The 54261-nt window shown below is 67.3% G+C and carries 57 protein-coding genes, 3 tRNA genes and 1 pseudogene (2 of these 61 cut by a window edge); 35 read left to right on the forward strand and 26 right to left on the reverse strand.

The window, feature by feature from the left end; all coding sequences use genetic code 11:
- Positions 1-44, forward strand: the 3' end of a protein-coding gene (locus NUW81_RS05510; RefSeq protein ID WP_245111263.1) for a hypothetical protein. It extends 691 nt beyond the left edge of the window; the window shows 44 of its 735 coding nt (coding positions 692-735); its start codon lies off the left edge, out of view; it ends in the stop codon at positions 42-44.
- A gap of 131 nt (positions 45-175) precedes the next feature.
- Here the strand turns inward: NUW81_RS05510 and NUW81_RS05515 are convergent, their stop codons facing one another.
- The 3 genes from NUW81_RS05515 to NUW81_RS05525 form a co-directional block, all read right to left on the reverse strand.
- Positions 176-1006 carry a sulfurtransferase gene (locus NUW81_RS05515; protein WP_245111265.1) on the reverse strand — a complete coding sequence of 277 codons (831 nt, stop codon included), beginning with the start codon at positions 1004-1006 and terminating at the stop codon, positions 176-178.
- A gap of 70 nt (positions 1007-1076) precedes the next feature.
- Positions 1077-1307: a hypervirulence associated TUDOR domain-containing protein gene (locus tag NUW81_RS05520; protein WP_245111267.1), complete on the reverse strand. Its 231-nt coding sequence runs from the start codon at positions 1305-1307 to the stop codon at positions 1077-1079.
- 65 nt (positions 1308-1372) lie between these two features.
- Complete coding sequence (locus NUW81_RS05525; RefSeq protein ID WP_245111269.1) at positions 1373-2164, reverse strand: hypothetical protein; 792 nt, start codon at positions 2162-2164, stop codon at positions 1373-1375.
- Positions 2165-2230: 66 nt separating this feature from the next.
- Here NUW81_RS05525 and queF point away from each other — a divergent pair, with 66 nt between their 5' ends.
- Positions 2231-2677, forward strand: coding sequence for a preQ(1) synthase (queF, locus tag NUW81_RS05530; protein WP_245111272.1), 447 nt, complete (start codon positions 2231-2233; stop codon positions 2675-2677).
- Positions 2678-2705: 28 nt separating this feature from the next.
- Here the strand turns inward: queF and NUW81_RS05535 are convergent, their stop codons facing one another.
- From NUW81_RS05535 to hflK, 6 genes are all read right to left on the reverse strand, one after another.
- Positions 2706-3008 carry a hypothetical protein gene (locus NUW81_RS05535; protein ID WP_245111275.1) on the reverse strand — a complete coding sequence of 101 codons (303 nt, stop codon included), beginning with the start codon at positions 3006-3008 and terminating at the stop codon, positions 2706-2708.
- A gap of 47 nt (positions 3009-3055) precedes the next feature.
- Positions 3056-3442 (reverse strand): nuclear transport factor 2 family protein, encoded by a 387-nt coding sequence (locus tag NUW81_RS05540; protein WP_245111277.1) that lies wholly within the window; start codon positions 3440-3442, stop codon positions 3056-3058.
- Positions 3442-5034, reverse strand: a complete 1593-nt coding sequence (locus NUW81_RS05545) for a helicase HerA-like domain-containing protein (protein ID WP_245111280.1) — start codon at positions 5032-5034, stop codon at positions 3442-3444. The genes NUW81_RS05540 and NUW81_RS05545 overlap by 1 nt, the downstream gene beginning before the upstream one ends.
- A gap of 57 nt (positions 5035-5091) precedes the next feature.
- Positions 5092-6657, reverse strand: coding sequence for a Do family serine endopeptidase (locus NUW81_RS05550; RefSeq protein WP_245111282.1), 1566 nt, complete (start codon positions 6655-6657; stop codon positions 5092-5094).
- A 140-nt stretch (positions 6658-6797) separates the two neighbouring features.
- Positions 6798-7661, reverse strand: a complete 864-nt coding sequence (gene hflC / locus NUW81_RS05555; RefSeq protein ID WP_245111284.1) for a protease modulator HflC — start codon at positions 7659-7661, stop codon at positions 6798-6800.
- Positions 7661-8818: an FtsH protease activity modulator HflK gene (hflK, locus tag NUW81_RS05560; protein WP_245111286.1), complete on the reverse strand. Its 1158-nt coding sequence runs from the start codon at positions 8816-8818 to the stop codon at positions 7661-7663. The genes hflC and hflK overlap by 1 nt, the downstream gene beginning before the upstream one ends.
- Positions 8819-8889: 71 nt before the next feature.
- Here hflK and NUW81_RS05565 point away from each other — a divergent pair, with 71 nt between their 5' ends.
- The 3 genes from NUW81_RS05565 (at position 8890) to NUW81_RS05575 (ending at position 11369) form a co-directional block, all read left to right on the forward strand.
- Entirely contained in the window at positions 8890-9852 is a 963-nt protein-coding gene (locus tag NUW81_RS05565; protein ID WP_245111288.1) for an Mrp/NBP35 family ATP-binding protein, read from the forward strand.
- 30 nt (positions 9853-9882) lie between these two features.
- Positions 9883-10320: a CoA-binding protein gene (locus NUW81_RS05570; protein ID WP_245111290.1), complete on the forward strand. Its 438-nt coding sequence runs from the start codon at positions 9883-9885 to the stop codon at positions 10318-10320.
- A 98-nt stretch (positions 10321-10418) separates the two neighbouring features.
- Positions 10419-11369 (forward strand): zinc metalloprotease, encoded by a 951-nt coding sequence (locus NUW81_RS05575; protein ID WP_245111292.1) that lies wholly within the window; start codon positions 10419-10421, stop codon positions 11367-11369.
- A 33-nt stretch (positions 11370-11402) separates the two neighbouring features.
- On the opposite strand, the gene NUW81_RS05580 is transcribed toward NUW81_RS05575, so the two are convergent.
- A complete protein-coding gene (locus tag NUW81_RS05580) occupies positions 11403-12749 on the reverse strand; it encodes a TldD/PmbA family protein (protein ID WP_245111294.1) in 1347 nt (448 codons plus the stop codon).
- A gap of 19 nt (positions 12750-12768) precedes the next feature.
- A complete protein-coding gene (gene ubiA, locus NUW81_RS05585; RefSeq protein ID WP_245111297.1) occupies positions 12769-13674 on the reverse strand; it encodes a 4-hydroxybenzoate octaprenyltransferase in 906 nt (301 codons plus the stop codon).
- Between the two features lie 99 nt (positions 13675-13773).
- On the opposite strand from ubiA, the gene NUW81_RS05590 reads away from it, so the two are divergent.
- Positions 13774-14097, forward strand: coding sequence for a hypothetical protein (locus tag NUW81_RS05590; protein WP_245111300.1), 324 nt, complete (start codon positions 13774-13776; stop codon positions 14095-14097).
- Here the strand turns inward: NUW81_RS05590 and NUW81_RS05595 are convergent.
- Positions 14094-15587 (reverse strand): phospholipase D-like domain-containing protein, encoded by a 1494-nt coding sequence (locus NUW81_RS05595; protein WP_245111303.1) that lies wholly within the window; start codon positions 15585-15587, stop codon positions 14094-14096. The genes NUW81_RS05590 and NUW81_RS05595 overlap by 4 nt on opposite strands.
- Before the next feature lie 57 nt (positions 15588-15644).
- Here NUW81_RS05595 and NUW81_RS05600 point away from each other — a divergent pair, with 57 nt between their 5' ends.
- The 5 genes from NUW81_RS05600 to NUW81_RS05620 all read left to right on the forward strand — a co-directional run bounded on the left by NUW81_RS05600 (position 15645) and on the right by NUW81_RS05620 (position 21604).
- Positions 15645-16385 (forward strand): 16S rRNA (uracil(1498)-N(3))-methyltransferase, encoded by a 741-nt coding sequence (locus NUW81_RS05600; protein WP_245111306.1) that lies wholly within the window; start codon positions 15645-15647, stop codon positions 16383-16385.
- 40 nt (positions 16386-16425) lie between these two features.
- Entirely contained in the window at positions 16426-17796 is a 1371-nt protein-coding gene (locus tag NUW81_RS05605) for a glutamate--cysteine ligase (protein ID WP_245111308.1), read from the forward strand.
- Between the two features lie 198 nt (positions 17797-17994).
- The gene (locus tag NUW81_RS05610) at positions 17995-20238 is read left to right on the forward strand and encodes a TonB-dependent receptor (RefSeq protein WP_245111311.1); all 2244 of its coding nucleotides are present in this window, start codon (positions 17995-17997) and stop codon (positions 20236-20238) included.
- A 71-nt stretch (positions 20239-20309) separates the two neighbouring features.
- On the forward strand, positions 20310-21263 hold the full coding sequence (gene pip, locus NUW81_RS05615; protein WP_245111313.1) for a prolyl aminopeptidase: 954 nt from the start codon (positions 20310-20312) through the stop codon (positions 21261-21263).
- Positions 21260-21604, forward strand: a complete 345-nt coding sequence (locus tag NUW81_RS05620) for a hypothetical protein (protein ID WP_245111315.1) — start codon at positions 21260-21262, stop codon at positions 21602-21604. Before pip ends, NUW81_RS05620 begins: the two co-directional genes overlap by 4 nt.
- Here the strand turns inward: NUW81_RS05620 and ligD are convergent.
- Together ligD and ku are read right to left on the reverse strand one after the other, a co-directional pair.
- On the reverse strand, positions 21601-23385 hold the full coding sequence (gene ligD, locus NUW81_RS05625) for a DNA ligase D (protein WP_245111318.1): 1785 nt from the start codon (positions 23383-23385) through the stop codon (positions 21601-21603). The two genes, NUW81_RS05620 and ligD, sit on opposite strands and share 4 nt — an antisense overlap.
- Positions 23382-24245, reverse strand: coding sequence for a non-homologous end joining protein Ku (gene ku, locus NUW81_RS05630; protein WP_245111321.1), 864 nt, complete (start codon positions 24243-24245; stop codon positions 23382-23384). The genes ligD and ku overlap by 4 nt, the downstream gene beginning before the upstream one ends.
- A gap of 100 nt (positions 24246-24345) precedes the next feature.
- Between ku and NUW81_RS05635 the strand changes: the two genes are divergently transcribed.
- The 14 genes and pseudogenes from NUW81_RS05635 to NUW81_RS05695 all read left to right on the forward strand — a co-directional run bounded on the left by NUW81_RS05635 (position 24346) and on the right by NUW81_RS05695 (position 33901).
- A tRNA-Gly gene (locus tag NUW81_RS05635) sits at positions 24346-24419 on the forward strand.
- Positions 24420-24490: 71 nt separating this feature from the next.
- Positions 24491-24576, forward strand: a tRNA-Tyr gene (locus NUW81_RS05640).
- Between the two features lie 370 nt (positions 24577-24946).
- Positions 24947-25519 (forward strand): helix-turn-helix domain-containing protein, encoded by a 573-nt coding sequence (locus tag NUW81_RS05645; protein ID WP_260508538.1) that lies wholly within the window; start codon positions 24947-24949, stop codon positions 25517-25519.
- A 43-nt stretch (positions 25520-25562) separates the two neighbouring features.
- Positions 25563-25919 (forward strand): hypothetical protein, encoded by a 357-nt coding sequence (locus NUW81_RS05650; protein ID WP_245111326.1) that lies wholly within the window; start codon positions 25563-25565, stop codon positions 25917-25919.
- Between the two features lie 52 nt (positions 25920-25971).
- Complete coding sequence (locus tag NUW81_RS05655; protein WP_245111328.1) at positions 25972-26418, forward strand: hypothetical protein; 447 nt, start codon at positions 25972-25974, stop codon at positions 26416-26418.
- Between the two features lie 348 nt (positions 26419-26766).
- A pseudogene (locus NUW81_RS12050) lies at positions 26767-26955 on the forward strand (histidine kinase dimerization/phospho-acceptor domain-containing protein); the annotation flags it as partial.
- Complete coding sequence (locus NUW81_RS12055; RefSeq protein WP_376741964.1) at positions 26944-27456, forward strand: sensor histidine kinase; 513 nt, start codon at positions 26944-26946, stop codon at positions 27454-27456. The pseudogene NUW81_RS12050 and the gene NUW81_RS12055, both read left to right, overlap by 12 nt.
- 144 nt (positions 27457-27600) lie before the next feature.
- Positions 27601-28626, forward strand: a complete 1026-nt coding sequence (locus tag NUW81_RS05665) for a substrate-binding domain-containing protein (protein WP_245111333.1) — start codon at positions 27601-27603, stop codon at positions 28624-28626.
- Between the two features lie 36 nt (positions 28627-28662).
- A complete protein-coding gene (pstC, locus tag NUW81_RS05670) occupies positions 28663-30042 on the forward strand; it encodes a phosphate ABC transporter permease subunit PstC (protein WP_245111336.1) in 1380 nt (459 codons plus the stop codon).
- Entirely contained in the window at positions 30035-31303 is a 1269-nt protein-coding gene (pstA, locus tag NUW81_RS05675) for a phosphate ABC transporter permease PstA (RefSeq protein WP_245111339.1), read from the forward strand. Before pstC ends, pstA begins: the two co-directional genes overlap by 8 nt.
- Positions 31304-31313: 10 nt before the next feature.
- Entirely contained in the window at positions 31314-32123 is an 810-nt protein-coding gene (pstB, locus tag NUW81_RS05680) for a phosphate ABC transporter ATP-binding protein PstB (RefSeq protein WP_280638872.1), read from the forward strand.
- Between the two features lie 22 nt (positions 32124-32145).
- Positions 32146-32829, forward strand: coding sequence for a phosphate signaling complex protein PhoU (gene phoU, locus NUW81_RS05685; protein ID WP_245111341.1), 684 nt, complete (start codon positions 32146-32148; stop codon positions 32827-32829).
- A gap of 28 nt (positions 32830-32857) precedes the next feature.
- Positions 32858-33550: a phosphate regulon transcriptional regulator PhoB gene (gene phoB / locus NUW81_RS05690; RefSeq protein ID WP_245111343.1), complete on the forward strand. Its 693-nt coding sequence runs from the start codon at positions 32858-32860 to the stop codon at positions 33548-33550.
- Between the two features lie 30 nt (positions 33551-33580).
- Complete coding sequence (locus tag NUW81_RS05695) at positions 33581-33901, forward strand: DMT family transporter (protein WP_245111347.1); 321 nt, start codon at positions 33581-33583, stop codon at positions 33899-33901.
- Here the strand turns inward: NUW81_RS05695 and NUW81_RS05700 are convergent.
- Both NUW81_RS05700 and NUW81_RS05705 read right to left on the reverse strand, forming a co-directional pair.
- Positions 33898-34728, reverse strand: coding sequence for a TolB family protein (locus NUW81_RS05700; RefSeq protein WP_245111349.1), 831 nt, complete (start codon positions 34726-34728; stop codon positions 33898-33900). The two genes, NUW81_RS05695 and NUW81_RS05700, sit on opposite strands and share 4 nt — an antisense overlap.
- 69 nt (positions 34729-34797) lie before the next feature.
- Complete coding sequence (locus NUW81_RS05705) at positions 34798-35310, reverse strand: ester cyclase (RefSeq protein ID WP_245111352.1); 513 nt, start codon at positions 35308-35310, stop codon at positions 34798-34800.
- A gap of 105 nt (positions 35311-35415) precedes the next feature.
- On the opposite strand from NUW81_RS05705, the gene rlmB reads away from it, so the two are divergent.
- Both rlmB and NUW81_RS05715 read left to right on the forward strand, forming a co-directional pair.
- Positions 35416-36177 (forward strand): 23S rRNA (guanosine(2251)-2'-O)-methyltransferase RlmB, encoded by a 762-nt coding sequence (gene rlmB, locus NUW81_RS05710; RefSeq protein WP_245111355.1) that lies wholly within the window; start codon positions 35416-35418, stop codon positions 36175-36177.
- A complete protein-coding gene (locus NUW81_RS05715) occupies positions 36177-36794 on the forward strand; it encodes a DNA-3-methyladenine glycosylase family protein (protein WP_245111357.1) in 618 nt (205 codons plus the stop codon). Before rlmB ends, NUW81_RS05715 begins: the two co-directional genes overlap by 1 nt.
- Before the next feature lie 56 nt (positions 36795-36850).
- Here the strand turns inward: NUW81_RS05715 and NUW81_RS05720 are convergent, their stop codons facing one another.
- The 4 genes from NUW81_RS05720 to NUW81_RS05735 form a co-directional block, all read right to left on the reverse strand.
- Positions 36851-38005, reverse strand: a complete 1155-nt coding sequence (locus NUW81_RS05720; protein ID WP_245111359.1) for a hypothetical protein — start codon at positions 38003-38005, stop codon at positions 36851-36853.
- Positions 38006-38048: 43 nt separating this feature from the next.
- Positions 38049-38744 (reverse strand): pirin family protein, encoded by a 696-nt coding sequence (locus NUW81_RS05725; RefSeq protein ID WP_245111362.1) that lies wholly within the window; start codon positions 38742-38744, stop codon positions 38049-38051.
- A 79-nt stretch (positions 38745-38823) separates the two neighbouring features.
- On the reverse strand, positions 38824-39345 hold the full coding sequence (locus tag NUW81_RS05730; RefSeq protein ID WP_245111364.1) for a gamma carbonic anhydrase family protein: 522 nt from the start codon (positions 39343-39345) through the stop codon (positions 38824-38826).
- 55 nt (positions 39346-39400) lie between these two features.
- Positions 39401-41194, reverse strand: coding sequence for a PAS domain-containing hybrid sensor histidine kinase/response regulator family protein (locus NUW81_RS05735; RefSeq protein ID WP_245111367.1), 1794 nt, complete (start codon positions 41192-41194; stop codon positions 39401-39403).
- 209 nt (positions 41195-41403) lie between these two features.
- On the opposite strand from NUW81_RS05735, the gene pseI reads away from it, so the two are divergent.
- Complete coding sequence (pseI, locus tag NUW81_RS05740) at positions 41404-42477, forward strand: pseudaminic acid synthase (RefSeq protein ID WP_245111370.1); 1074 nt, start codon at positions 41404-41406, stop codon at positions 42475-42477.
- Here the strand turns inward: pseI and NUW81_RS05745 are convergent.
- Positions 42474-43805 carry a hypothetical protein gene (locus NUW81_RS05745; RefSeq protein ID WP_245111372.1) on the reverse strand — a complete coding sequence of 444 codons (1332 nt, stop codon included), beginning with the start codon at positions 43803-43805 and terminating at the stop codon, positions 42474-42476. The two genes, pseI and NUW81_RS05745, sit on opposite strands and share 4 nt — an antisense overlap.
- Before the next feature lie 167 nt (positions 43806-43972).
- Between NUW81_RS05745 and NUW81_RS05750 the strand changes: the two genes are divergently transcribed.
- Genes NUW81_RS05750 through NUW81_RS05765 form a run of 4 tightly spaced genes read left to right on the forward strand, consistent with a single transcriptional unit; the run spans position 43973 to position 48119 of the window.
- On the forward strand, positions 43973-45253 hold the full coding sequence (locus NUW81_RS05750) for a lipopolysaccharide biosynthesis protein (protein WP_245111374.1): 1281 nt from the start codon (positions 43973-43975) through the stop codon (positions 45251-45253).
- Complete coding sequence (gene pseB / locus NUW81_RS05755) at positions 45240-46250, forward strand: UDP-N-acetylglucosamine 4,6-dehydratase (inverting) (RefSeq protein ID WP_245111377.1); 1011 nt, start codon at positions 45240-45242, stop codon at positions 46248-46250. The genes NUW81_RS05750 and pseB overlap by 14 nt, the downstream gene beginning before the upstream one ends.
- 18 nt (positions 46251-46268) lie before the next feature.
- Complete coding sequence (pseC, locus tag NUW81_RS05760; protein WP_245111380.1) at positions 46269-47432, forward strand: UDP-4-amino-4,6-dideoxy-N-acetyl-beta-L-altrosamine transaminase; 1164 nt, start codon at positions 46269-46271, stop codon at positions 47430-47432.
- Between the two features lie 3 nt (positions 47433-47435).
- Complete coding sequence (locus NUW81_RS05765; protein WP_245111382.1) at positions 47436-48119, forward strand: cytidylyltransferase domain-containing protein; 684 nt, start codon at positions 47436-47438, stop codon at positions 48117-48119.
- Here NUW81_RS05765 and NUW81_RS05770 read toward each other — a convergent pair.
- The 3 genes from NUW81_RS05770 to NUW81_RS05780 all read right to left on the reverse strand — a co-directional run bounded on the left by NUW81_RS05770 (position 48116) and on the right by NUW81_RS05780 (position 51222).
- Positions 48116-49135, reverse strand: coding sequence for a PseG/SpsG family protein (locus tag NUW81_RS05770; RefSeq protein ID WP_245111385.1), 1020 nt, complete (start codon positions 49133-49135; stop codon positions 48116-48118). The genes NUW81_RS05765 and NUW81_RS05770 overlap by 4 nt on opposite strands.
- On the reverse strand, positions 49119-50672 hold the full coding sequence (locus tag NUW81_RS05775) for a hypothetical protein (protein WP_245111387.1): 1554 nt from the start codon (positions 50670-50672) through the stop codon (positions 49119-49121). The genes NUW81_RS05770 and NUW81_RS05775 overlap by 17 nt, the downstream gene beginning before the upstream one ends.
- 103 nt (positions 50673-50775) lie before the next feature.
- A complete protein-coding gene (locus NUW81_RS05780) occupies positions 50776-51222 on the reverse strand; it encodes a GNAT family N-acetyltransferase (protein WP_245111390.1) in 447 nt (148 codons plus the stop codon).
- A gap of 164 nt (positions 51223-51386) precedes the next feature.
- On the opposite strand from NUW81_RS05780, the gene NUW81_RS05785 reads away from it, so the two are divergent.
- Together NUW81_RS05785 and NUW81_RS05790 are read left to right on the forward strand one after the other, a co-directional pair.
- Entirely contained in the window at positions 51387-52715 is a 1329-nt protein-coding gene (locus tag NUW81_RS05785; protein WP_245111392.1) for a DUF4910 domain-containing protein, read from the forward strand.
- Positions 52712-53515, forward strand: a complete 804-nt coding sequence (locus NUW81_RS05790) for a formyl transferase (protein WP_245111394.1) — start codon at positions 52712-52714, stop codon at positions 53513-53515. Before NUW81_RS05785 ends, NUW81_RS05790 begins: the two co-directional genes overlap by 4 nt.
- Positions 53516-53577: 62 nt before the next feature.
- On the opposite strand, the gene NUW81_RS05795 is transcribed toward NUW81_RS05790, so the two are convergent.
- Positions 53578-53664 (reverse strand) — tRNA-Leu (locus NUW81_RS05795).
- A 183-nt stretch (positions 53665-53847) separates the two neighbouring features.
- On the opposite strand from NUW81_RS05795, the gene NUW81_RS05800 reads away from it, so the two are divergent.
- Positions 53848-54165 (forward strand): PilZ domain-containing protein, encoded by a 318-nt coding sequence (locus NUW81_RS05800; RefSeq protein WP_245111396.1) that lies wholly within the window; start codon positions 53848-53850, stop codon positions 54163-54165.
- A 7-nt stretch (positions 54166-54172) separates the two neighbouring features.
- On the opposite strand, the gene NUW81_RS05805 is transcribed toward NUW81_RS05800, so the two are convergent.
- Positions 54173-54261, reverse strand: the final stretch of a protein-coding gene (locus NUW81_RS05805; RefSeq protein ID WP_245111398.1) for a leucine-rich repeat domain-containing protein. The gene runs 1354 nt beyond the window's last position; the window shows 89 of its 1443 coding nt (coding positions 1355-1443); its start codon lies beyond the right edge, outside the window; it ends in the stop codon at positions 54173-54175.

Consider the following 54261-nt stretch of genomic DNA (forward strand, 5'->3'; position numbering starts at 1 on the left):
CGAGTGGCGGTTCGAAGGACGAGGATCGCCCCGTTTCCGATTAATCCACGCTTCATCGCGGCCAGCGCAAGAGAGCAGGCATGATCGCACCGCTGCCCCACCGTTCGACCATCGCCCCCGCCGCGACCGCCGCACCTGTCGCTCTAGCGCTTGGAAATTTTTGGAGGGCCGGTGCCTAGCGCGCCGGCCCTTCTTCCTTGGGGGTGTCGGGATCGCCGCCCCATTCGGACCAGCTGCCATCATAGAGCCGCCCCTCGCCCGAGCCGAGCAGCTGCGCGGCGAACAGGCTCGAGCAGGCCGTCACCCCCGACCCGCAGCTGGCGGTGAACGGTTCGTGCGGATCGACCCCCGCCGCCGCAAAGGCGGCACGCAGGCCGTCGGCATCCTTGAAAGTGCCATCCTCGCGATAGAATTGCCCCATCGGCAGGCTGGCCGCGCCCGGCACATGGCCCTTGCCCATGCCGGGGCGCGGCTCCTCGCCCTCGCCGCAGAAGCGCGCGGCGCTGCGCGCATCGACGACGCGGGGCGCCTTGCCGCCTAGCAGATCGGCCTTGGTAACGATGCGCTGCGTGGTGCCCGCATCGGGCCATAGGCCCGTGCGCACCCGCGCGGGGCCGCGCTCGATCGCCCTGCCCTCGCCGCGCCACTTGCCGAGACCGCCATCGAGGATGGCGACCTGTGGTGCCCCATAATGACGGAAGGTGAACCAGCCGCGCGCCGCGCTGCGCAGCGGGCTGTCGTCATAGGCGATGATCGGCTTGTCGCGCCTGATGCCCAGCGCCTCGAGCATCTCGCAGCCAAGCGCGGGCGGGGGCAGCATATGCGGCGCCGCATGGTCGGGATCGGCAAAGGCGCGGATGTCGAGCCGCAGGGCACCCGGGATATGCCCCGCCTCATACTCGGCATTGGCGTCGCGGCCATGGTCGGCGAGGAACATGGTGCAATCGACGGGCTGGACCTCATCGAGATGCGCCGCCAGCCATTCGGTGGTCACCAGGTCGTCCATGCTTCCTCTCCTCTTTTATGAAAAAGGGCGCCTCGCGGGCGCCCTTTCCTAACCGATCGTCATGCGGACCTTAAGTGTCCTGCGCTTCCAGTTCGGAGCCGAGCTTGAGCACCTTGTCCCCGTCCTCCTGCTTGATCAGGTAGGCGGGATTGTCCTCGCTGCCATCGCGGGTGACTTCATTGCCGTCGATGGTGCGCGTCACCTCGCGCTCGAAGCGCTCCTCGACCTGCCCGCAGCCGGTGCCGTTGCCCCAGTCCCATTTGACGTACTGGTCGGTCTGGAAACTGTTGTCGTTACTCATGGCGACTTCTCCTTCGAACCATCAAGGGAGCGCTCCGCGAGCGGGTTCCAAGAGTGTCGACGAAGCTACTGCGCGGCGAGATAAGCGGCGGCCTTTTCGATCGCCAGCGTCGCTTCGACATGGCTTTCGAAAGGCGCTTCCAGTGCCACCGTATCCTCCCCGACCAGCTTGGCGGCTTCTGCAGCACGCGGGCAGCTGCCGTCGTTGAAGAACAGTTTCACGACGCGGCGTGGGCCGTTTTCGAACAGCATGATGCAATCCCCCGGGCCGACACAATCGGCGTAGCGGTCGGCATCGGGCAGTTGCTTCCCGGCGCGCCGCTCGGCCTCCGCCCGGCTCATCGTCTGCGACGGCATCGCCGGCGATAACGCGATATCGAGGATGCGCTTGTCGGAAATGTCGAGGGGCGCGTCGCGGAAAACCAGCACGAGCGTCTCGTAGAGATCCGGGGCGGTCGGCCCGCGAGGCCTGCAGCGCGCGGGCTCGTCGCGCTCGCGGAAGAAATAGGCGACACCCCGGCCGCATTTGACCAGCTGCCAGCCATCCTCCTTCGCGGCAGCGATGGCCGCGGGCGAATGGGGGCAGCGGAATTCGGGCTCGAGACCGCGAAAGACGTCCAATTGTCCCCGATCACTGACGCGAAACCTCGCAGGGTTCTCGACCAGCTCATCGCGGATCGCCGAGCGATAGACGGGCGCGGTGGCAAGTTCGGCTTCATAGGCACGCTCGCGCGCCTGCCAGCGCTCGAACCGATCGTCTTCGGCCTGCATGATCACCGGCGGCGATGCCGCCTCCTTCGCCTCGGGCGTGCAGCCCGCCAGCACCGCGACCATGGTCCCGATCATCAAGTTACGCACGCACCCCCCTCTCCCGGCAGTGCTTTTTGTAGAGCAATGCGTCCGACGCTGCTACAGGGCCTTGCCATGACCCCCAAGCATCTCGGCCAGACCAGCGCGCTTCCCTCCTCGCCGGAGGAAGCCGAACTCGATTATGTCCCCAACCCCCGTGCGGGCGAGCTCTATCTCGTGCGTTTCGCGGCGCCCGAATTCACCTCGCTCTGCCCCGTGACGGGCCAGCCCGACTTCGCGCATCTCGTGCTCGACTATGCGCCGGACGAGACGATCGTGGAGAGCAAGAGCCTCAAGCTCTTCCTCGGCAGCTTCCGCAACCATGCCGCCTTCCACGAGGATTGCACCGTGGGCATCGGCAAGCGGCTGTTCGATGAAATGAAGCCCAAGTGGCTGCGTATCGGCGGCTACTGGTATCCGCGCGGCGGCATCCCGATCGACGTCTTCTGGCAGTCGGGCGAGCCGCCCAAGGGGCTGTGGCTCCCCGACCAGGGCGTCGCCGGCTATCGCGGGCGCGGCTGAGGGGCGGGTAGCCCCTACAGGCTAGTCCCTAGCGCTCGTAACGGCGCGCCGCGGCGTCGCGGTGGTCGTTGACGTCCTGCTCGGCCCAGGCCGCCGCTTCCGTCTGCGACTGGCCGGTCGACAGGTCATAGGCGATGAGCGCGGTCTTCAATGCCGCCGCTTCGGCCGCGCAGGCGGTGCGGATGGCGGTACGGAAGTCGGCGGACGACTGGCCTTCCGCCTTGGCCGCCGAGATGCGCGCCTCGAGACAATTGTCGAAGGCGGCGCGCGGGCCCTGCAGCGTGCCGGCGTCCTGCACCAGCGTGGCGGCGATCATCATCGTGGCAAACATCGTCACATCCTTCGAATTTCGCGTCACTTTTCCCCAATATGGGGCGCTTATGCCTGGTCGCAAGGCAGCGGCGACGAGTGGCGGCGAATCACCTGCCAACCGTCACTGCCCTCCACCCATATGTCGGACAACAATACGCGTTCCTGAATGACCTGCCCCAGGTAACGCACGCTCCAGCGCGCATCGACGGTGGCGACGATCGTGCCCTCGACGCGCGTGCAGTGGGTGATATCGACGACGAGATCGACCACGTCCATGTTGGCGAGCGCCGCGATCCAGCCGTCGAGATCGAGCGCCTGCGGCTCCGATCCGCGCACGCCGACCAGCTGGAAATCGGGATGGATCAGCTGGCGCAGCGCGATCTCGTCCTTGGCGAACAGCGCGGTGCGCCATGCCGCCTCGAGCTTCTGGACGAGGCTGAGATCGGCGCTCATCAGAGCTTCTCCCACGCCGGTTTCCTCAAGGAACGGCGTTTCCTGCTCCGCGTCGAGCTTGTCGCCCGCCGTGCGCTGCCGCCCGCCATCGAGCCGAGGATGCCGCGCAGGATCGCATTGCCGATCTGGCGGCCGATCTTGTTGACGATGGTGCGCTCGACCGCCTTGCCGATCTTGTCGACGGTCGAGGAGGAACGACGGCCCGAGGTCCGGCGCGCGGCGCGTTCGGCCTTCTCGCGCGCTTCTTCCTCGGCGAGGCGGGCTTCTTCTTCGGCGGCGGCCTTCGCCTTCTCCGCCGCGCGCGCCTCGAGCACCTCCTCGGCGCTCTCGCGGTCGACGGCGGTGTCGTAGCGGGTGCCGATACCGTCGGCGGCCATGATCATCGCCCGCTCGCCGGTCGAGATGGTGCCGGCCCGTGCGCGCGGCGGCTTGACCAGCGTGCGTTCGACGGGGGTGGGCGCGCCTTCCGCGTCGAGGGTGGAGACCAGCGCCTCGCCCACCTTCAGCTCGGTGATCGCGGTGGCGACGTCCAGCCCGGGGTTGCGGCGGAAGGTCTCGGCGGCGCTGCGCACGGCTTTCTCGTCGCGCGGGGTGAAGGCGCGGAGCGCATGCTGGACACGGTTGCCGAGCTGGCCCGCCACTTCGTCGGGAATGTCGATCGGGTTCTGGGTGACGAAATAGACGCCCACGCCCTTCGAGCGGATGAGGCGCACCACCTGCTCGACCTTCTCGACCAGCGCGTCCGGCGCGTCGTCGAAGAGCAGGTGCGCCTCGTCAAAGAAGAAGACGAGCTTGGGCTTGTCGGGATCGCCGACCTCGGGAAGCTCCTCGAACAGCTCGCTGAGCAGCCAGAGGAGGAAGGTCGAATAAAGGCGCGGGCTGCGCATCAGGTCGGAGGCGGCGAGGATGTTGACCACCCCGCGCCCCTTGTCGTCCAGCGCGATGAAATCCTCGAGGTCGAGCGCGGGCTCGCCGAAGAAGAGGTCGCCGCCCTGCGTGCGCAGTTGGAGGAGCTTGCGCTGGATCGCGCCGATGCTCGCGGTCGAGACATTGCCATAGTCGAGCGTGAGCTCTTTCCTACGCTCGCCGACATTGACCAGCATCGCCTGCAAATCGTCGAGGTCGAGGAGCAGCAGCCCCTCGGCATCGGCGAGGTGGAAGGCGATGGTGAGCACGCCTTCCTGCGTGTCGTTCAAGTCCATCAGGCGCGCGAGCAGGAGCGGCCCCATCTCGCTCACCGTGGTGCGGACGGGGTGCCCCTGTTTGCCGAACAGGTCCCAGAAACGGACGGGAAAGTCCTCATAGGCATAGTCGTCGTAGCCGATCTTCGCCGCGCGCTTGGTGAAAGGTTCGTGCAGTTTGTGCGTCGCCGATCCGGGCAGCGCCATGCCCGCAAGGTCGCCTTTCACGTCGGCGAGGAAGACGGGAACGCCGGCGCGCGAAAAACCCTCGGCGAGGCCTTGCAGCGTGATCGTCTTGCCGGTGCCGGTCGCGCCCGCGATCAGTCCGTGACGGTTGGCACGGTCGAGGCGGAGCGACTGGCGGGGCCCGTCCTCGCCTGCCGTGCCGATGAAGATAGTCTCACTGTCCAACGCTAACTCCTCCCCGAGTGGAGGGAGAGGTTAGCGGGACAATGAGGCCATGCAAGCCTAGCTTTCGAGTTCGATCCCGACATAGCGGGCCGGCTGGCGGCCGCGCTGGACGAGGATGAGCACGCTGTCGCGGCCCGCCTCGCGGGCGGCGGCGACGGCGGCATCGACATCGCTCACGCTGCGCACGTCCTGCCGGTTGACGCGCAAGATCACCTCGCCGCGCTGCAGCCCGCGACGCGCCGCATCGCTGTTGGGGTCGACGCGGCTGATGATGACGCCCTCGAGGTCGTCCTCGAGGCGCAGCGCCTGGCGGATCTGGTCACTGAGGGGCTGGAGCGTCATGCCCAGCGCATCGCCGCCGTCGGCGGGGGTCTCGTCCTCGCCGGCCATGCCGCCCTCGTCGTCATTGCCGACACCAAGCTGCGCGGCCAGCTCCTCGCGGCTCGGGCGCTGGTTGACCGTGACCTGCACGGTGCGGCGGTCGCCGTTGCGAATGATGGTGAGCGGCACGGTCTCGCCGACCGGCGTGTTGGCGATGAGATAGCTCACGGTGTTGTCGGGGGTCACCGGCGTGCCATCGATCGCGAGGATGACGTCGCCCTGCTGGAGGCCGGCCGTGTCGGCGGCCTGGCCGTCGACCACCGAGCGGACGAGTTCGCCGCGCTCCTTGGGAAGGCCGAGCGCATCGGCGATGTCTTCCGACAGGGGCTGGAGCGAGACACCGAGATAGCCGCGCTCGGGCGCTTCGCCGCGGCGCAGGCTGTTGATCACCGGGATGGCGGCTTCGGCGGGGATGGCGAGGCCGATGCCCACGCTGGCGCCGGTCGGGCTGATCAACGCCGAATTGATGCCGATGACATTGCCCGCCATGTCGAACATCGGGCCACCCGAGTTACCCATGTTGATGCTGGCGTCGGTCTGGATGTAGCGGTCGTAAGCCCCGAAACCGGTGATGCCGCGATGCAGCGCCGAGACGATGCCCGCGGTCACGGTGCCGCCGAGGCCATAGGGGTTGCCGATGGCGATGATCCAGTCGCCGACGCGCACGCCGTCGCTGTCGCCCCAGTTGACGTACGGCAGGTTCGCCCCCTCGATCTTGAGGACGGCGAGGTCGCTGTCGGGGTCGCGGCCGACGATGCGGGCCTCATATTCGGTGCGGTCGGGGAAGGTCACATAGACCTCGTCGACGGTGCCGCCCTGCCCGTCGCGGCTCTCGATGAGATGATTGTTGGTGACGATATAGCCGTCGGGCGAGATGACGAAGCCCGAGCCGAGCGAGCCCGTCTCGCGCGTCACCGGTTCCTCGCCCTGGTTCTGGCCCTGCTCCTGCCCACGCGGGTTGGGGACACCGAAACGGCGGAAGAACTGGTCGAACGGATCCTGGTTCTGGCGGCGCTGCACCTCGACCTGCTGGCGGGTCGAGATGTTGACGACCGCGGGCTGGAGCCGCGCGGCGAGATCGGCGAAGCTTTCGGGCGCGCCCTGCACGGGCACGGGGCGGGCGGCATTCTGCGCCTGCATGCCGGCGAGCTCGCCGCCGGTCATCGAATAGGCACTCCCCCCGAGCAAAAGCGCGGCGGCAATCCCGTAAACGTAGCGCACGGCGGTCATCTCCTTGGCCATTCAGTCGTCCTCTTCATCGCATGCATGCTGGTCGAAAGCGAGGCTAGGTTGGCGAGTTGAACGCCATTTGAATGGCGCTCTTCGCAACGACCAACGGGCGGCCCGCTTCTACCAAATGCACGTTTCGCGCCTCCGTTGCCTCAGCGGCCGGTGAACTCGCGGAAATATTCATTGTCCGGCGAGAGCACGACAGAGGCCTCGCCCTTGGGATCGTCGGCGCGGCCGTTCTTCACGAAGGTCGTGCGATAGCTCTGCATCGCGCGATAGAAATCGTAGAAGTCCGGATCCTGCCCGAAGCTCTCCGCATAGGTGCGCGCGGCATCGGCGTCGGCCTCGGCGCGGATGATCTGCGCCTGCTTGTTGCCCTGCGCGCGGATGGCGCGGGCTTCCTGCTCGCGCGCGGTGCGCATGCGCTGGAAGGCACTGTCGAGCGGGGAGCCGTCGGGAAGGTCGGCGCGCTTGATGCGCACGTCGATGATCTCGGCGCCATATTGGCGTGCGACCTCGTCGAGCCCCTGCCGGATATTCTCCATCACGCCCTCGCGCTCGGGGCTGAGCAGCGAGGCGAAGGGAATGCGGCCGAGCTCGTTCCTGAGCTGCGAGCCGAGGATGGGCCGGAGCGCTTCCTCGACGCGTTCGACGCGCTGGGCGGCGACATACATCTGCAGCGGATCGGTGATGCGATAGCGTGCGAAGGCGTCGACCTCGAGCCGCAGCTGGTCGGTCGACAGCACGAGCTGCGTGTCCATGTCGATGTCGCGCACGCGCTTGTCGATCCACACCACATCCTCGGCAAAGGGGATGCGCCAGGTGAGGCCCGCGCCCTCGCCGCCGATGCCCTGCCCCTCGACATAAGGGTTGATGATGCGTTCGGGCTTGCCGAAGCGCACGACCACGCCCTGGTCGGTCTCGCGCGCCACGGGGAAGGCGGCGACGAGCAGCACGATGAGGAAGAGGACGCCGAAGAAGGTGGCGAGCGGATGGTTCTTCAAGAGACGGAACATTACTGGCCTCCTCCGCTGGTCGCCGTCGTCGTCGCTGGCGTCGAGCGGCGCAGTTCGTTGAGGGGCAGATAGGGCTGGACCCCGTCGGCGCTGATGATGGTCTTGTCGACGTCACGCAGCACGCGCTCCATCGTCTCGTAATACATGCGCCGCTGGGTCACGCGGGGCGCGAGGCGATATTCCTGGAAGACCTTGTCGAAGGCCTCGGCCTCGCCCTGCGCCTGCGCGGTGATCTGGAGGGCATAGGCGCGCGCCTCGTTGATGAAGCTCTGCGCGTCCTGCTGCGCGGCGGTGACCTGCTTGAAGGCCTCGTTGACCGTCTCGGGCGGGTCGGCGCGCTTGATTTCCACACCACGCATCTCGATGCCCGAGCGATAGGCGTCGAGCGTCTGCTGCATCTCGGCCTGCACCTGCGCCTGGATTTCCGAACGGCCCTCGCCGATCGCGTCCTGGAGGCTGGCGTTGGCGATCACCTGCCGCATGGCGCTCTCGGCGACCTGCCGGACCGTGTCTTCCTGGTTGGCCAGTTCGAACAGGTAATTCTCGGGATCGCGGATCTTCCAGCGCACCTGGTAGGCGATGTCGATGATATTCTCGTCGCCCGTCAGCATGAGGTTCTCGGTCTCGTCCGAGCCGACATCGATGTTGCGGATGTCCTCGACATCGACCTTCTCGACGCGATCGATCGGGGCGGGCAGCGTGAGGCCGATACCCGGGCCCAGCGTCTCGACATAGCGGCCGAAGCGCGTGACCACGCCGCGCTCTTCGGGCGCCACGCGGTGGACGGTCGAGAAGAGGAGGAGCAGCAGCACGAGGCCGACGATCGCCCAGACGATGATGTTTCCATTGGGCATCTGCGGGAAGGCCGGACCGCGCCCGCCGGGACCGCGTCCGCCGCCGAAGCGCGCGCGATTGCCCTTGAGCCAGTCATCGAGGCTGGTGATATTGCCGGGGCCCTTGCGCCCCTTGCCACCGCCATTGCCGCCGCCACCGGGCGGGGTCGGTCCCGGCTGCCACGGTCCCTTGGGCGGCTCGCCGCCGCCTCCCGAACCGCCGCCCGATCCCTTGCCGCCGCCACTGCTGCCGCCGGCCGGACCCCAGGGTCCCTTGCTGTCACTGAAAAGCGCGTGGCCGCGCCACCCCGAAAAAATGCTCATGGCCCGATAATAGGGGCGCGGGCGGCAAAAAAAAGGGACAGTCGACAAAAGGCCTATTATGGAGGCCGCCCATGACCAGTGACCCGCTCAGCCCGCTCGACACCCATCTCCACGCCGACCGCCTCAAAAGCCGCCGCCTCGAAGGCAGCGTGGCGCGCCTCCTTATCGATGCCAGCGGCCTCGACGCGCTCGAGCGCAAGGCGATGGAAGAGGAGTTCCGCAGCGCCGCGCTGGCGTTGCCGGGCGTCGAGGAAGTGCGCATCGGTATGACCGCCGCCAAGGTGGAGCGCGCCTTCGTCGCGGTCGCCAGCGGCAAGGGCGGGGTCGGCAAGTCCACCCTGTCGGCCAATCTCGCGGTCGCGCTGGCGCAGCTCGGGCAGAAGGTCGGGCTGGTCGATGCCGACATCTACGGCCCCTCGCAGCCCAAGTTGTTCGGCACGAGCGAAAAGCCGAAGGCCGAGGGCAAGACGCTCATCCCCGTCACGGCGCATGGCGTGAAGATGCTGTCGGTCGGCCAGCTGGTCGAGCCCGGCACCGCGCTCGCCTGGCGCGGGCCGATGGCGGCGGGCGCCCTCAACCAGCTGCTCGATGCCGACTGGGGCGATGCGGAAATCGTCCTCATCGACCTGCCGCCGGGCACCGGCGACGTGCAGCTCTCGCTCATTTCCAAGGCGCGGCCCGCGGGCGCGGTCATCGTCTCGACCCCGCAGGACCTCGCGCTGATCGACGCCACCCGCGCCATCGACCTGTTTGGCAAGACCGACGTGCCGGTGCTCGGCGTGGTCGAGAACATGGCCGGCTTCGCCTGCCCGCATTGCGGCGAGACCAGCGATCCCTTCGGCAAGGGCGGGGCCGAGGCGAGCGCAAAGGAACTCGGCCTGCCCTTCCTCGGGCGCCTGCCGCTGTCGGCGAGCATCCGCCTCGCCTCCGACCAGGGCGCGCCGCCCGCCGCCGACGAGGGCCCCGCGCAGGACGCCTTCATCGACCTTGCCAAAAAGCTCCTCGACGCGCTGGGGAGCCGGAAGGCCGGCTGATCCGTTGGGAGCGGCAAAAGGAGAGTATCCATGCCGCTTACCCGTGACGACGACATCGCCCGACTGCTCCGCGAGACGCGCACCATCGCGATGGTCGGCGCCTCCGACAAACCGCACCGCGACAGCAACCGCGTGATGGCCTGGCTGATCGAGAAGGGCTATCGCGTCCTGCCGGTCAATCCGCGCATCACCGGCGAACATGTCCACGGCGAATATGTCTGGCGCGAACTGTCGCAGATCGACGTGCCGATCGACATGGTCGACTGCTTCGTCAATTCGGATCATGTCGGCGCCATCGTCGACCAGGCCATCCTCGCGGGTGCCAAGTCGGTGTGGATGCAGCTTGGCGTCATCGACGAGGCCGCCGCCGCGCGTGCCGAGGCCGCGGGGCTCGAGGTTGTCATGGACCGCTGCCCCAAGATCGAGATCCCGCGCCTCGGGGTGGAACCGGTCGCCGCGCAGGGCTGACCGGTCCCTGCACGGGACATCGCGCCAACCTTAACCTTGATCAATCATCCGTACTAATGGATAGTCCCTGTCATCGTGGGTGACAGGGAGAGACGGACATGAAGACGCTTTTGCTCGCCGGCTGCGGCGCGGCGGTGCTCGCCGCGGGGACGGCGGTCGCCGGCACCGGCCACCAGTGGGGCGATTATCTGTGGGGCTCGCCCGGCAACAAGCCGACGCTGACGCTTCGCCACAAGTTCGCCGACGCCACCGCATCGAAGTGGATGCCTTATTACCTCACCGGCGCCAATGACGCGCTGACCAAGTGGAACGACGATGCGCGCTCGCCGCTCACGCTCAACGAGCTGGGCGAGGCGACGCATACGACCAGTTCGGCGTGCAACCCGCGCTCGGGCGAAATCACCGTCTGTTCGGACGAATATGGCACCAACCAGGGCTGGGTCGGCATCGCCAACATCTGGGCGAGCGGCACCTCGATCACGCAGGCCACCGCCCGCATGAACGACAGCTATTACGAATATTCGACCTTCTACGACACCGACGGCCAGCGCCAGTTCGTCGTCTGCCACGAGATCGGCCACACCTTCGGGCTCGGCCATCTCGACACCAATTTCAACAACGCCAACCTCGAAAGCTGCATGGACTATACGTCCAACCCCGAGGGGCCGCCCGACAACCGCGATCCGGGGCCCGTCGACTGGGAGGTGCTGACCAGCGCCACCATGTACGGTCCGGTCGGTGACGGCGGCGGCGATCCCCCGCCCGAGGAAGAACCGCCCACCACCAAACCCGGCAAGGGTGGCGGCAAAGGCGGTGGCGGCGGCGGCGGCGGCGGCGGCGGCAAGGGCAAGAACAAGCTCGTCGCGCCCCCGACCACGGCGGAAGCCGCGCTGGAGCGTGGCCGCTTCGGCGGTATCCTCGGCTATGACGGCGCGGGCCGTCCCAACGTCTATGTGCAGGACATGCGCGGGGGGCAGCGCAAGTTCACCTTCGTCATGTGGGCCGAGGGCTATCGCCCCGCCGGCTCGCAGCGTCCCGCCGGACGCTAGTCACGCTTTGGCAGAGTGCCGGTGGTCGTGGGCTCAGCCCACGGCCACCGTCATTTCGGGCACCAGCAACGTGGGCGCATCGACGCCCTTTTTCAGCACGAGATCGCTGCCCGGCTCGAGGGTCGCGAACATGTCCTTGAGGTTGGACGCGATGGTCGCCCCGCTCGCCGGCGCGACGATCTCGCCATACTCGACATAGAAGCCCGCGGCGCCGCGCGAATAGTCGCCGGTGACCCCGTTGACCCCCTGCCCGATCAGCTCGGTCACGAGGAAGCAGCGGGGATGGGCCGCGAGCAGTTCCTCGCGGCTCCGCGTCCCCGCCTCGATCCAGAAATTGCTCGGCCCCGCACCGGGCGCCCCGCCGGGACCGCGGATGGCATGGCCGGTCGGCGCGATGCCGAGCTGGCGCGCAGGCGCGGAGGCGGCGAACCAGCTTTTCAGCACGCCGTCCTCGATGATGTTCATCTGCCTGACCGGCAGCCCCTCGCCGTCGAAGCCGTGGCTGCGAAGCCCGCGCGTGCGCAGCGGATCGTCGGTGATGGTGACACCCTTGGCGAAGACCTGCTCGCCCATCCGGTCCTGGAGGAAGGAGGAGCGCCGCGCGACCGAACTGCCCGACAGCGCGCCGGCAAGATGCGACAAGAGCGTCGTTGCCACGCGCGGGTCGAACAGCACCGCCATCCGCCCGCCCTCGAACTTCTGCGGCGCGAGCCGAGCGGCGGCACGTTCACCTGCGCGGGTGCCGATGGCGCGCGCATCCTCGAGGTCGGCGAGATAGCGCGCCGAATGATAGTCGTAATCGCGCTCCTGTCCGCCCTCGCCCTCGGCGATGACCGCGACCGAGCAGCCGTGGCCCGAGGAGCGGAAGGCGGCATCGACGCCGTGGCTGGTCGCCAGCGCGAACAGGCTCGAGGAGGCAGAGGCCGAGGCGCCCGATGAATTGGCGACCTTGTCGACGGCCAGCGCCGCCGCCTCGCATTCGAGCGCGCGTTCCTTCAGTGCCTCGGGATCAGGCTCGCCTTCCTCGTAAAGGTCGAGGTCGGGTGCCTCGCCGCGCATGAGGAGATCCTCCGGCGCGAGCCCCGCATATTCGTCCTCGCTCGCCGCCTTGGCCATCGCATGCGCGCGGGTCGCAAGCCCCGCGAGCCCGTCTTCGGACAGGTCGGAGGAGGAGACGCTGGCGACCTTCTGGCCGAGGAAGAGGCGGAGCCCCAGCTTCTCGCCCTCCGAGCGCTGCACGTCCTCGAGCGCCCCCATCCGCACCTCGACCGAGGAGGAAGAGGAGGAGACGAGCGCGGCGTCGGCGGCGGTCGCGCCCGCCTTCATCGCGAGTTCGACGGCGCGGCGGGTGGCGGTTCGGGCGGTCTCGAGGTTACGCATGACTGCGGCGCTTAAGCCCTCAGCCCCCGCGCGACAAGCCGACCGTCAGGCAGGCGAGCGCGAGGAGGAGGCCGGCGAACCGGTTCGACCGGAACAGCGCCAGCGCGCCCGCCCCGTCTTCGGCATCGACCTTCATCGCCTGCCAGCCGAGATGGAGCGCGACCGGCAGCAGCGCGAGCAGCGCCAGCGGGGTCGGCTTGAGCTGCCATAGCGCCGCGCCCCAAAGGCCGAGCGCGAGCGCATAGCAAAGCGCTACCCCGCCCTTCACCCGTCCGCCCAGCGCGCGCGCCGAGGAGCGCACGCCGACCAGCGCATCGTCCTCCACGTCCTGGATCGCATAGACGGTGTCATAGCCCACGACCCAGAAGATCGAGCCGCCCCACAGGAGGAGGCCGGGCAGGGCGAGGCTGCCCCACGCCGCGGTCCAGCCAACCAGCGCGCCCCAGCTGAAGACGAGGCCGAGCCATGCCTGCGGCCACCAGGTGATGCGCTTCATGAAGGGATAAGCGGCAACGAGCGCGAGGCTCGCCAGCGCGACCAGCGCGGCGGTCAGCGGCAGTTGCACGAGCACGACAAGGCCGACGAAGCAAAGCCCGATGGTCAGCCCCCATGCCGCTTTCAGCGAAATCCGCCCGCTCGCCAGCGGCCGGAGCCTCGTGCGCTCGACCCGGGCGTCGAGATCGCGGTCGACGATATCATTATAGGCACAGCCCGCCGAGCGCATCGCGAAGGCACCGAGGAGGAACCAGCCGACAAGGTCCCAGCGGCCATCGACCCCCGCCAGCCCGAGCCCCGCGAGGCAGGGCCAGTAGAGCAGCCAGGTGCCGATCGGCCGGTCGAGCCGCATCAGCGCGGCATAGGGCCGCCAGCTTGGCGGCAGCGCACCGATGAGGCCGGTGCGTTCGCTGTCGGGAACAGTTTCCATGGCCCGACCGCATGGCGCGCGCGGCCCCGTGTGGTCAAGCATTGGACGGGGGCTTCGAACAGGCGTATCCTGCTCGGCCTCGTGGAAGAGGAGACGGTGATGGTTCTTTACATCATGACGGCGCTGGCGCTGCCGGCCGCGGAGATGCCGGTGCTGGCGATGGCCCAACCGGAGATCATCCGCGCCGACAAGATCCTCCGCCGACCCAAGCCGGACGAGGTCGAGGGCGAAGGCGAGGAATGCGTGCTGAAAGGCGCCTCCGAACTGTGCGAGGAAACCGACGCGCAGATCGATCCGCCCTCGCTTCAGCTAGACAGCGCACCGCCGGACGAGGTGGAAGAGAACACCAGTGACGGGAGCGATGACGAGGTCGCGCGCAAGGGCCGCGCCCGCATCATCTTGCCCGCCTCCAAGCCGCTCTAGCTGCGCGAGAAACGCTGGCGCAATTGCGTGCGGGTCTGGCGCCAGCGCTGGCGCAGGCTCTTGCGCGCGAAGGGCTCGAACATGTCCTCGGTAGCCTCGGGATCGCCCAGCTCGTGATCGGCGATGAAATTCTCGGCGCCCGACAGGTCCTCGAGCTCGAGCCGCGTCAGCGTCTTGTCCTCGCCGCGCAAGGCCTCGATCACCCCGATCAGCCCGCGCTCCTCTTCCTCCGCTTTCGCCAAGGTATCGACGTCGACGCCGAGATGTTCGGCCATGAGATCGCGGCGCAGCGCGGTGATCGTCGCCTCATGACCCTTGCCCGCATTCTGGGGCAGTCCGCAGTCGACGATGACGTCGCACTCGCTGTCGAGGCCCATCGAGCGGTTGTTGAGATTGGCCGACCCCACCCGCAGGAAGCGGTCATCGATGATCGCCACCTTGGCGTGGACATAGATGTCGGTGCCCGCCGCATTGACCGGCACATAGATGCGGAAATTCTCGCCGCCGGGTGAATTCATGATGGTCTGCATCAGCTTCTGGCGGGTGCCGTCCATCGCGATCTGCTCGAGCCAGCCGTCGGCGGTGCGCGGCATGACGAGGACGATCTCGGGCGGATCATCCTCGCTCAACCGCGTGCAGATGGCGGCGGCGACCTTCGGCGAGGTGAAATACTGGTTCTCGATATAGGCGAAGCGCTCGCACTTCTCGATCATGTCGATGACCAGCGCCTCGTTCTCGCGCACTTCCCCGACGTCCCCATATTCGGCGCGGGTGCGCGCGATGGCGACGTCGACATCGCGGAAATGCGGCTCGAGCCCGTCGGGCCAGTCGTCCTCGGCCTGGCGGACCGGCTCGAGATCGCGTGTCGTCGCCACCTTCCAGCGCTCGCGCCCGAGTTCGCCCAGTGCCCCCGCCACGGGCCCGCGCATCAGCATGGTCACGTCGTGCCACGGATCATAGGGCTTGCCGTTGGGGGTGGTGCGGCACGGATCCTCGGGCCTGTGCTCGCGCGTGTCCCAGCGCCTGAGCCCGATATCGATGCCCCCGCAGGCGGCGAGGCTCTCGTCGATGACGACGATCTTCTGGTGATGGCTGCACCCCTTGGGATGCGAACTGTCGAACTTGAGGCGGATCGGTTTTGCCAGCCACCAGCGAAACAGCCAATAGGTCGCACGCACCGACAGGAACTGCTTCAGCGCCCCGAAATTCCATTTGAGCACGTCGATCTGGCGCGTCGGCTTCTCGCGTGCCAGGTCGAGGAAGAAGTGACCGAGGCTGGCGTGATAGCTCCCCTCGCGATCGGGGGCGAGGCTGATGCGCGTGTCGAAGTCCCAGCCGACGATGAAGATGCGCTCGCTCGCGCGCTGCATCGCCTCGGCGATGATGCGGTAATAGTCGGCGGCATCGACGATCATCCGGGCCTCGGTGGCCCGTTCGATCCGCCAGCAATTGCGCCCCACCGCGACGATCGGTTGGATGTCGTTACTCACGCGTACCCAAATCCACGGGCTTGCCGCTGCGTTCCATTGCCGCCTAGAAACCGTCTCATGCCTGCCACTCCCGCCTGGCCGCCCGAGAGCCTGCCCCGCCTTTACGTCACCGCCCCCCTCGCCGAGGGCGCCGAGTTCGAGCTCGACAAGTCGCAGGCCCATTATGTCGGTACGGTGATGCGGCGGAAGCCGGGCGATGCGCTCCTCCTGTTCGACGGCGCGAACGGCGAATGGCGCGGCGAAGTGGTCGAGGCGGGCAAGAAGCGCGTGCGCCTGCGGGTGACGGGAAAGACCCGCCCGCAGGAAGCGCCCACCGGCCTCACCCTCGCCTTCGCGCCGATCAAGAAGCAGCGCATCGACTTCCTCGTCGAAAAAGCGGTCGAGCTGGGCGTCGAGACGCTCCAGCCGATCCTCACCCAACGCACCATCGCGGGCCGCGTCGGCGAGGATCGCATCCGCGCGCATATCGTCGAGGCCGCAGAGCAGTGCGGGCGCACCGCCATCGCCGAGCTGAGGGAACCGGTCCGGCTGAAAAAGTGGCTGATCGAACGGCCCCGCACGCCCCTCTATTTCGCCGACGAGACGGGCGGCGCGCCTGCCCTCGAGAGCTTCAGGCCCGCCCCCGCGACCATCCTCATCGGCCCCGAGGGCGGTTTCACCGACGAGGAGCGCGCGATGATCCGCGCCGGGGAAGGCGCCGTCGCGATCAGCCTCGGCCCGCGCATCCTGCGCGCCGAGACGGCGGCCCTCGCGGCGGTCGCCGCCTATATGGCGTCGGCGGGAGACTGGCGCCAATAGTGGCTTTTCGCGTTCCGTCGGCTGCGCTAGGGCGGGCGCCATGACGACGCGCACCGACCTGTCCGCCAGCCCGACCATCGAGAGCCGCGAAGACCTGCTCTCCCTGTTTTCCGGCGGCGAGAAGCCCGCGAGCGACTGGCGCATCGGCACCGAGCACGAGAAATTCGTCTATCATGTCGGGGATCACCGCGCGCCGAGCTGGGAAGAGGAAGGCGGCATCCGCGATCTCCTCACCGCCCTGACCGAATATGGCTGGCAGCCCGTGATCGAGGGCGGCAAGCTCATCGCGCTGACCGGCGATGACGGCACCGTCAGCCTCGAACCCTCGGGCCAGCTCGAACTGTCGGGCGCCGCATTGGAGCATCTCCACCAGACCTGCGCCGAGGCGGGCCGCCACCTCAAGCAGGTCAAGGCCGTTGGCGAGAAATTGGGCCTCGGCTTCCTCGGCCTTGGCATGTGGCCCGACAAGGCACGCGATGATCTCTCGTGGATGCCCAAGGCGCGCTACGGCATCATGCGCCGCTACATGCCGACCAAGGGCGACCTCGGGCTCGACATGATGCAGCGCACCTGCACCATCCAGGTCAATCTCGACTATTCGTCCGAAGCCGACATGGTGAAGAAATTCCGCGTCGGCCTCGCGCTCCAGCCCGTGGCCACCGCGCTGTTCGCCAATTCGCCCTTCACGGAAGGGCGTCCCAACGGCTTCCTCAGCTTCCGGTCGCACATCTGGACCGACACCGACGCCGACCGCACCGGCATGCTGCCCTTCGTCTTCGAGGAGGGCTTCGGCTACGAGCGCTGGTGCGACTATGCGCTGGGCGTGCCGATGTATTTCGTTTTCCGCGACGGCCATTATCACGACGTGGCGGGCAAGAGCTTCCGCGACTTCCTCGACGGGCGCCTCGAAGGCCTCGAGGGCGAAAAGCCCACCCGCGCCGACTGGACCGACCACCTGTCGACCATCTTCCCGGAGGTGCGCCTCAAGAGCTTCCTCGAGATGCGCGGTGCCGACGGCGGCCCGTGGAACCGCATCTGCGCGCTGCCCGCCCTGTGGGTCGGCCTCCTTTATGACGGCCCCACGCTCGATGCGGCGTGGGACCTGTGCAAGGACTGGAGCCTCGAGGAGCGCGAACGCTTGCGCGCCGACGTTCCCAAGATGGGACTGCGCACCCCCGTCCCCGGTTTCGGCACGATGCAGCAGTTGGCCGAGCGGGTCGTCGAGCTGGCGAACGAGGGCCTGCGCGCCCGCGCCCGCACCAATGCGGCGGGCGACGACGAGACCGGATTCCTCGATCCCCTGCGAGAAATCATCGCCCGGGGGCAGAGCCCCGCCGACCGCCTGCTGGCCTGCTACCATGGCGAGTGGAACGGCTCGGTCGAGCCCGTCTACGGCGACCAAAGCTTCTGATATCGCATCGAAAAAGCGATGCATGTCGGCAACGCGACATGAATATTTCACCGTGATGTCAGCTGCTTGTTGACTCTCGACTAGTCTCGTCTAGAGCGCCCGAAGCATCGGGACCGGCGCGGGGGCCGGACCCTTCAAACCTCTGAGATGGGGAAGAATTCGATGCGCCGCTTTTCGAAAATGATTTCGCTTACCGCCATGGCCACCGCCACGGCGTTCGCCGCCACGCCCGTGCACGCACAGGTGACCGGTGATGATGACACGATGATCGAGGATGCCGAGGAAGGCATCGGCGTCATCGTCATCACCGCACAGCGCCGCGAGGAAAACCTGCAGGACGTGCCGATCTCGGTCGCGACCGTGGGCGACGACACGCTGGCCGCGATCAACGCGGGCGGTGCCGACATCCGCGGCCTCGCCGGCCGCGTGCCCAGCCTCAACATCGAAAGCTCCTTCGGGCGCACCTTCCCGCGTTTCTACATCCGCGGCCTCGGCAACACCGACTTCGACCTCAATGCCTCGCAGCCGGTCAGCCTCGTCTATGACGAAGTCGTCCTCGAGAACCCGATCCTCAAGGGCTTCCCGGTGTTCGACGTCGATCGCGTCGAAGTCCTTCGCGGGCCGCAGGGCACGCTGTTCGGCCGCAACACGCCGGCCGGCATCGTCAAGTTCGACACGGTGAAGCCCGGCTTCACCGCCGAGAATTTCGCCAAGGCCAGCTGGGCCAGCTACAACACGCTGACCGCCGAAGCCGGCGTCGGCGCGACCCTCTCGGACGACGTCTCGATCCGCGTCTCGGGTCTCTACCAGCACCGTGACGACTGGATCGACAATGTCGATACGCCGCGTCGCAATGACCTCGAAGGCTATGACGATTATGCCGCGCGCGTGCAGCTCCTCATCGAGCCGAGCGACGTCGCCTCGCTGCGCCTGACCGCGCAGGCCCGCCGCCAGGACGGTTCGGCCCGCGTCTTCCGCGCCAATCTGTTCAACACCGGTTCGAACGAGCTGGTCGGCGTCGACGGCGGCGAGTTCGTCCGCTCGGAAGTGCGTGCCGACGGCATCAACTACCAGGCGCTGAACAATTTCAACGTCGCCGCCCACTTCGACTATGACTTCGGGCCGGTCACCCTTTACTCGATCTCGAGCTACTGGGGCGGCAACCTCGAGAGCCGCGGCGACATCGACGGCGGCTTCGGCAATGCCTTCACCGCCGACATGGGCCCGGGCTTCATCCCCTTCTCGGCGCAGAGCCAGGACAACATCCCCTCGCTCGACCAGTTCACGCAGGAAATCCGCATCGCCTCGAACAATGACGGCGGTCTCGGCTACCAGGCGGGTGTCTTCTACTTCAACGAGAAGCTGGACATCGAGAGCATCGACTTCGGCGGCCCGCAGGAAACCGCTCCGGCGGCGATCGTCAACCAGCGCCAGGACGCCGACGCGCTCGGCATCTTCGGCAGCGTGAACTACGCCTTCGACAACGGTTTCACCGTCCAGGGCGGCGCGCGCTACAATTTCGACGATAAGACCCTCATGGCCGAGCGCGAATTCGACCTGCGCCCCGGCTTCATCGGTGGTGGCCCGGTCCCCGCCGAAACGCTGTCGGCCGATGACGAAGTCCTGACCTGGGACGTCAGCGGCGTCTACGAGGTCAATGACGACGTCAACGTCTTCGCCCGCGTCGCCAAGGGCTATCGCGCTCCCTCGCTCCAGGGCCGCATCCTGTTCGACCGCGACCTGTCGATGGCGAGCAGCGAGACGACCATGAGCTACGAAGCCGGCGTCAAGACCAGCTTCGATGCGGTCATGTTCAACCTCACCGGCTACCTGTTCAAGACCGACGACCTCCAGCTGTCGGCGGTCGGTGGCGGCACCAACGCCAACCTGCTCCTCAATGCGGACCAGGTCGACGGTGCGGGCTTCGAGGCCGAACTGATGGCGCGTCCCGCTCGTGGCCTGACGCTCACCGCGGGTGTCTCGTACAACTCGGCCAAGATCGACGATCCCGATCTGGTCGTCGAAACCTGCGGTGCGGCCTGCACCGTGACCGACGACATCTTCGCCCCCGCGGCGCCCTTCCAGCCGGCCATCGTCTACATCGACGGCAACCAGCTGCCGCAGGCACCCGAGTGGACCGCCAACTGGACCGCGGGCTACGAATTCCCGATCACGGCCGACGGCGACCTCTACGTCTTCACCGACTGGTACTATCGCTCGAAGATCAACTTCTTCCTCTACGAAGCCGTTGAATTCTCGGACGACAACCTGCTCGAAGGCGGCCTTCGCATCGGCTACAAGACCGCCGACTTCGACGTCGCGGTCTTCGCCCGCAACATCCTCGACGACCAGTCGGCGGTGGGCGCGATCGACTTCAACAACCTCACCGGTTTCGTCAACGAACCGCGCATCATCGGCGCGGAACTCGGCGTGAACTTCTAAGCGGCGCAAAACTCCGCTAGGCAATCGGGGCGGGCTCTTCGGAGCCCGCCCTTTTTGTATTGGAGACCCGCATGACCGAACGCCGCACCCTCTATCCGATCGTGGAGCCTTACGAGAGCGGCCACATGGACGTCGGCGACGGTCATTCCATCTATTACGAGCGCGTCGGCACGCCCGGCGCCAAGCCCGCCGTCTTCCTCCATGGTGGCCCGGGTGGCGGCATCGGCCCCTCGCACCGCGGCCAGTGGAACCCCGAGAAATATGACGTCCTCCTGTTCGAACAGCGCGGCTGCGGGCGCTCCACCCCCTTCGCCAGCCTCGAGAACAACACCACGCAGGACCTCATCGCCGACATCGAGAAGCTCCGGACACACTGCGGCCATGACAAATGGCAGGTGTTTGGCGGCAGCTGGGGCTCGACCTTGAGCCTTGCCTATGCCGAGGCGCATCCCGACCGCGCCACCGAGATCATCCTGCGCGGCATCTTCTTCGGCGAGGACTATGAATATGGCTGGCTGTTCAAATATGGCGCCAGCGAGATCTATCCCGACGAGTTCGACCGCTTCCTCTCGGTCCTGCCGCCCGAGGGCCGCGACGATCCCATCACCGCCTTCCACCATATCCTGACGGGCGATGACGAAGCGAAGAAGCTCGAGGCCGCGCGCGCCTGGTCGCGCTGGGAAGCGGTGACCGTTACCCTGCTTCCCAACGAGGACGTGATGGCGCACATGCAGGACGCCGATCAGGCGATCGCGATGGCGCGGATCGAGAACCACTATATGCGCCACCACTGCTTCCTCGAGGAAGGCCAGATCCTGCGCGACGTCCACAAGATCCGGCACATCCCCGGCGTGATCGTGCAGGGCCGCCACGACAGCTGCACCCCGCCGCGCTCGGCGTGGGAGCTGAAGAAGGCCTGGCCCGAGGTCGACCTCCAGATCATCCCCGACGGCAGCCACAATTATGCCGAGCCCGGCATCCTCGACGGCCTCATCCGCGCCACCGACCGGTTCGCCGACCGATGAACGTCGGTGCCACCGTGGCCACGTCGGCCGCCACCACCGCCGCCATCGCGGCCGCGGCGCAGCAGAAAAAGGTGCTCGACACGCTGAAAGGCGCGGGTGCCCTGCGCCCCGCCGATGCGATCGCGCTCCGCACCGAGAAGAAGGGCGAGGCGCATACGGTCAAGGCGCTGCACAAGGCGGGCTTCATCGGCCGCACCGCCGGCGGGCATTATTATCTGACGCCAAAGGGTATCGAGCGACAGGAGGCCAAGCCCCCGCCGGCGGGCAAGGTGCTGCTCGTCATCGGCGTGGTGCTGATGGTCGCGCTCGGCATCATCGGCGCGGCGCTCGCCTTTTCCTAGAGGTCGGGCAGCGACTGGCGCGCCTCGCCCCAGCCGCCCAGCCGCTCGGCATGGACCAGCAGCTTCCCGAGGTCGGTGACATGCCAGTCGCCGCCGCTCGTCGCTGACGCAAGCTCGTCCCACGTCACCGGCACCGCCACCGGCGCGCCTTCCCGCGCCCGTGCCGAATAGGGCATCACCGCCGTCGCGCCGCGCTGGTTCCTGAGCCAGTCGATGAAGATCTTCCCGCCGCGCTTGGCCTTGCGAATGTTGGCCGTGAACTGGTCGGGTCGGTCCTGCGCCAGCGCCCGCGCGAAGCGTTCGGCGAAGCTTTTGACTGCTGGCCACTCGGCGCTGGCATCGAGCGGGGCGACGACATGCACGCCCTTGCCGCCGGTCAGCATCGGCCAGCTCTCCAGCCCCATCTCCTTCAGGATGTCGCGGACCGTGACGGCCGCTGCCTTCACCGCCTCGAAATCGAGCCCCTCGTCGGGGTCGAAATCGAACACCAGCCGGTCTGGCGCCTCCAGCGCGTGGTTGCGGCTGCCCCAGCCGTGGAATTCGATCGTCCCCATCTGCGCGCATTGGACGAGGCCCTTGGCGTCCTCGACCCACAGATAGTCCTCGATGTCGCCGTCCTTCTCGCGGATCGGCACCCCATGCACCGCATCGCCGAGAGCATCGGGACCGTGTTTCTGGAAGAAGCAGCTCTTCGCCCGCCCCTGCGGACAGCGCACCAGCGTCAGCGGGCGCCTTGCCGCATGGTCGAGCAGCAGCGGCGCGATGGCGGCATAATAATCGGCGAGCTGGCCTTTGGTGACGCCTGCTTGCGGAAAGATCATCCGGTCCGCGCTCGTGACCTTCACGCCCGTCGTCTCCGCGGTCGGCAGCGCCACCTCGCGCTTCACCTCCTTGGCGGGCTTGTCCGAACGCAGCCCGAGAAAGCTTGGATGTCGCAGCGTCCCCGCGCTCGTGAATTCGGCAAAGGCGATCTCGGCGACCAGCCTGGGCGTGACCCAATGCGCCTCCTGCGCCTCGCCCTTCGGCACCTCGAGCGGCGGCGTCTTGCGCGCGAGCCGCTCGAGTTTCTTTTTCAAGCCCACCATCGTCTCATGGTCGAAGCCCGTGCCGACCTTGCCCGCATAGCGCAGTCCCCCGCCCTCGTTCACCGCGAGCAGGAGCGAGCGAAAGGGCCGCGCCTTCTTGTCGCTATTGGCCCAGCCGACGATGACGAACTCCTGCCGGTTGATGCATTTCACCTTGAGCCAGTCGCGCGTGCGGCGGTGGCGATAGGGCGCATCGGCGCGCTTGGCGATGATCCCCTCCCCGCCTTCGCGGCACACCGCCTCGAGCATCGCCTCGCCCCCGCCCGCAACATGCTCGGCGTAGAAAAGCGGGCTCTCGGCCCCTTTCATCAACGCTTCCAGCCGCGCCTTGCGCTCAAGGTTGGTGAGGGCAGCGAGGTCCTCCCCCGCCTCCTCGATCAGGTCGAAGGCGAAAAAGACGATGTCCTTGCCGCCATGCTTCAGCGCCCGCTGCAAGGCGCCGAAATCGGGCTGGCCGTTCCTGCCCAGCACGACCGCCTCGCCGTCGACGAGGCAATTCTCGGGAAACTGCTTGCCCGCCGCCGCGACCAGCCCCGCGAACCGGTCGGACCAGTCCTTGCCATTCTTGGTCCACGCCACCCCCTCGCCGGTGTCGAGCAGGATCCGATAGCCGTCATATTTATATTCGAAGATCCAGTCCCCGCTCGTGGGCACATGGTCGCTGAGCGTCGCCTTTTGCGGCGGGCGGTAGCTCAAGAGGCCTTCTTCTTCGGCGCCGCCTTCTTCTGCGTCGTCTTTTTCGGCGCCGCCTTCTTCTTGCCCTTGCCCTCGTCGAGGCTCGCCTTCAGCGCCGCCATCAGGTCGACGACATTGCTGCCCGACGGTCGTTCCTCCTCGAGCGTGGCATCGCCGATCACCCGCTTGCCCTTGGCCTTCACCTTCTTGTCGATGAGGTCGCGGAGCGCCTCGACATAGCGGTCCTCGAACTTGCCCGCGTCGAAAGGCGCGGTCTTCTTGTCGATCAGGCTGGTGGCCAGCTCCAACAATTCCTTGTCGGGCTTGTCGTCACCGATTTCGCGAAAATAGCTCTCGGCCTTCCGCAATTCCTCCTCGTAGCGCAGCGTCTCGAGGATGAGCCCGCGCCCGCACGGCTTCACGCTCACCACATATTCGCGCCCGCGCATGGCGAGCTGGCCGATGCCGACCTTGCCCGCCTGCCGCAGCGCATCGCGCAGCACGATGAAGGCGTCCTCGGCCAGCTCGTCCTGCGGCACCACGAAATAGGGTTTCTCGAAATAGATGGCGTCGATCTCGCCCTGCTCCACGAACTGGATGAGCTCCAGCGTCCGCTTGCTCTCGAGCTTGACCGCTTCCACCTCCTCTGGCTCCAAGAGCACATATTCGCCCTTGTCCACCTCATAGCCCTTGACGATCTCGTCGCGATCGACCGGCCCGATGCCTGGCACCACTTTTTCATAGCGCACGCGCTGGCCCGAGGGCTCGTGGACCTGGTGGAAGCTCACCGTGCTGCCCGACTTGGTCGCCGGATAGATTTCCACGGGGATCGCCACGAGGGCGAGACGGATCTGGCCTTTCCAGCTCGCGCGTGCAGGCATGGGCAATTCCTTTCGAGAAGCTCAAAGCGCCGGACCGCGCGCCCGTTCCCGATTGACCCCGCCCGCCCGCCTTGGCTAAGAGCCTCGCTCGCGCTGGTTTGCGGGTATAGTTCAACGGTAGAACACTAGCCTTCCAAGCTAGATATACGGGTTCGATTCCCGTTACCCGCTCCATCGCGCCATTGGCGGTTGACAGGCGGCGCGCCACGCGCCAAATGCGCCGCCACTGCCTTACTCATCTGTGTGGACAGGTGGCCGAGTGGTTAAAGGCAGCAGACTGTAAATCTGCCCGCGCAAGCGTACGCTGGTTCGAATCCAGCCCTGTCCACCACCCCCCTCAAATCGCATCGTCGGACCGGCCATCGCGCCAACGCGCCCCGGCACGCTCGCGCCCCGCGCCAATCGTCCGGATCGCGCCCGAAATCGAGCGACAGATGGTGGGGATCGCCCCGACCTCATGAAGAGCCACGAGTCCCCTGCCACGCTGTCGTCAAAATGTGGCGAAGGGCGCGAGCTAGGCCCCGCCCGGGCATCGCCCGGCAAGGTCGCGTCGTTGTTTCGTAATCGAAACAATCGGCCTCCACTGGTACTTTCGAATCGCCGATTCGCATTATAGTTAAATTGGATTGGTGGTATGTTCCGTCAAATTCCGTTACGCTTGGTGGCTTATCGGACATTTGAAGAACCGTTCGGCCAGGAAAATGATGAGCGAGCAACTGAGGAGCGAGGACGAGGGCGTGGACGCGCGGCTCGACCGGCTGACCGATGGTCAGCGCGAATGCCTGCGCCTCGTCGCCGCGCATCACAGCTCCAAGGAAATCGCGGCAAAGCTGGATATTTCGCCGCATACGGTCGACCAACGCATCCGCATCGCGCTGCACACGCTGGGCGTCGCACGGCGCCAGCAGGCGGCGCGAATGCTGGCCGATCACGAGGCCGCGCCCGGCGAGAACCCGTATCAACGCTTGATACGTCAAAGCCCGCACATTCCCGCCGAGGTCGAACCCGCCCATTCCGGTCCGGCGATCGACAAACAGATTCGGCACGTCGATCGTGCAGGGGGTAGCGGGCCAGTATCGTCCAATACCGAGCAGGACGCTGCCAGTTTCCGCTACTCCCTGCCATTGCCGTTCGCCACGCGGCACCGTCCCCGCAACGACATGGGGATCGGCATGCGCCTCATGTGGATCGTGCTCATTGCCATTGGCGCGACCTTTGCGGCGGGGATGTTCATGGCCGGGCTCGAAAGTCTCGCCCGCCTGTTGTCCGGCTGATCTTTCACGGCGTTGCGACCGGGTCGCGCCTTGAGGAGATCAGATGATGCGCAAAGCCGCCATCCAGTCCGCCGCCTATGACGTCGCCACCCAGGTTCGCGCGGTCGAAGACCAGATCGAGAGCGCCATCGCTGCCATCGCCGAGCTGCAGGGTCGCATGATCCATGCCCGCAGCGTTGCCGGCATCGCCACCGCCACCGGCCACGAGGCCTTCGAAGAGGTCGCCGCATCGATCGGCGCGCTTGTCACCGCCCGCGGCGGCATGGCCAAGGCGCATATGGTGCTGAAAGACACCCAGGCCTTCGTGCCCGGACTTCGCGCCACCGGTTTCGGCGACCTTGGCGAATGCCCCGAGGAAAGCGCACCCGCCGGCTCCGCCGACCTGCGCGTCGTCGCGTGACCCGAGGAGGATTTGACCGGGTCGCATTGCCGTGCGACCCGGTTGCAAGACCATGCTGCCACCCATCCTCTCCGCGCTGATCCTGATCGCCATCTGCGGCTACGCCTTCGTGGCCGGCGGACGCGAGCACAAGATCGTGGCCGCCGTCTCGGCGACCGCCTCGATCGTCAGTGTCGTGGTGATGGGTCCGGTCGACCAGCGCTATGGCGGGGTCGAGCTCGGGGTGCTCATTGTCGACCTCGCGGTGCTCGCGGCCTTCGTCGCCATCGCGCTGCGCTCCGACCGCTTCTGGCCGCTCTGGATCGCGGGGCTCCAGCTCACCACCAGTTTCTCCCACGCCGCCAAGGCGGTGAACCTCACGCTCCTGCCGCAGGCCTATGCCGCGGCGGCGCGCTTCTGGGTCTATCCCATCCTGCTCATCCTGCTCATCGCCACCGTGCGCCACACCATGCGGCTGCGCGAGAGCGATGGGTGGCGAATGCAGCCGCCCGCCGGCTAGCGGACCATGCACGGGCGCGTTAAGAGCCTTGCCATGTTCAATCCGCTGGTTGCCGCCCTCATCGATGCGCTCGCCGACCCCGTGATCCTCGTCGAGGGGCAGCGGCTGATGGCGATCAACCGCGCCGCGCGCGACCAGTTCGGCTTCCGTCTCGCCAACTCGGACATCCGCCTCGCCATCCGGCACCCGCGCGTGCTCGCCGCCATTACCGCGGCGCGCCGCACCAGCCTCGAGGTCGAGGGCCTCGGCCGCGCCGACCAGCCCTGGCTCGTCGACGTCACGCCGATCGACGAGGATGTCGTCATGGTCCGCATGACCGACCGCACCGCCCATCGCGCGGCCGAGAAAATGCGCGTCGATTTCGTCGCCAATGCCAGCCACGAATTGCGCACCCCGCTCGCGGGCATCCTCGGCTATGCCGAGACGCTCGCCGAGGAAGGCGAGATGGACGAGGAGACGCGCCGCCACTTCGCCTGCACCATCGAATCCGAAGCCAAGCGCATGCTGCGCATCGTCACCGACCTCATGGCGCTGTCGCGGATCGAGGCCGACCGCTTCCTCGTGCCGCGCAAGGAAATCGACCTCGGCGAGCTGATCGAGAAAGCGGTCGAGGAAAACCACGCCCTCGCCGAGCGCCGCGACTGCGAGATCCGCGTTGAAGTCGAGGACGGGCTGCCGCCGGTGCGCGGCGACGAAGCGCAGCTCCTCCAGCTGGCCGACAATCTCATCGGCAATGCGATCCGCTACGGCTGCACCGAGGGCTGCGAGGCGGTGACCGTCGCGGTGCGCCGCTCGGGCCGCGACCGGCTGCGACTCAGCGTTGCCGACAAGGGGCCGGGCATCGCGCCAGAGCACCTGCCCCGCCTGACCGAGCGCTTCTATCGCGTCGATGCCGCGCGCAGCCGCAATTCGGGCGGCACGGGGCTCGGGCTCGCCATCGTCAAGCATATCGCCGAGCGCCATCGCGGCACGCTCAACATCGCCTCGGCGGTGGGCAAGGGCACGACCATCACTGTCGACCTTCCGGTCGCGCGCTAGGGCGCACGCCGCCCGACTGTCTTCAAAAAGCAGCCAACCGAGTCATCATATTGTCACGCGGCGGTCACACAGGCTGCCACAGAACCCCCTATTCGCCCGTCTCATACGCCGGGCCACGGGGGCCCGTCATGGGGAGAATCATACATGAAGAAAATGCTCCTGGGCGCCTCGCTTGCCGCCCTGCTCACCGCTTGCGGCTCGAACGGCGACAGCTCGTCGGCGACCGATATCAAGATCGTCGGTTCCTCGACCGTCTATCCCTTCACCACCGCGGTGGCCGAATCGTTCCAGCGCGCCAATCCGGGCACCAGCGTCTTCGTCGAATCGACCGGCACCGGCGGCGGCATGAAGCTGTTCTGCGCCGGCCTCGGTTCGGAGCATCCCGACATGGTCAACGCCTCGCGTCGCATGAAGACCAGCGAGTATGAGAACTGCCAGGCCGCGGGCGTCACCGACGTGGTCGAAATGGCGATCGGCATCGACGGCCTGACCCTCATCCACGCCGCGGGCGATGAAGAACTGACGCTGTCGAGCGAGCAGGTCTATCGCGCGCTGGCCGCCAACCCCTATGGCGGCGAACAGGCCGCTGAAAAGTGGTCGGACATCGATCCCTCGCTGCCCGACGCCAAGATCCTCGTCTTCGGCCCGCCGCCGACCAGCGGCACCCGCGACAGCTTCGTCGAGCTCGTCATGGAAGCCGGCTGCGACAACGAGACCGCCTGGGAAGGTTCGGATCTCGACGAGGACGCGCGTGACGTCGCCTGCACCAAGATGCGCGAAGACGGCGCCTTCGTCGAAGCCGGCGAGAACGACAACTTGCTCGTCCAGAAGGTCTCGGGCGAACCGGGTGCCCTCGGCATCCTTGGCTACAGCTTCCTCGAAGCCAATGCCGACAAGGTCCAGGCCGTGGCGCTCAATGGCGTGATGCCGACCCCCGAGACGATCTCGAGCCTCGAATATCCGGCCGCGCGCCTGCTCTACGTCTACGCCAAGGGCCAGCACGTTGCCGCCAAGCCCGCGCTCGGCGACTTCCTCAAGGCCTATAAGGCCGCGTGGCAGCCGGGTGGCCTGCTCTCGAGCCGTGGCCTCGTCGCCCTCGGCGACGACCAGCGTGTCGCCTCCGACACCGCCGCCGACGAACTGACCGTCCTCGACGGCAGCTCGCTCTAAGCGGCACAAAACAGAAGAGAAGACGGTTAGACGAAGATGAGCTTGTCCCTCGCAGCGTTGATGATCCTGGTGTTGGCGGCGGTTGCCGCCTTCACCGCCCGTTCGCGCGTCACGGCCCTGCGCCGTGGCGGCGAGCGGCTGCACAGCCTGCCGGGCTATCACGGCATCTACGTCTTCCTGTGGAGCGCGGTCCCCGCGCTCCTCCTTCTCGCCATCTGGAGCGTGGTGCAGGGCGGCCTCGTCGAACAGGCCGTCCTCGCCTCGCCCGCCGGACAGGCGCTGCCCGATTTCGACCTCCAGCGCGACGCCATCCTCGGCGAGGCGCGCAACATCGCGGGCGGCTACCAGACCACGGGCTTCTATCCGCAGTCCGAAGCGCTCGCCCCGATCTATGCCGAAGCCTCGAGCCGTTACGGCTGGATGGGCGCCGGCCTCGCCTTCACCGCCTTCATCCTCGGTGCCTTCTTCTCGATGCGCCGCATCGGCGTCAGCTTCCGCGCCCGCACCGGCGTCGAACGCTGGATGATGTGGGTGCTCGTCGGCGCCTCGATGATCGCCATCTTCACCACGCTCGGCATCGTCCTCAGCCTCGTCTTCGAGACCTTCCTCTTCTTCGAGAAGGTCAATCCGCTCGAATTCCTGTTCGGGACGCAATGGTCGCCGCAGACCGCGATCCGCGCCGACCAGGCCGGCTCCTCGGGCGCCTTCGGCTCGGTCCCGCTCTTCTGGGGCACCATCTTCATCGGCGCCATCATCGCCATGATCGTCGCCATCCCGCTCGGCCTGATGAGCGCGATCTTCCTCACCCAATATGCCCATGCCCGCGTGCGCGCCTGGCTCAAGCCGATCCTCGAGATCCTCGCCGGCGTGCCGACCGTGGTCTACGGCTATTTCGCCGCGCTGACGGTGGCCCCCGCGATCCGCGACTTCGCCGTGTCGGTCGGCATCCCTGCCAGCTCCGAAAGCGCGCTCGCCGCGGGTCTTGTCATGGGCATCATGATCATCCCCTTCGTCTCCTCGATGGCCGACGACTCGATCGCTGCCGTCCCGCAGGCGATGAACGACGGATCGCTCGCGCTTGGCGCCACGCGCTCGGAGACGATCAAGAAGGTCATCTTCCCCGCCGCCCTGCCGGGCATCGTCGGGGGCATCCTCCTCGCGGTCAGCCGCGCCATCGGCGAGACGATGATCGTCGTCATGGCCGCCGGCCTTGCCGCCAACCTCACTGCCAACCCCTTCAGCTCGGTGACCACCGTGACGGTCCAGATCGTCCAGCTGCTCACCGGCGACCAGGAGTTCGACAGCGCCAAGACGCTCGCCGCCTTCGCGCTCGGCCTCGTCCTCTTCCTCATCACGCTGGTGCTCAACCTCTATGCGCTCCGCGTGGTCCGCAAATATCGTGAAGCATATGAATAGTCCGCAAGAACAGACCCAGCCGGCAAAGCGCTGGTCGAGCGAGGCGATGCAAAAGCGCGTCGCCGCCCGCTATGCCGCCGAGCGCCGCTTCAAGCTCTTCGGGCTTGGCGCGGTCGCCATCTCGGTCGCCTTCCTCGCCTTCCTCCTGATCAACATGGGGCTGAACGGTGCCTCGGGCTTTACCCGCACCGAAGCGCCGCTGACGGTCGACCTGTCGTTCACCGAGGCCCCGCGCGAGGAAACGGGCAACCGCCAGCAGCGCGTGGGCCAGCTCCTCGCCGACGGCGCCATCGCCGGCCTCGTGCGCGATGCCGCGACCGAGCAATATGGCGAGGAGGCCAGCCGCCTCTTCTCCGACGGCGCGGTCATCGAGCTCGCCGAGACGCTGGTCGACGAGCCCGAGCTCGCCGGCACCAGCCCGACGCTGTCGCTCCCCGTCGCCTCCGAGGTCGACCTTGCCCACAAGGGCGAGGGCACGGCCGAAGGCGAAGCGCTTGCCGCGATTGCCGAGGAAAAGGGCGAGCTCAGCCGAGCCTTCAACTGGACCTTCCTCACCGCCTCGGATTCGACCGACCCCAGTGCGGTCGGCGTCTATGGCGCGCTCAAGGGCTCGCTGCTGACGATCCTCGTGACGATGGCGCTGGCCTTCCCCATCGGGGTGCTGTCGGCGGTCTATCTCGAGGAATTCGCGCCGCGCAATCGCTGGACCGACATGGTCGAGGTGTCGATCAACAACCTCGCCGCCGTGCCCTCGATCATCTTCGGCCTCCTGGGCCTGGCGGTGTTCCTCAACGTCATGCACCTGCCGCGCTCGGCCCCGCTGGTGGGCGGCCTCACGCTGGCGCTCATGACCATGCCGGTCATCGTCATCGCCGGCCGCAACGCCATCAAGGCGGTGCCGCCCTCGATCCGCGATGCCGCGCTGGGCGTCGGCGCTTCCAAGATGCAGGTCGTGTTCCACCACGTCCTGCCGCTCGCGCTGCCCGGCATCCTCACCGGCACCATCATCGGCATGGCCCGCGCGCTGGGCGAGACCGCCCCGCTGCTGCTCATCGGCATGCGCGCCTTCATCGCCTCGCCGCCGTCGGGCATCACCGACAAGGCGACCGTGCTGCCGATGCAGATCTTCCTCTGGTCCGATGAAGTCGATCGCGGCTTCGTCGAGAAGACCTCCGCCGCCATCATCGTGCTCCTGCTCTTCATGCTCGCGATGAACGCCCTCGCCATTTACCTGCGCAACCGCTTCGAGCGCCGCTGGTAGGGATAAAGATATGAACGACACCACCACCCAGACCGCCGCCACGACCAACGCGACGACCCCCGCCATCCCCAAGATGCGCGCCGAGGATGTCAGCGTCTTCTACGGCGAGAAGCAGGCGATCAAGGACGTCTCGATCGAGATCTTCGAGGACAAGGTCACCGCCTTCATCGGCCCGTCGGGCTGCGGCAAGTCGACCTTCCTGCGCACCTTGAACCGTATGAACGACACCATCCCCGCGGCCCGCGTGACCGGCCTCATCGAATTGGACGGCGAGGACATCCACGCCCCCTCGATGGACGTCGTCCAGCTGCGCGCCCGCGTCGGCATGGTGTTCCAGAAGCCCAACCCCTTCCCCAAGTCGATCTACGAGAATATCGCCTACGGCCCGCGCATCCACGGCCTGACGACCAACAAGTCGGAGATGGACGGGATCGTGGAAAGCTCGCTGCGTCGTGCCGGCCTGTGGGACGAGGTCAAGGACCGCCTCGATGAAAGCGGCACCGCTTTGTCGGGCGGCCAGCAGCAGCGCCTGTGCATCGCCCGCGCCATCGCGGTCGATCCCGAGGTGATCCTGATGGACGAGCCCTGCTCGGCGCTCGACCCCATCGCCACCGCCAAGATCGAGGAGCTGATCCACGAACTGCGCGGCCGCTATGCGATCGCCATCGTGACGCACAACATGCAGCAGGCCGCGCGCGTCTCGCAGCGCACCGCCTTCTTCCACCTCGGCAACCTCGTCGAATATGGCGACACCGGCCAGATCTTCACCAACCCGACGCAGCAGCGCACGCAGGACTATATCACGGGCCGTTATGGTTGAGCCGGGCGACAACGAACCCTTTGTGTCGGCGCACACGATCAAGGCCTTCGACGAAGACCTCGACCAGCTGCGCGCGCTGATCAGCGAAATGGGCGGCCTCGCGGAGCACCAGATCCGCGAGAGCATGCGATGCCTCACGCAGCGTGACGTCGCCGGCGCGCGGCAGGTCGTCGCCGACGATGCGCGCATCGACGAACTCGACCGCCAGACCGAGCAGCGCGCGATCCAGACCATCGCCCTGCGCGCGCCCATGGCGGGCGACCTGCGCGATGTCGTCGCCGCGCTGAAGATCGCCACCGTGGTCGAACGCATCGGCGATTATGCCAAGAATATCGCCCGCCGCGTCGAGCAGCTCGAGGGGGCCCCCTCGATGGAGCCCCTCTCGCTCATGCCCGAGATGGCGCGCATCGCCACCGAGATGGTGCACGACGTCCTCAATGCCTTCGTCGAACGCGACGCCGAGACCGCGCTGCGCGTGGCGCGCCGCGACCAGGCGGTCGACGATTTCTACAATTCCATCTTCCGCACCCTGCTCACGCACATGATGGAAGACAGCCACAACATCGGCCACGCCACCCAGCTCCTGTTCGTCGCCAAGCATCTCGAACGGATCGGGGACCACGCCACCAACATCGCCGAGATGGTCTATTATGCGGCTACCGGCGGGATGATGAGCGACAAGCTCGACCGAGACGATACCGTCTGAACCTGAACGACAAGGGGAGATCGTTCGAATGTCGGATAAGAAATTGCTTCTGGTGGAGGACGATCGGGCACTGGCCGACCTCGTCACCTATCATTTCGAACGCGCCGGCTATGTGGTGACCCGCACCGGCGACGGCGAGGAAGCGCTCATCCTCGCCGAGGAGATCACCCCCGACCTCGTCATCCTCGACTGGATGATCGAGGGCATCAGCGGCATCGAGGTGTGCCGCCGCCTGCGCCGCCGCAACCAGACCGCCAACCTGCCGATCATCATGCTCACCGCCCGCGGCGAGGAAGATGATCGCATCCGCGGCCTCGAGACGGGCGCCGACGACTATATCACCAAGCCCTTCTCGCCCAAGGAGCTGGTCGCCCGCGCCGGTGCCGTGCTGCGCCGCGTCCGCCCCGCGCTCGCCGCCGAGCAACTCGAATATGCCGGTCTCGAGATGGACCTTGCCGCGCACCGCGTGAAGCGCGACGACAAGCCGGTGCAGGTCGGCCCGACCGAATATCGCCTCCTCAAGCATTTCATGGAGAACCCGGGCCGCGTCTTCTCGCGCCAGCAGCTTCTCGAGACCGTCTGGCCGCATAGCGAGGACATCGAGCTGCGCACCGTCGACGTCCACATCCGTCGCCTCCGCATCGCCCTCAACGAACATGGCGGCCCCGACCTCATCCGCACCGTCCGCGCCGCGGGCTATGCGCTTGACGCTGCCAGCTAGGCACGTGTCCGCCGTGTCGGGACCGGCCTGATGGCGTGGGTCGTGCTTTTCCTCGCCGGTCTCTTCGAGATCGTCTGGGCGACCGCGATGAAGCAGTCGGACGGCTTCACCAAGCTCGGCCCGAGCATCGTCACCATCGCCGCCATGCTCGCAAGTTTCGGTTTGCTTGCCTGGTCGATGAAGGTTTTGCCGCTCGGCACTGCCTACACGATCTGGACCGGCATCGGCGCGGTCGGCGCCTTCATCGTCGGTGTCGCCTGGTTCGGTGAGCCGCTGGGCGCGATGCGCGTCACCGCCGCGGTGATGATCGTCGGCGGGCTGGTCCTGATGAAGCTCGCGACCCCCGCCTAGCGCGGCTCCTGCCCCGCCCGCTCGACCATTTCCTCGATGATCGACGTCGAGACCCAGTGGATGTCCTTGTTGCTGGTGAACATGAAGGCGCTGCCATCGAGGCTGACCATCGGGCAAAGCTCGTGCCCCGCCGTGTTCACCCGCTCGTCGAATGCGATGGGCGCCTGCCAGCCCCCCGCACCGTCCGACAGGCTGAAATAGAGATCGCCGCGCCCCTTGCCGCCTTCGCGATCGGAAGCGAAGATGAGGTAGCGGCCGTCGGGATCGACGAAGGGATCGCCCTCATAGGCGTCGGAATTGACCGTCTCTAGCCGCTTCGCCTCCCCGCCCTCGCGGCCGACATAGAGGTCGTAATAGCCGTCGGGCTCGCGGTCGGAGGAAAAGTAATAGTCGCCGCCGCGCGTCTTGGAGACAAAATAGTCCTGCGCTTCGCTGTTGATCGGCTCGCCCAGCAGCACCGGTTCGCCCCAGCCGCCGTCGCCATCGGCGGGATAGTAGCCGATATCGGCGCTGCCCTCGGCGCGCGTGATGAAATAGAGCCGCTGCTCGTCGTGCGACAGATAGGGGTCCTGCACGGTATAGTCGGGCGTGCCGAAGCGCTGCACCGGCCCCGCCCAGGCCTCGCCCGACCAGCGATATTCAAGCGTCGACTGCCAGTCGCCATGCTCGATGCCGACATAGAGGATGCGCCGATCGCGCGAGAGGGTGGAGCAGAATTCATAGCGCCCATCCTGCGACACCGTCCCCGGTCCCAGCACCGCTGGCGACGCGGGCGGCACCGGTGCCTCGCGCGAGGCGGCGGACAGCAGCAATGCGAGCGTGATCATGGCAATTCCCCCGGGACGAACTGCAGTGACGCTACCAGCCGCCTGCCCGCAGGAGAAGCCGTGGCTCGATCAGTCGCCCCGACCCTGCGGCTGGGGCAGTTCGGGATCGTGGCGGTGGTTCCAGATCTCGACGATCTTGCCCTCCTCATTGAAGCGGAAGACGTTGATGATCGCGACCTTCTCGAACGGCTCCATCCCCATGGCGCGCCCCTGTTCGCTGATGTCCGACAGGTTGATCCACCATCGCGTGGCAACCTTGTCGCCCTCGGCGATCTGATAGTCGATCTCGCCTGTCATGCTGCCCATGCCGTGGAAGAAATCGGCGATCTGCTTCTGCTGCATCGCCTGCTCGGTCACACCTTTGCGGGCGCCCAGGTCATGCACGACATAGCTGTCGGCGACATAATCGGCATAGGCATCGGTCTGATTGGAGAACCACAGCTTCTCGTAGAATTCACGCGCGAGCCGCTTGTTGCGCTCGATCCGCGTCTCGGCGGCGGCCTCGGCATGATGATCGGCGGCGGCGGCAGCCATGTCGGCGGGCGCGGCGGCGATAAGCAGCACGGACAGCGAAAGCAGCATGGAAACCCCCTGGTCGGTTTAACACATGTTAGTTTCTAGGGCATCCGGCGAGCGAAAGACAGCCCCCCGCTTGCAACGCTCCGCCTTCCGGCGCATTGGGCCACCATGGCACGCAAACGAAAAGGCAAACGCGGCGACAATCCCAACCGTCCGCGCTTCTGGGGCAAGCACGCGGTCGCAGCCGCGCTCGACAATCCCGATCGCAAGGTCATCAAGGCCTGGACCACACAGGAGATGGCGAACTTCATGCAGTTCCCGCCCGAGGTGCAGGTGGTGCGCGCCGAGGTCACCGACCTTGCCCGCCTCGTCCCCCATGATGCGCCGCACCAGGGCGTGGTGATCGAGTGCGAACCGCTCGAGGACGTCTGGCTCGGCGACGTCATCGCCGAGGCGGGCGAGAAGTCGACCATCCTCATCCTCGACCAGGTCACCGACCCGCACAATGTCGGCGCGATCCTGCGTTCGGCCGCCGCCTTCGACGTCGATGCCATCGTCACGCAGGACCGCCACGCGCCGCCTGAGGGCGGGGCGCTGGCCAAGGCGGCCTCGGGCGCACTCGAGACCATTCCGTGGGTCCGCGTCGTCAACCTGTCGCGCGCGCTCGATGAACTGGCCGAGGCCGGCTACTGGCGCATCGGGCTGGCGGGCGAGGCCGAGAGCACGCTCGCCGAGGCACTCGGGCCGAAGCGCGTGGCGCTGGTGCTGGGCGCCGAGGGCCCCGGCATGCGCGCCAATGTGCGCGACCATTGCGACGCGCTCGCCAAGCTGCCGATCAGCGAGCAGATGGAAAGCCTGAACGTCTCCAACGCCGCCGCGATCAGCCTCTACGCCGCCGCCACCGCCGACACGGGAGCCGACAGGGGCTGATGGTCCAGACGCAGGCGAGCCTCGATCACCATCTCGATGCGCTCGCCGCCATCGAGCCCGCGTTCGGCGAGGTCATGGCGCGCCACGGGCGACCCGAACCGCGCGTGCGCCCCTGCACCCATGTCACCATGCTGCGCACCATCGTCGGCCAGCAGGTCAGCGTCGCCGCCGCCGACAGCATGTGGAAGAAGCTCACCACCCGCTTCGGCGAGGATCCCGACCTCGAGGCGATGTGCGCAGCCGACGATGACGAGATGCGCGCCGCCGGCCTGTCGCGGCAGAAAGCGGGCTATGCGCGCAGCCTCGCTGCACTGGTCCGCGACGGCGAGGTCTGTTTCCAGAGCCTGCCCGAGGATGACGAAGAGGCCATCGCCGAGCTTACCAAAATCAAGGGTATCGGCCGCTGGTCGGCGGAAATCTATTTGCTCTTCTCCGAAGGCCGTTCCGACGTCTTTCCGGCCGGCGACCTTGCGGTACAGGTCGAACTGGCCCGCATCCTCGGCCGGCAGGAGCGCCCGCCCGAGAAACTGGTGCGCCAATGGGCCGAGCCCTGGTCGCCCCATCGCGGCGCCGCCGCCATCCTTGCATGGCACAGCTATATGGCGCCGCCGATGTAATCGGACTGCCTGTCCGGGGGACAGGTAGTAGGCACCCCGCCCATGTAAGCTGCCCCCTACAGGGGCTTCAGCGCGACATCACGGATGAGCTTGGGCCGCACGTCGGCGCGGATCGGGGCGAGCCTGCCCTCGCTCGCGCCCGTGCGGCCGACCATATAGGCATGCGCTTTCTCGGGCTTCACCGGCGCACCATTCTGCCCCGCCGTGCGCCGCAGCGCGAGGGCGAGGATGGGGGCGAGCAGCGGGCGCTCCTCGACCATATAGGCCTTGGCCTGCGACAAGGGCAGCGCGGCGCGGCCGCCGAGCGACTGGGTCTGCCCGGGATGCAGCACCGGCAGGGGCGCGTTGGCGGGCGGCGGCGGAAAAGCGAGGAATTCCTCGAGATGCTGCTTCTGGTCGGGGCCCGCGTTGAGCATCGCCACGTCGAAGCGGACATTATGCGCCGCCGCGCTGCCGCGGTTGGCGATGTCGACGCGATAGTCGATCCACAATTCCTCTTCATCGAGCGCGCAGCGCACGGGCGTGACCGCGACGTGGAGGTCGGGCTTGAGCGTGGTGGTAATGCCGCTGCTGATGGTGGCGGGCGCAGGTGCGGGCTCGGGCGCGGGCGCGGGTTCGCGCGGCATCGCCGGGGCCGGGGCCGGCGCAGCGGCGGCAGGCGCGGGGCGCGACTTGCGACGACGGGCGATCAGCACGAAGGCCCCGATGGTCACCAGCACGGGCACGAGCGCGAGGAGCCAGCCGGGCAGGCTGCTCCCTTCCGCATAGTCTTCCGGCGCCATCCCGCGCGGCGCGATGGCGACGTCTTCCGTTTCCACTGACAGGTCGACGGACGGGGGCGCCGCCTCGGCAGGTGCCTCCTCCACCGCCGGCGACGTCGGTTCGATCGGGATCGGCACGGGCTGCGGCTGCGGCTGCTGTTGCTGCGGCTGGACCTGTTGCGGCTGCGGACGCGGCGCGGGCGGGGTCGCCACGGGCGCGGCAGGCGTCTCGACCGGCTCGGCGGGAGGGGTTTCCTGCGCCGGCGCTTCCTCGCCGCCGAGCGAGAAGTCGCGCAGCGATTCGGGCCCCACGGTCGTGCTCGGCTCTTCCACCGGCGTTGCCGGCGGGACCGTGTTCGCCGGCGCGGCCTGCTGGGCGGCGGCGGGAGCGGCAAGGAGGAACAGGCTCGCGGCGAGCATCGCGCGGGCGGCGTGGGTGGGTTTCGTCATCTCGGGGGGCGACAAAACATCATCGCCCCCCCTTTGCAAGCACTTAGGCGGCGTCGACCAGCACGAGTTCGACGTCCTGTTCGCCAGCTTGGATGACCAGTTTCTCTTCGTCATGGGCCGCGACACCATCGCGGCCCCTGGCTGAATGGCCGTTGACCGTCACCGCGCCCGAGGGGACGAGATAAAGGTAGCGCCCCTTGCCGGCCTCATATTCGAGCGTCTTGCCCGCGGGCAATGTGGCGCCCAGCACCTTGGCATCGGCGTTGAAGCTCAAGGCACCATCGTCGGGATCGCCCGAGGCGAGCAGTTGGAAGGCGCCGTCCCGCTCTTCCTTCGGGAAAGGCATCTGCCCCCACGCAGGATCGGCATTGGGCTTGGCCGTCTCGATCCAGATCTGGAACAGCGTCGTCTGCTCGTCCTCGAGGTTGTACTCGGCGTGCATCACCCCGCGCCCCGCGCTCATCACCTGCACGTCGCCCGCGCCGGTGCGGCCCTTGTTACCCATCGAATCCTGATGCGTGATCGCGCCGGTGCGGACATAGGTGATGATCTCCATGTCGCGGTGCGGATGCGGCGGGAAACCGGACTTGGCGGCGATCTCGTCGTCGTTCCAGACACGGATCGGCCCCCAGCCCATGCGGCTGGGATCGTGATAATTGGCAAAGCTGAAATGGTGGCGGGCATTGAGCCAGCCATGGTTCGCATGGCCCAATGTGTCGAAGGGTCGGATATCGATCATGGAGACAAAATGGTCGGGGGTGCCCCCCCGTTTCAAGCGGCACCGACGTCCGTAGGGCACAGCGATGTGCCCCGCCTGCTCAAAGCGCCTCCAGCTCCGCCGCATAATGCGCGGCCTTCTCGGCATAGAGCGCCGCCGACGCGCGCAAGAGCCGCACCGCATCGTCATCGAGCGTGCGGATCGCCTTGGCCGGCGCGCCGACGATCAGCGAGCGTGCGGGAAACACCTTGCCCTCGGTCACCAACGCGCCCGCGCCGACGATCGATTGCTTGCCGATCACCGCATGGTTGAGGATGCGCGCGCCCATGCCGACGAGCGCCTCGTCCTCGATGGTGCAGCCATGGAGGATCGCCTGATGCCCCACCGTCACCCGCGCGCCGATGGTGAGCGGCGCGTCGGGATCCGAATGGCCGATGGCGCCATCCTGGAAGTTGGTTTCCTCCCCAAGGAGGATCGGCGTATTGTCGGCGCGGATGACGGCGCCGAACCACACGCTCGCGCGCGCAGCCAACCGGACATCGCCGATGAGGTCCGCCGAGGGCGCCGCCCACGCGCCTTCCGCGAGCTGCGGCGACTGGCCGCCAAGAGCATAAAGCGTCATGGCCCGACCCTAGGCGCGGGGCGGGCGCGGCGACAAGCCTTTCAGCCGCTCGCCCTCAGCTCCCGACTGCCACCCGCGCCCCGGGCGAGGGCGTCGGCGAGAGATGCTGGGCGATCATCGCCTGCAGTTGCTCGAGCTTCACCGGCTTGGTGAGATGCGCCTGCATCCCGGCGGCAAGGCACTCCTCGACATCCTCGGCAAAGGCGTTGGCGGTGAGCGCGATGATCGGCAGCGATTCGGCGCCATGGCCGAGCCGCCGCAGCCGCTTTGTCGCATCGATCCCGCCGAGATGCGGCATCTGGAGGTCCATCAGGACGAGCCCGTAGGGGCGCCCCTCGCGCGCCGCCTGCTCGATCGCGTCGACCGCCTCGAGCCCGTCGGCGGCGAGGTCGCAGGCCACCCCCAGCTGCTCGCACATGGCGGTGGCGAGCATCTGGTTCACTTCATTGTCCTCGACCACCAGCAGGCGGGCATCGCCGAACTGCTCGTCACGCGCGGCCCGCATTGGCGTTACCCCGTGCGGGGAGGCTCTCTCGACGAGCGGCAGGTCGATGGTGAAGGTCGAGCCCTCGCCTTGCGCGCTCTCGACCTTGAGGCGCCCGCCCATCGCGTCGGCAAGCCGCCGGCTGATCGCCAGTCCCAGCCCCGAGCCGCCGAAGTCGCGCGCGGTGGTGCTGGCGCCCTGGTCGAAGGTGTCGAAGATCTGCTTCTGCTTGCCCTCGGGGATGCCGATGCCGCTATCGATCACGGCGATCTCGACCCGCGGGCCGTCATCGCCCCCGCACCGCCGCGCCGCGACGCGGATGCTGCCCTTCTCGGTGAATTTCACCGCATTGCCGAGGAGGTTGAGGAGGATTTGCCGCACGCGCAGCCGGTCGCCTTCCATGAAGTCGGGAATGGCGGGGTCGCAGTCGACCTCCAGCTCCAGCCCCTTGGCCTCGGCGGCGGCGCGCATGATGTCGACGCAGGCATGGATCTTGGCGCGCAGGTCGACCGGTTCGTGCAAGAGCTCGAGCCGTCCCGCCTCGATCTTGGAGATGTCGAGGATGTCGTTCAGGAGCTGCAGCATCGAAGTGCCGCTGTCATGGATGAGCTGGACGTGGCGGTGCTGTTTCTCGGTCAACGGTTCGGCGAGGAGCAGCTCCGTGAAGCCGAGCACGCCGTTCATCGGCGTGCGGATCTCGTGGCTCATATTGGCGAGAAAATGGCTCTTGGCGGCGGCGGCATGCTTGGCGGCATGGAGCGCCTTCTTGAGCTCCTTTTGCTGTTCGAGCTCGTCGGTGCGGTCGCGGAAGACGCCGAACAGCTGCGTGGGCTTGCCGGTCTCGTCCTTGTCGACCTTGGCGATCGATTCCACCGTTCGCACCTCGCCGTCGGCGCGCACCATGCGGGCGGTGAAGCGATAGTCGCGGCCGCCCGCAAGCGCGTCCTCGACCAGTTCGGCAACCGCCTCGCGGTCGTCGGGGTGGTAGACGTCGAGCGCCTCGTCCAGCGTCGGCACATGTCCCGGCTCCACCCCGTGGATCCGGCAGGTCTCGTCCGACCAGTAGAGCTCCTTCTCCTCGAGATCGATCAGCCAGTGGCCGACATGGGCGGTCGCCTCGGTCATGAGGAGGAGGTGGTTGGCCTCGTTGAGTTCGTCGATCGCCCGCGCGCGATGCTCGGCAAGTTGCGTCAGCCGGTCGGTTTGTGCCGAGGCCGACCGGGCGGCCTGCGCCTGCCTCAGCGCGAAGAAGAGGAGGAGGGTCACGAAACAGGCGGTCGCCACCAGCCCGAGCCCCATCAGCCGCGCGACCAGATAGGCGAGACCGATCGCCAGTACCGCGGCCATGTTCTTCCATCCGTGCATAGCTTCCCTTCCTGTCACGAATTCGGCGGTCATGAGGCTAGGCGCGGTGGCTCACCGGGACATGAATCTTTCCTCCGTTTCCAAGCAAATGGGCGAAGCGTGCGCGCAGTTGCGCCGACAACCGCACCGATGCGGTGCTTTTTCCGCTGGCTCGCCGACCGCATCTGGCGACTTGATCGCTCGAGGGTTGAGCGGGCAGAAGGGACGGCATGGAAAGCCCAACCCCCGCCATGCGGATCGGCGACCGGCGCATCGCGCCCGACGCGCGCCCCTATGTCATCGCCGAAATGTCGGCCAACCATGGCGGCGACCTGTCGCGCGCGCTCGACATCATCGCCGCCGCCGCCGAGGCCGGCGCGAGCGCGATCAAGCTCCAGACCTATACCGCCGACACGCTGACCATCGAATGCGACAAGCCCGACTTCCGCATCGACAACCCCGAGAGCCTGTGGAACGGGCGCACGCTCTACGACCTCTACGAGGAAGCGCATACGCCGTGGGACTGGCACGAGCCGCTGTTCGAGGCGGCGCGCGAGGCGGGCATCCACATCTTCTCGAGCCCCTTCGACGAGAGTGCGGTCGACCTGCTCGAGCGGCTTGAAACCCCCGCCTACAAGATCGCCTCCTTCGAGCGCAATTTCATCCCGCTCCTCGAAAAGGTGGCGGCGACCGACAAGCCGGTGATCGTCTCCTGCGGCCTCGCGACGATGGAGGATATCGAGGAATCGGTCGCGGCACTGCGCGCCGCCAATTCGGGACCGCGCTGCCTCCTTACCTGCACCTCGAGCTATCCCGCCGCGATTGGCGACAGCAACCTACGCCGCATCCCCGCGATGCAGGCCGCCTTCCCCGACTGCCAGGTCGGCCTGTCGGACCATACGCTCGGCAACACCGCCGCGATCGCCGCGGTCGCGCTCGGGGCCTGCGTGTTCGAAAAGCATTTCAAGCTCGGCGACGATGACAGCTCGGTCGACGCGGCCTTCTCGGTCACGCCCGGGGGCCTGCGCGACTATGTCCGCTCGATCGAGGATGCATGGAGCGCGCTCGGCGAGGCGAAATTCGGCGCGGCGAGCGAGAATGAAGCCCAGTCGGCAATCTTCCGCCGCTCCATCTATGTCGTCGAGGACATCGCCGAGGGCGAGGAACTGAGCCGCGAGAATATCCGCTGCATCCGCCCCGGCTACGGCCTCCACCCGCGCCACTTCAAGGCGCTGTTGGGCAGGAAGGCGAGCCGCCCGCTCGAGCGCGGGACCCCCTTCAGCCTCGACATGGCCGCCGACTAGAGAAAGCGCGCGAGCAGCGTGCCGGCATCGCGTTCGAGCGCGGCGGCATCGGCTTCGTAGGACGCATCGTAGCGGCGCATGACCGCCTTCCAGCCGGGCGCGGTGTAAAAGGCCCGCGCCTCGGCATAGAGCCCCGCATGCCAGCCGTCCGCCTCGTGGACGAGGCCGCTGGCGATGAAGCCGTTATAATCGTGGCGCAGGCCGTCGAGCGTATCGACATGCACGACCGGGCGGCCGCCGCGCAGCACGTTCATCGCCACCCCGCTATTGCCGCAGAAGACCATGTCGCAGGCCGCGATCTCATCGGCCAGCGGATTGCCGAACGTCACCTCGACGTTGGGGTAGCGCGCCGCGAGCGCGGAAAAGTCGTTTTCGAGGAGCGAGACGGGATGGTTGCGGATGATGATGCGGACTTCGGGGTCGTGCGCGGTAATGTCGGCGACCAGCGCCTCGACCGCCTCCGCGCGGGTGAGCGCGGTGAGGAAGATGCCGACGCTGCGGGGCCGCTCGCGCCAGGCGAAGGGCACGGTGTCGCCCTCGAGCCCGACGAGCCCGATCTCGGCGCGGCAGCGCGAATGGCGGCGATAGGTCTCGCTCACCTCCTCGCCATAGAAGAGCGCGCAATCGGCAAGGACCGGCGGCACGTATCCCGAATGCGGCGGGACCGGCGCATGGTTGGTGTAAATGACGTTGCGACGCTGCCGGTGCGCCGCTGCCGCAAGGCCGATGGCCTCGGGACCGTAATTGCTTGCCGTGACGACCGCGGCGATGGCCGGACGCCGTTCGAGCAGCCGCGAGAAATGCAGGTAGATGGCGAGCGCGCCGGCGATCCGCGCGGCGGGCATGAAGCTGTCGCGCGCGGCAAGGCGCGCGAGGAGCGGCCACAGCCGCGGGGCAAGTGCCAGGAAGCGCAGCAGCGTGACGAGATGGAGCGGGTGCAGGAGATAGCGCCGCGCCATCACGAGGCGGTGCAGGCCGCCACCCGCGGCGGCGGCATCGAGAATCTGCTCGACGCGGTCGATCGCATGGGCCTCGTTCTGAAAGTTCTGGACGGCGAGCACACGCGCCCCGCGATCGAGGCGTGGCGGCAGCGAGACCACCGTCTTGACCATATAGGCGAACAGGGCCAGCGGCTGGAGAAAGGCGAGCAGCACATAGAGACGGGTGACCGCGGCATAGAGCCGGTTCTTGGCGAGGATCTCGCCGAACACCGCACCGCGCACGGGCAATGTTTCCCAGCGCCTGACGATCATCAGGGCAAGCGCCAGCGTATAGCCGCGCCGGGCGTTCGCCTCTGTCCCGATCCCCTCGAATGTCTCCCGTCGCATGCTGCTGACGATCCCCGCATCTTTTTGGCCGCCACCGCGGCGACCGGCCCTCCATCGCAGGCAATTATTAACATTCCCGCCCTACATGGTTACCACATAGGTAAGTATTTTGGGATTCACCTGCCGGGGGGCATGGTGCGTCGCGGGGACATCGGGGACTTCACACCTTGAACGCGAAGAGATTTCTGGCGCTCCAGTCGCTGTTTTACGCCTTCGCCAACGGCATCGAGGCGCTCGTCCCCTTCCTCCTCGCGCCGATCCTCACGCGCGCGCTCGATCCGGCCGAATATGGCATCTGGGTGCTGTTCATAACCTATGCCACCTTCCTGCGCCCGATCGTCGGGCTGACGACGCAGGATGCGATCCGCATGCGCTTCTACGATTTCGACCAGAAGCAGCTCGACCAGTTCACCCACACCATCCTGTTCGTCATGACGGTGCTCGCGCTGGCCGTCGCGGGGCTGACGTGGATCCTTCGCGAACCGCTCGAGGCGGCGACCAAATTCCCCGCCGAGTGGCTCGCCACGGTGGTCCTCGGCGCCTTCCTCTTCGAGGTCTTCTACACCGCGCTCGCGCTCCAGCAGTTCCACAACAACCGCAAGGCCTTCCTCCTCACGCAGGTCGCGCAGGCGGTCCTCAGCCTCGTCTTCATCTCGGGCTTCCTCTATGCCGGCTGGGACTGGCGCGGGGTCATCCTCGGGCGCATGGGCGGGCTGTCCATCGCCGCGCTCCTGTCGCTGTGGACGCTCGGCTACCGCCCGCGCGCCTTCCTGCGCATCCCCGAGCGCTCCTTCTATCGCCAGATCGCGCGCTTCGGCGTGATCTACTGGCCCTCGGGCATGGTGATCATGGCGGTGGCGATGACCGACAAGGTGGTGGCGGCGCATTATCTCGGCGTGTCGGCGAGCGCGATCTACGGGGTCGCCGCGCTGTTCGCCTCGGCGTATTGGGTCCTCAACCACAGCTTCGTCCTCGCCTGGACGCCGTGGCTGTTCCGCAAGCTGCGCGCCGCGCCCGACGACGGCATCGCCGACGTGCTGACCATCTCGGCCATCTATTTCGTCCTCGCCACGCTGGCGGCAGGCGGCATCTACGTGGCCTCGCTGATCGTGGCGCCCTATCTCCTCGGCGAGGACTTCCACAGCGCCATCCCGCTGATGAAATATATCATGGGCGCGATCCTCCTGCAGGGCTTCTTCATGCACAACATGAAGTTCCTCCATTACGACAAGAGCATCGGCGTCATGTCGGCCTGCAGCGCGATCGTCATCGTCCTCAACCTCATTCTCAGCATGCAATGGGCATCGAGCCTCGGCCTGCGCGGCATCATGCTCGCGACCGCCTTGTCCTTTGCCGTGGTTTTTGCCGCCAGCGCCGTCATGGTGGGCTACCGCCTCTATCGGGTGGCCAAGGTCAAAAAGGGAGTTGAACCCGTTGTTTCAGGATAAGAGCATTCTCATCACCGGGGGCACCGGCTCCTTCGGCCGCCGCTTCATCAAGACGATCCTCGAGCGCTACAAGGCGCGCCGCGTCATCGTCTTCTCGCGCGACGAATATAAACAGTCGGTCATGCAGGAGGTCTATAACGCCCCCGCCATGCGCTACTTCCTCGGCGACATCCGCGACCGGCAGCGCCTGATGCAGGCGATGGAGGGTGTCGACGTCGTTGTCCATGCCGCGGCCCTCAAGCAGGTGCCCGCGCTCGAGTACAACCCCATCGAGGCGGTGAAGACCAACATCCTCGGCACCGAGAATGTCATCGAGGCCGCGCTCCATCACAATGTCGAACGCGTCATCGCCCTGTCGACCGACAAGGCCGCCGCGCCGGTCAACCTCTATGGCGCGACCAAGCTCGCCGCCGAGAAGATCGCCATCTCGGCCAACAATGTCATCGGCACGCGCGACACCCGCCTGTCGGTCGTGCGCTACGGCAATGTCATCGGCTCGCGCGGTTCGGTCATCCCGCTGTTCCAGAAGCTGAAAGCCGAAGGCGCGAGCGAATTCCCGATCACCGATCCCAAGATGACGCGCTTCCTTCTCACCCTCCAGCAGAGCGTCGACTTCGTCATCGACTGTGCCGCGCGCATGCATGGCGGCGAGACCTTCATCCCGCGCATCCCCTCGGCCACCATCGAGACCATTGCCGAGGCGATCGATCCCGACATGCCGCACAAACATGTCGGCATCCGCCCGGGCGAGAAGCTGCACGAGGTGCTGATCCAGCCCGATGCCTCGTGGCAGACGGTCGAATATGACCGCCATTACGTCATCAAGCCGAGCTTCAACTTCAACCGCATCGACACCGATTACCTGACCGCCGCCAATGGCGAGAAGGGCCGTCTCGTCGGCGACGAGTTCGACTACAACTCGCGCGACAACGACCATTATGTGGACGCGGCCGAGCTGCGCGAGATGATCGCGGGCGCCATGCCCTTCGACGCCTGAGCAAGCGAGGACCAGCCGATGCCCGACCCGATCCGCTACAGCTGCCAGACGATCGACGAGGAAGATGTGGCGGCAGTCGCCGAGGTACTGCGCTCGGACTTCCTGACGCAGGGCCCTGCCACCCGCCGCTTCGAGCAGGCGGTCGCCGATTATGTCGGTACCGGCCATGGCGTGGCGGTTTCCAACGGCACTGCCGCGCTCCATCTCCTCGCGCAGGCGCTGGGGCTCGGGCCCGGCAAGCTGTTGTGGACCAGCCCCAACAGCTTCGTCGCCTCGGCCAATGCGGGGCGCTACCTCGGCGCCGATGTGGATTTCGTCGACATCGATCCCGCGACCGGCTCGATCGACCCCGATGCGCTCGAGGCCAGGCTCGCCGCCGGGGGCCGCAAGCCCGATCTCCTGATCGCCGTCCATTTCGCGGGCCACAGTCTCGGCTTCGAGCGGATCGCCGAGCTGTGCGAAGCGCATGGCATCCCCCTCGTCGAGGACGCCGCCCATGCGCTCGGCGCCAGCTACGCGGACCGCCCCGACATGAAGATCGGCGCGCACCCCAAGAGCCGCGCCGCCACCTTCAGCTTCCACCCCCTGAAATCGATCACCACCGCCGAGGGCGGCATGATCGTCACCGGGGACGCGGCGCTGGCCGCCGAGCTCGCCATGCTGCGCAGTCATGGCGTGACCAAGGATCCAGCGCTGCTCGAACGCGCCGACGAGGGCGCCTTCTATTACGAACAGCAGGCGCTCGGCTTCAATTATCGCATCAGCGACCTGCAGGCCGCGCTCGGCACCAGCCAGATGGCCCGTATCGATGACTTCATGGAGGCGCGCCGTGCCCGCGCGCGGCGCTACCGCGATCTCCTCGCCGACCTGCCGCTCGACCTGCCGCCCGCAACCGACGCCTCGAGCTGGCACCTCTATGTCGTCCGCCTCGATCCCGCGCGCACCGACGTGACGCGCCGCGCGGTCTTCGATGCGCTACGCGCCGACCGGATCGAGGCGCACGTCCATTACATCCCGATCCACACCCAGCCCTATTACCGCGACCTCGGCTTCGCGGCGGGCGATTTCCCGCAGGCGGAGCTTTATTACGAGCGCTGCCTCAGCCTGCCCATCTACCCGCGCATGACCGATGCCGAGCAGGACCGCGTCGTCGCCGCGCTGGCCGCCGCGCTGGGCCGATAGGCGATGCGCAAGGTCGCGATCATCCAGGCGCGCATGGGCTCCTCCCGGCTGCCCGGAAAGGTGCTCAAGCCGCTCGGCCACCGCCTCGTCCTCGACCATGTCGTGACCCGCGTAATGGCGGCGCGGCGGCTCGACGCGGTGGTCGTCGCGACCTCCGACCTTGCCGGCGACGACGCCGTCGAGGTGCATTGCGCCAGCCACGGCTGGACCTGCGTGCGCGGCGATGAGCAGGATGTGCTCGGCCGTTACGCCAAGGCGGCGCGCGCGGCACGGGCGGACATCGTCGTCCGCGTCACTGCCGATTGCCCGCTCTTCTCGCCGCTGATCCTCGACGCGATGCTCGAGCGCTTCGATCCGGACGCCATGGATTACATGTCGACCAACTGGCCGACCCGCAGCTTCCCCGTCGGGCTCGACTGCGAGGTGATGCGCGTTGACCGTCTCCTCGCCATCGCGGAAACGACCGGCGACCCATACGACCGCGAGCATGTGACCCCGCATTTCTACCGCAACCCGGACCGTTTCCGGCTGGCCAGCCATGCTTGCGGGCGCGACCTGTCGGCGATCTCGATCACCCTCGATACGGCGGAGGATTATGCGCGGCTGGAAGCGCTGGTCGAAAGGCGCCCCGAGCTGCTCGATCCCGCCGCCGACGTGGTCGCCATCGCGGCGGAGGAGCTGGGCTAGTCCTGCCCCCGCGCCAACGCGACCAGCGTCGCCGCCAGCCGTTCCGCGCCCTTGCCGTCCACCATCGCCGCCGCCTGCCGCGCCATGTCGCGCCGCGCCGCCGCATCCCCGACGAGCGCCCCGATGGCGCGATGCATGGCATCCGCCTCGACCTCTTCATGGGTGCCGAGGAAGCGGATCGCCCCTGCCCTTTCGGCGAGCATGACCTGCGCATGCTGGTTGTCGGCGACCTCGACCACCAGCGAGGGCAGCCCGAGGCAGGCGCGCTCCCACAGCATCACGCCCCCCGCGCCGAGCGCGAGGTCGGCCCGTGCGAGCAAGCCCGCCAGCCGCGCCTTGTCGGGCGCGTGGTGGAGGCGGACATGGTCCGCCCGCCGCGCCGCCTCGAGATCCCGGTCCTCGAGCCGCGTTCCCGGCCCGATGACGAGGTCGACCGCCACCCCGTCCATGTCGCGCAGCGCCGCGACGGCCTTGGCGGTCTCGCCCGTCGGGTCGGTGCCGCCGAAGCAGACGTTGACGCGGACCGGCGTGCCGGCCGTCTCCCGATCGACGGGAGCAAGCGCCCTGATCGTCGGCGACAGGGGCGCGAAGGCCGGACCGCGCAGCCAGCGCCCCTCGCCCGGCCCCGCTTCGTGAAGCCGCACCACGCGGTCCGCCTGCCGCGCCTGGTCGAGATCGTCGATCACCATCAGCGGCATGCCGGCCGTGCGCGCCGCGACCTCCCATCCGCCGACATCGTCATAGTGGTCGAGGCAGAGAGCGCTGACGTGCCCTGCCTCGTGCAGCAGCAGCTCAAGGGCTTGGTCGGGCGCCGCGTCATCGACAAGGACAACCGGCAGGTCGTCGCCGAAAAAGGCGCCGAGAAAGGGTTCGCTGTCGCGCGCGGTGAGCAGCGTCACCTCGACCCCGGGATCGCGGCGCAGCGCCTCGACGAGCGCGGCGGCGCGCGCGAAATGGCCGGTGCCGAGCGCGCGCCCGGCATCGGCGCGGATGGCGATGCTAGTCGCGCCGGACATAATAGCTGAAGCTCACTTCCTCGCCCTCATGGTCGATAACGAGGTCATAGTCGGCAAGGATCGCGGCAAAGCGCGGATCGCGGCTGAACGCCGTTGCCCAGTCGACCTCGACATGGCGAAGCGGCCAGGTGGCGCCCTTGCTGAAAAGCAGCGCATCGGGCGGGCGGTCGATCCACAGCCGGATCATCCGGTCATGCAGCGCGACCCGCCCCGGATGCTCGAGCGGCATCACGGGGGCCACGCCGTCATTGGCGGGCACATCCGCAGGTGCCAGCTCGGCGGCCACATAGGCGGTGTTGACCATCGGGTTCCAGCGCAGCGCCCCTGCCCCCGCCAGATACTGGTTGTAGGGCGAGGGATGCATGTTGAGGACGCCGATCCGCTTGCCCTCGACGCGCTCGCCCGCCGCCTCGATGACCCGCTCCAGCTCGCGGTCGGCGGCCCGATATTGATGCGTCTCGGCAAAGGCCCGCACGACATGCGGCAGGATGCACAGGAGAAAGACGAGCTCGCCCCACCAACGCAGCCGGTTTCCTGCGAGCCAGCGCAGGAAGACAATTCCCATGACGATCGGGAAGACGTGGTGCGTATACCAGCGCTCCTGCACTGCGGCGACGAGGATCACGCCCGCCATGACCGCGCCGCCGAGCGCGATGTGCCGCACCGGCACCTTCGAGACGCGCAGCAAGAGGAGGGCGAGCAGCGCGGGCAGAAGGATGACCAGCGCCCGCTCCAACTTGTCCGACCCCGACCGGAGGTTGGCGTCGATCGCGCTCATCATCATCGAGATGGCCTCGCGCTGCGCGGGGTCGATGAACCAGAGGAGGAGGTAGCAGGCGACGACCCCGCCGGCGATGAGGTTCTCGATCCTGAACAGCGTTCTGATACGTCGCTGCACGGCCGCATCGGCCAGCTCGACCAGCAGCACGACCGCCGCGTAGAGATATTTGAACAAGAGCGTGACGCCCAGCCACAGGCCGAGGATCGCACGCAGCTTCGGCCCGATGCGATCGCCAGCGGGGTCCGACACGCGCAGCACGAGATAAGGCCACAGCCCCGCCAGCACGAGTGGTTCGCGCAGCCCGAAGATATTCTTGTAGAGGATCGGCACCACCAGCAGGATCGCCAGCGGCACGAGGAAGAAGGCAGGCCCTGCCCCCACCGCCCTGCGACGGATCGCATAGGCCAGCCATGCCCCGATGAGGCTCACCAGCGTCGACATGAGGATCACCGCCAGCGCCCCGCCGAGGCCGGTCGCCTGGCCGAGATGCCATGCGGTGGTGAACCAGGCTTTTTCCATCGGCGGGAAATAGGGGACATAGTCGCCGTAGGCCGCGCCCAGCTCGACCGCCAGCGCGCCCGACAGCACCCCGCCGCCAAGGTCGTGGTGGAGCGGATAGACATGGGCGTAGAAGAGGTAGAGCGCGCCCATCGCGAGACCGCCCGCGAGGAGCGGCAGGGCGGTCCCGCCAATGCCCGTCGGGATCGCTGCACGAGGATGGGCCGGACCGGACGCGACGCCGCGCATCATCGTCATCGAACCTGAAAGCGAAAGCGGGAAGGGCCTGTCATGGGAAACAGGTGCCAGCGCCGCCGACGGACGTCAAACAGCAGGTGCCATACCGCGCCATGATTTCGTCTCAGGCGGCGCCTTTTGTCCCCGGCGCCGCCCATTTCTCGAACTCGCCGGAGGCGATCCTCGCCATTCCGGCGCGGGCGCAGATTCTCTTCGCCGCGACATTTTCGGGCCTGATATAGCCGACCATCGCCGGCTCCATCTCCAGCATCAGCGCCGCGACCTTCGCCGCGAGGCCCGTGCCGCGCCGGGCGGGCGCGACGTTCCACGAGAATTCGACCTCCTCGCCATAGTCGAAGCGGATGGTTGCCACCGGTTCGCCCTCTTGCTCGACGATATGGATCCGCAGATCGCGCCGCCGGAGCGCCCGGTCGAGCCACGCGACATGGCTCTCCCAGGCGATCTCGGCGGTATCGCGCGACATGGCCCGCGTGACCGGATCGTTGCGCCAGTCGAAGAGCAGGCGGGCATCTTCGAGCGTGGCAGGCCTGACGACCAGATCGCGATCCATGGCAGTTCCTACAGTGACGGGCGCCTGCCAGCCTAGATGAACCTGCGCGGCGGACAAGCCCGCTGCCGGCCTTGCCCGCGATCGCCGTGCGACAAGGCGCGCCTTCCGCCCCCTTTACCGGGACACCGATTTCCTGTCTCTAGGACCAAATGGTGGAGGGGTGGTTGGCCGCAAATCTCGAGACATTGTTCGAACGCCTGTTCCCGATCTGCCGTTCGATCACCGGCCCCGGCATCCGCCGCAGCATGGAAATCCTCGCCGAGCATATGCCGCTCGAGGTGCATGGCGTGCCGAGCGGCGAGAAGGTGCTCGACTGGACCGTGCCGCCCGAATGGGAATTGCGCCGCGCGCGCCTGTGGGGCCCCGACGGGTCGCTCGTTCTCGACAGCGACGGGAACAACCTCCACGTCCTCAACTTCTCGACCCCCTTCTCGGGGGAGATGGACCTCGAGGAGCTCGACCGGCACCTCTTCTCCGAACCGGCGCTGCCCGACGCCATCCCCTATGTCACCAGCTACTACAACCGCCGCTGGGGGCTGTGCCTGTCGCACCATCAGCGCGAGGCGCTGGTGCCGGGTACCTACCGCGTCGAGATCGACACAGAGATCCGCGATGGCCTTCTCAACTATGCCACCGCCGAATTGCCGGGCGAGAGCGACGAGGTGGTGCTGCTCTCCACCTATCTGTGCCACCCGAGCCTCGCCAATAACGAGCTGTCGGGCCCGCTCGCGATGGTGCGCCTGTACGAGGCGCTGGAGGCGATGGAGCAGCGCCGTTACACCTACCGCTTCCTCGTCATTCCCGAGACCATCGGCTCGATCACCTATCTCGCGCGCGAGGGCGCCGAGCTCCTGCCGCGCATGGCCGCGGGCATGGTCCTCACCTGCCTCGGCGGCCCTTCGGAGACGGTCTCGTTCAAGCTCAGCCGCCGCGACTGGACCGGTCGCCCGAGCACCATCGACCGTCTCGCGCGCCATTTCGCGGGCACCCTGCCCGGCTATGCGGTGCGCGATTTCAGCCCGATGGGGGGGTCGGACGAGCGGCAATATTGCTCGCCCGGTTTCGACATGCCCGTCGTCCAGGCCGCGCGCACCGTCTACGGGCAGTATCCGGGCTATCACAACAGCCACGACGATCTCGATTTCATGACGATCGCGGCGGTCGAGGACAGCGCCGCCAGGCTCGCGACCTTCATCGCCGCCTTCGAGGAGGCGGGGCGCGAATATGTCAATCGCTCGCCCCATGGCGAACCCCAGCTCGGGCGGCGCGACCTCTACCCCTCGCTCAACAGCCCGATGTCGCGTATCCTGTCGAGCGACGACCAGTTCGACGGGCGGCGGATGCTCAACCAGCTCCTCGGCCTCCTGTCGCTCGCCGACGGAGAGCATGACCTGCTCGCCATCGCCGAGCGGATCGACTTTCCCGTGACCGAACTGGCCCCGCTCGCCCGCCACTTGCGCGAGCATGACCTCCTGGAGCTCAAATCCTCATGAAGATCGCGCTCATCACCGGCGACCACCAGCGCCACGCCTATCTCGCCAGCCGCCTCGCGGCCACGGGCACGCTCGCCGGCTGGGTCGTCGAGGAGCGCGAGGCCTTCCTTCCCGCGCCGCCGCCCGGCCTTCCCGCCGAAACGGAAGCGCTGTTCAAGCGTCATTTCCGCCTCCGCGAGGAAGCCGAGACGGCGGTCTTCGGCACTCCGCAGGTGGATGTTTCCCGCTTCGGCGTCTCCCGCGAGGATCTCAATGCGCCCGCCACCATCGACTATTTGCGTTCGCTGGAACCAGACCTTGTCATCTCTTACGGCTGCCACAAGCTCGAGGCTCCGCTGCGCGAGGCGGTCGGCGCGACCTTCTGGAACACGCATGGCGGCCTGTCGCCGCAATATCGCGGGGTCATCACCCATTTTTGGCCGAGCTACATGCTCGAGCCGCAGATGACCGGCATGACGCTCCACGAGACCACCGACGAACTCGATGGCGGTGCGATCATCCACCAGTCGGGTGCGGTGCTCCGGCGCGGCGACGGCGTCCATCTCCTCGCCGCGCGCACCGTCAAGGCCTATGCCGACACGATCGGTCCGCTGCTGGCGCGCCTCGATCCCGCGGCGCTGCCCGCCGGTATCCGCCAGAAATCCACCGGCAAGCTGTGGACCAGCCGCGACTGGCGCCCCGAGCATCTCCATCTCGTCTACGACCATCATGGCGACCGGATCGTCGACGCGGTCCTTGATGGCCGCCTCGAGGGCCGCGAGCCCAAGCTCCTGTCGGTGCTCGAGCCGCAAGGGGCGTAAGGCCGCGGCATGGCCGCGCCACGGCGCGGGCCTTGCGCTGCCTGTCATCGCTGTCGGTAAAATGGTGCCCAGGAGAGGACTCGAACCTCCACGGGGTTACCCCCGCCGCCACCTGAAGACGGTGCGTCTACCAATTCCGCCACCTGGGCACAGATGCGAGAAGTCGCGGTAGGACGCGGCCTCTATTCGCCGAGCCGCCTTCTTGTCAACGGCAAAGATGCGCCCCCTCCTCGCCGCGATGCGAATTAACAGAAAATTAGCGTGTCGCGCGCTATTCTCTGCCCCGTTTACAGCGTCTCATTGCCCTTGCCCCCGAGGAAAGACCGCGAACGATGAATGCACCGACCAAGGCCGTCCCGACTGGCGAGACCCGCCGCGCCGAGCGTATCGCGCTCGAGGGTGAAGTGCGCTCGCGCCATGCCGGCGGCAAGCCCTATCCGACCGCGATCAAGAACCTCTCGCCGGGCGGGTGCTGCATCGAGCTTCCCTACAAGGCCGACCTCGGCGAACGTCTCTGGGTGACCCTGCCCGGCCTCCAGCCGATCGAGGCCAAGGTGTGCTGGTCCGAGACCTATGTCGCGGGCTGCGCCTTCGAGACCCCGCTCTACCCCGCCGTCTTCGACCATCTGCGCAAGCAGATGCTGGGCTAGTCTGCCCTCAAGGCCATTTCTCCGGCAATCCGAAATACTCCCGCATCGCGCGCTGGCGGGGCCAACCATCCTTGCCGTCGATCGCCGCCACCAGTT

This window comes from Sphingomicrobium aestuariivivum (assembly GCF_024721585.1).
Taxonomy (GTDB): Bacteria; Pseudomonadota; Alphaproteobacteria; order Sphingomonadales; family Sphingomonadaceae; genus Sphingomicrobium; species Sphingomicrobium aestuariivivum.

What these genes read in the sequence shown, in the direction of transcription:
- pstC (WP_245111336.1), top strand. Translation starts at nt 28,663, where the DNA reads ATGAGCTTGTCCCTCGCAGCGTTGATGATCCTGGTGTTGGCGGCGGTT.
- NUW81_RS05765 (WP_245111382.1), top strand. Translation starts at nt 47,436, where the DNA reads ATGCGCAAGGTCGCGATCATCCAGGCGCGCATGGGCTCCTCCCGGCTG.
- NUW81_RS05700 (WP_245111349.1), bottom strand. Translation starts at nt 34,728, where the DNA reads ATGATCACGCTCGCATTGCTGCTGTCCGCCGCCTCGCGCGAGGCACCG.
- NUW81_RS12055 (WP_376741964.1), top strand. Translation starts at nt 26,944, where the DNA reads ATGGCGCTGTCGCGGATCGAGGCCGACCGCTTCCTCGTGCCGCGCAAG.
- NUW81_RS05790 (WP_245111394.1), top strand. Translation starts at nt 52,712, where the DNA reads ATGAAGATCGCGCTCATCACCGGCGACCACCAGCGCCACGCCTATCTC.
- NUW81_RS05730 (WP_245111364.1), bottom strand. Translation starts at nt 39,345, where the DNA reads ATGACGCTTTATGCTCTTGGCGGCCAGTCGCCGCAGCTCGCGGAAGGC.
- NUW81_RS05580 (WP_245111294.1), bottom strand. Translation starts at nt 12,749, where the DNA reads ATGCGTAACCTCGAGACCGCCCGAACCGCCACCCGCCGCGCCGTCGAA.
- queF (WP_245111272.1), top strand. Translation starts at nt 2,231, where the DNA reads ATGACCCCCAAGCATCTCGGCCAGACCAGCGCGCTTCCCTCCTCGCCG.
- pstA (WP_245111339.1), top strand. Translation starts at nt 30,035, where the DNA reads ATGAATAGTCCGCAAGAACAGACCCAGCCGGCAAAGCGCTGGTCGAGC.
- hflC (WP_245111284.1), bottom strand. Translation starts at nt 7,661, where the DNA reads ATGTTCCGTCTCTTGAAGAACCATCCGCTCGCCACCTTCTTCGGCGTC.
- NUW81_RS05645 (WP_260508538.1), top strand. Translation starts at nt 24,947, where the DNA reads ATGATGAGCGAGCAACTGAGGAGCGAGGACGAGGGCGTGGACGCGCGG.
- NUW81_RS05720 (WP_245111359.1), bottom strand. Translation starts at nt 38,005, where the DNA reads ATGACGAAACCCACCCACGCCGCCCGCGCGATGCTCGCCGCGAGCCTG.
- NUW81_RS05550 (WP_245111282.1), bottom strand. Translation starts at nt 6,657, where the DNA reads ATGGCCAAGGAGATGACCGCCGTGCGCTACGTTTACGGGATTGCCGCC.
- NUW81_RS05570 (WP_245111290.1), top strand. Translation starts at nt 9,883, where the DNA reads ATGCCGCTTACCCGTGACGACGACATCGCCCGACTGCTCCGCGAGACG.
- rlmB (WP_245111355.1), top strand. Translation starts at nt 35,416, where the DNA reads ATGGCACGCAAACGAAAAGGCAAACGCGGCGACAATCCCAACCGTCCG.
- NUW81_RS05620 (WP_245111315.1), top strand. Translation starts at nt 21,260, where the DNA reads ATGAACGTCGGTGCCACCGTGGCCACGTCGGCCGCCACCACCGCCGCC.
- NUW81_RS05540 (WP_245111277.1), bottom strand. Translation starts at nt 3,442, where the DNA reads ATGAGCGCCGATCTCAGCCTCGTCCAGAAGCTCGAGGCGGCATGGCGC.
- NUW81_RS05515 (WP_245111265.1), bottom strand. Translation starts at nt 1,006, where the DNA reads ATGGACGACCTGGTGACCACCGAATGGCTGGCGGCGCATCTCGATGAG.
- NUW81_RS05770 (WP_245111385.1), bottom strand. Translation starts at nt 49,135, where the DNA reads ATGTCCGGCGCGACTAGCATCGCCATCCGCGCCGATGCCGGGCGCGCG.
- NUW81_RS05715 (WP_245111357.1), top strand. Translation starts at nt 36,177, where the DNA reads ATGGTCCAGACGCAGGCGAGCCTCGATCACCATCTCGATGCGCTCGCC.
- hflK (WP_245111286.1), bottom strand. Translation starts at nt 8,818, where the DNA reads ATGAGCATTTTTTCGGGGTGGCGCGGCCACGCGCTTTTCAGTGACAGC.
- pip (WP_245111313.1), top strand. Translation starts at nt 20,310, where the DNA reads ATGACCGAACGCCGCACCCTCTATCCGATCGTGGAGCCTTACGAGAGC.
- ku (WP_245111321.1), bottom strand. Translation starts at nt 24,245, where the DNA reads ATGCCTGCACGCGCGAGCTGGAAAGGCCAGATCCGTCTCGCCCTCGTG.
- pseC (WP_245111380.1), top strand. Translation starts at nt 46,269, where the DNA reads ATGCCCGACCCGATCCGCTACAGCTGCCAGACGATCGACGAGGAAGAT.
- NUW81_RS05800 (WP_245111396.1), top strand. Translation starts at nt 53,848, where the DNA reads ATGAATGCACCGACCAAGGCCGTCCCGACTGGCGAGACCCGCCGCGCC.
- NUW81_RS05725 (WP_245111362.1), bottom strand. Translation starts at nt 38,744, where the DNA reads ATGATCGATATCCGACCCTTCGACACATTGGGCCATGCGAACCATGGC.
- NUW81_RS05610 (WP_245111311.1), top strand. Translation starts at nt 17,995, where the DNA reads ATGGCCACCGCCACGGCGTTCGCCGCCACGCCCGTGCACGCACAGGTG.
- NUW81_RS05565 (WP_245111288.1), top strand. Translation starts at nt 8,890, where the DNA reads ATGACCAGTGACCCGCTCAGCCCGCTCGACACCCATCTCCACGCCGAC.
- pstB (WP_280638872.1), top strand. Translation starts at nt 31,314, where the DNA reads ATGAACGACACCACCACCCAGACCGCCGCCACGACCAACGCGACGACC.
- NUW81_RS05520 (WP_245111267.1), bottom strand. Translation starts at nt 1,307, where the DNA reads ATGAGTAACGACAACAGTTTCCAGACCGACCAGTACGTCAAATGGGAC.
- NUW81_RS05745 (WP_245111372.1), bottom strand. Translation starts at nt 43,805, where the DNA reads ATGCGACGGGAGACATTCGAGGGGATCGGGACAGAGGCGAACGCCCGG.
- NUW81_RS05535 (WP_245111275.1), bottom strand. Translation starts at nt 3,008, where the DNA reads ATGTTTGCCACGATGATGATCGCCGCCACGCTGGTGCAGGACGCCGGC.
- NUW81_RS05780 (WP_245111390.1), bottom strand. Translation starts at nt 51,222, where the DNA reads ATGGATCGCGATCTGGTCGTCAGGCCTGCCACGCTCGAAGATGCCCGC.
- NUW81_RS05695 (WP_245111347.1), top strand. Translation starts at nt 33,581, where the DNA reads ATGGCGTGGGTCGTGCTTTTCCTCGCCGGTCTCTTCGAGATCGTCTGG.
- NUW81_RS05665 (WP_245111333.1), top strand. Translation starts at nt 27,601, where the DNA reads ATGAAGAAAATGCTCCTGGGCGCCTCGCTTGCCGCCCTGCTCACCGCT.
- NUW81_RS05775 (WP_245111387.1), bottom strand. Translation starts at nt 50,672, where the DNA reads ATGACGATGATGCGCGGCGTCGCGTCCGGTCCGGCCCATCCTCGTGCA.
- NUW81_RS05590 (WP_245111300.1), top strand. Translation starts at nt 13,774, where the DNA reads ATGGTTCTTTACATCATGACGGCGCTGGCGCTGCCGGCCGCGGAGATG.
- NUW81_RS05735 (WP_245111367.1), bottom strand. Translation starts at nt 41,194, where the DNA reads ATGCACGGATGGAAGAACATGGCCGCGGTACTGGCGATCGGTCTCGCC.
- ubiA (WP_245111297.1), bottom strand. Translation starts at nt 13,674, where the DNA reads ATGGAAACTGTTCCCGACAGCGAACGCACCGGCCTCATCGGTGCGCTG.
- pseI (WP_245111370.1), top strand. Translation starts at nt 41,404, where the DNA reads ATGGAAAGCCCAACCCCCGCCATGCGGATCGGCGACCGGCGCATCGCG.
- NUW81_RS05600 (WP_245111306.1), top strand. Translation starts at nt 15,645, where the DNA reads ATGCCTGCCACTCCCGCCTGGCCGCCCGAGAGCCTGCCCCGCCTTTAC.
- NUW81_RS05605 (WP_245111308.1), top strand. Translation starts at nt 16,426, where the DNA reads ATGACGACGCGCACCGACCTGTCCGCCAGCCCGACCATCGAGAGCCGC.
- NUW81_RS05650 (WP_245111326.1), top strand. Translation starts at nt 25,563, where the DNA reads ATGATGCGCAAAGCCGCCATCCAGTCCGCCGCCTATGACGTCGCCACC.
- phoB (WP_245111343.1), top strand. Translation starts at nt 32,858, where the DNA reads ATGTCGGATAAGAAATTGCTTCTGGTGGAGGACGATCGGGCACTGGCC.
- NUW81_RS05655 (WP_245111328.1), top strand. Translation starts at nt 25,972, where the DNA reads ATGCTGCCACCCATCCTCTCCGCGCTGATCCTGATCGCCATCTGCGGC.
- NUW81_RS05575 (WP_245111292.1), top strand. Translation starts at nt 10,419, where the DNA reads ATGAAGACGCTTTTGCTCGCCGGCTGCGGCGCGGCGGTGCTCGCCGCG.
- NUW81_RS05705 (WP_245111352.1), bottom strand. Translation starts at nt 35,310, where the DNA reads ATGCTGCTTTCGCTGTCCGTGCTGCTTATCGCCGCCGCGCCCGCCGAC.